At 43.2% G+C, this 41,004-nt stretch carries 34 protein-coding genes (1 of these 34 cut by a window edge); 22 read left to right on the top strand and 12 right to left on the bottom strand.

All coding sequences use genetic code 11. The features are described from left to right. Positions 1-228 precede the first annotated feature (228 nt). Together EXT48_RS16675 and EXT48_RS16670 are read left to right on the top strand one after the other, a co-directional pair. Positions 229-843 carry a trimeric intracellular cation channel family protein gene (locus EXT48_RS16675; RefSeq protein WP_039492969.1) on the top strand — a complete coding sequence of 205 codons (615 nt, stop codon included), beginning with the start codon at positions 229-231 and terminating at the stop codon, positions 841-843. Between the two features lie 17 nt (positions 844-860). Beyond that, the gene (locus EXT48_RS16670; RefSeq protein WP_130165077.1) at positions 861-2,381 is read left to right on the top strand and encodes a YifB family Mg chelatase-like AAA ATPase; all 1,521 of its coding nucleotides are present in this window, start codon (positions 861-863) and stop codon (positions 2,379-2,381) included. A gap of 43 nt (positions 2,382-2,424) precedes the next feature. On the opposite strand, the gene EXT48_RS16665 is transcribed toward EXT48_RS16670, so the two are convergent. Next, positions 2,425-3,120 (bottom strand): response regulator transcription factor, encoded by a 696-nt coding sequence (locus EXT48_RS16665; RefSeq protein ID WP_017219015.1) that lies wholly within the window; start codon positions 3,118-3,120, stop codon positions 2,425-2,427. Positions 3,121-3,345: 225 nt separating this feature from the next. Further along, complete coding sequence (locus EXT48_RS16660) at positions 3,346-5,799, bottom strand: S9 family peptidase (protein WP_130165076.1); 2,454 nt, start codon at positions 5,797-5,799, stop codon at positions 3,346-3,348. A 166-nt stretch (positions 5,800-5,965) separates the two neighbouring features. On the opposite strand from EXT48_RS16660, the gene EXT48_RS16655 reads away from it, so the two are divergent. Then, the gene (locus EXT48_RS16655; protein ID WP_010605959.1) at positions 5,966-7,093 is read left to right on the top strand and encodes a hemolysin family protein; all 1,128 of its coding nucleotides are present in this window, start codon (positions 5,966-5,968) and stop codon (positions 7,091-7,093) included. Here EXT48_RS16655 and EXT48_RS16650 read toward each other — a convergent pair. Further along, positions 7,077-8,285 carry an EAL domain-containing protein gene (locus EXT48_RS16650; protein WP_130165075.1) on the bottom strand — a complete coding sequence of 403 codons (1,209 nt, stop codon included), beginning with the start codon at positions 8,283-8,285 and terminating at the stop codon, positions 7,077-7,079. The two genes, EXT48_RS16655 and EXT48_RS16650, sit on opposite strands and share 17 nt — an antisense overlap. Positions 8,286-8,495: 210 nt before the next feature. Here EXT48_RS16650 and EXT48_RS16645 point away from each other — a divergent pair, with 210 nt between their 5' ends. Then, positions 8,496-9,506: a metalloprotease gene (locus EXT48_RS16645; protein WP_130165074.1), complete on the top strand. Its 1,011-nt coding sequence runs from the start codon at positions 8,496-8,498 to the stop codon at positions 9,504-9,506. 30 nt (positions 9,507-9,536) lie between these two features. Here EXT48_RS16645 and EXT48_RS16640 read toward each other — a convergent pair whose 3' ends face one another. After that, positions 9,537-10,850 carry a short-chain fatty acid transporter gene (locus tag EXT48_RS16640; protein ID WP_130165073.1) on the bottom strand — a complete coding sequence of 438 codons (1,314 nt, stop codon included), beginning with the start codon at positions 10,848-10,850 and terminating at the stop codon, positions 9,537-9,539. Positions 10,851-11,070: 220 nt separating this feature from the next. On the opposite strand from EXT48_RS16640, the gene EXT48_RS16635 reads away from it, so the two are divergent. Beyond that, entirely contained in the window at positions 11,071-11,298 is a 228-nt protein-coding gene (locus tag EXT48_RS16635) for a hypothetical protein (protein WP_010376621.1), read from the top strand. 3 nt (positions 11,299-11,301) lie between these two features. Here the strand turns inward: EXT48_RS16635 and EXT48_RS16630 are convergent, their stop codons facing one another. Beyond that, entirely contained in the window at positions 11,302-12,246 is a 945-nt protein-coding gene (locus EXT48_RS16630; RefSeq protein ID WP_239360757.1) for an AEC family transporter, read from the bottom strand. Positions 12,247-12,308: 62 nt separating this feature from the next. Between EXT48_RS16630 and EXT48_RS16625 the strand changes: the two genes are divergently transcribed. Beyond that, positions 12,309-12,677 carry a YacL family protein gene (locus EXT48_RS16625; protein WP_128727558.1) on the top strand — a complete coding sequence of 123 codons (369 nt, stop codon included), beginning with the start codon at positions 12,309-12,311 and terminating at the stop codon, positions 12,675-12,677. 232 nt (positions 12,678-12,909) lie between these two features. Here EXT48_RS16625 and EXT48_RS16620 read toward each other — a convergent pair whose 3' ends face one another. Continuing rightward, entirely contained in the window at positions 12,910-13,611 is a 702-nt protein-coding gene (locus EXT48_RS16620) for a 2OG-Fe(II) oxygenase (RefSeq protein WP_088531994.1), read from the bottom strand. Positions 13,612-13,640: 29 nt separating this feature from the next. Between EXT48_RS16620 and EXT48_RS16615 the strand changes: the two genes are divergently transcribed. Next, positions 13,641-14,039 carry a thioesterase family protein gene (locus EXT48_RS16615; RefSeq protein WP_130165072.1) on the top strand — a complete coding sequence of 133 codons (399 nt, stop codon included), beginning with the start codon at positions 13,641-13,643 and terminating at the stop codon, positions 14,037-14,039. Here EXT48_RS16615 and EXT48_RS16610 read toward each other — a convergent pair. Together EXT48_RS16610 and uvrA are read right to left on the bottom strand one after the other, a co-directional pair. Further along, on the bottom strand, positions 14,020-15,114 hold the full coding sequence (locus EXT48_RS16610; protein WP_130165071.1) for a hypothetical protein: 1,095 nt from the start codon (positions 15,112-15,114) through the stop codon (positions 14,020-14,022). The two genes, EXT48_RS16615 and EXT48_RS16610, sit on opposite strands and share 20 nt — an antisense overlap. Before the next feature lie 50 nt (positions 15,115-15,164). Next, complete coding sequence (gene uvrA, locus EXT48_RS16605) at positions 15,165-17,987, bottom strand: excinuclease ABC subunit UvrA (RefSeq protein ID WP_010605951.1); 2,823 nt, start codon at positions 17,985-17,987, stop codon at positions 15,165-15,167. Positions 17,988-18,167: 180 nt separating this feature from the next. Between uvrA and EXT48_RS16600 the strand changes: the two genes are divergently transcribed. From EXT48_RS16600 to ssb, 3 genes are all read left to right on the top strand, one after another. Then, positions 18,168-18,914 (top strand): ABC transporter substrate-binding protein, encoded by a 747-nt coding sequence (locus EXT48_RS16600; protein ID WP_130165070.1) that lies wholly within the window; start codon positions 18,168-18,170, stop codon positions 18,912-18,914. A 139-nt stretch (positions 18,915-19,053) separates the two neighbouring features. Then, complete coding sequence (locus EXT48_RS16595; RefSeq protein ID WP_039492994.1) at positions 19,054-20,421, top strand: MFS transporter; 1,368 nt, start codon at positions 19,054-19,056, stop codon at positions 20,419-20,421. Positions 20,422-20,438: 17 nt separating this feature from the next. Beyond that, positions 20,439-21,092 (top strand): single-stranded DNA-binding protein, encoded by a 654-nt coding sequence (ssb, locus tag EXT48_RS16590; RefSeq protein WP_010376633.1) that lies wholly within the window; start codon positions 20,439-20,441, stop codon positions 21,090-21,092. 105 nt (positions 21,093-21,197) lie between these two features. On the opposite strand, the gene EXT48_RS16585 is transcribed toward ssb, so the two are convergent. Next, positions 21,198-22,421 (bottom strand): TonB family protein, encoded by a 1,224-nt coding sequence (locus tag EXT48_RS16585; protein WP_130165069.1) that lies wholly within the window; start codon positions 22,419-22,421, stop codon positions 21,198-21,200. Beyond that, positions 22,414-22,788 (bottom strand): BlaI/MecI/CopY family transcriptional regulator, encoded by a 375-nt coding sequence (locus tag EXT48_RS16580; RefSeq protein WP_130165078.1) that lies wholly within the window; start codon positions 22,786-22,788, stop codon positions 22,414-22,416. Before EXT48_RS16580 ends, EXT48_RS16585 begins: the two co-directional genes overlap by 8 nt. Before the next feature lie 374 nt (positions 22,789-23,162). Here EXT48_RS16580 and EXT48_RS16575 point away from each other — a divergent pair, with 374 nt between their 5' ends. Next, positions 23,163-23,606 (top strand): energy transducer TonB, encoded by a 444-nt coding sequence (locus EXT48_RS16575; RefSeq protein ID WP_130165068.1) that lies wholly within the window; start codon positions 23,163-23,165, stop codon positions 23,604-23,606. A 910-nt stretch (positions 23,607-24,516) separates the two neighbouring features. After that, positions 24,517-26,103, top strand: coding sequence for an EAL domain-containing protein (locus EXT48_RS16570; protein WP_130165067.1), 1,587 nt, complete (start codon positions 24,517-24,519; stop codon positions 26,101-26,103). Positions 26,104-26,130: 27 nt separating this feature from the next. Here EXT48_RS16570 and EXT48_RS16565 read toward each other — a convergent pair whose 3' ends face one another. Next, positions 26,131-27,036, bottom strand: a complete 906-nt coding sequence (locus EXT48_RS16565; protein ID WP_130165066.1) for a 1-aminocyclopropane-1-carboxylate deaminase/D-cysteine desulfhydrase — start codon at positions 27,034-27,036, stop codon at positions 26,131-26,133. A 299-nt stretch (positions 27,037-27,335) separates the two neighbouring features. Here EXT48_RS16565 and EXT48_RS16560 point away from each other — a divergent pair, with 299 nt between their 5' ends. From EXT48_RS16560 to tldD, 9 genes are all read left to right on the top strand, one after another. Beyond that, entirely contained in the window at positions 27,336-29,348 is a 2,013-nt protein-coding gene (locus tag EXT48_RS16560; protein WP_130165065.1) for a formylglycine-generating enzyme family protein, read from the top strand. 67 nt (positions 29,349-29,415) lie between these two features. After that, positions 29,416-30,459 carry a rod shape-determining protein gene (locus tag EXT48_RS16555; RefSeq protein WP_010376642.1) on the top strand — a complete coding sequence of 348 codons (1,044 nt, stop codon included), beginning with the start codon at positions 29,416-29,418 and terminating at the stop codon, positions 30,457-30,459. Next, positions 30,459-31,301, top strand: a complete 843-nt coding sequence (gene mreC / locus EXT48_RS16550) for a rod shape-determining protein MreC (RefSeq protein ID WP_010376644.1) — start codon at positions 30,459-30,461, stop codon at positions 31,299-31,301. Before EXT48_RS16555 ends, mreC begins: the two co-directional genes overlap by 1 nt. Continuing rightward, positions 31,291-31,773: a rod shape-determining protein MreD gene (gene mreD / locus EXT48_RS16545; RefSeq protein ID WP_026001073.1), complete on the top strand. Its 483-nt coding sequence runs from the start codon at positions 31,291-31,293 to the stop codon at positions 31,771-31,773. The genes mreC and mreD overlap by 11 nt, the downstream gene beginning before the upstream one ends. Beyond that, the gene (locus EXT48_RS16540) at positions 31,773-32,339 is read left to right on the top strand and encodes a nucleoside triphosphate pyrophosphatase (protein WP_130165064.1); all 567 of its coding nucleotides are present in this window, start codon (positions 31,773-31,775) and stop codon (positions 32,337-32,339) included. The genes mreD and EXT48_RS16540 overlap by 1 nt, the downstream gene beginning before the upstream one ends. Positions 32,340-32,342: 3 nt before the next feature. After that, positions 32,343-33,815, top strand: a complete 1,473-nt coding sequence (rng, locus tag EXT48_RS16535) for a ribonuclease G (RefSeq protein ID WP_045990521.1) — start codon at positions 32,343-32,345, stop codon at positions 33,813-33,815. A 14-nt stretch (positions 33,816-33,829) separates the two neighbouring features. Next, on the top strand, positions 33,830-37,759 hold the full coding sequence (locus EXT48_RS16530; RefSeq protein ID WP_130165063.1) for a YhdP family protein: 3,930 nt from the start codon (positions 33,830-33,832) through the stop codon (positions 37,757-37,759). Then, the gene (locus EXT48_RS16525) at positions 37,752-38,567 is read left to right on the top strand and encodes a carbon-nitrogen hydrolase family protein (protein WP_130165062.1); all 816 of its coding nucleotides are present in this window, start codon (positions 37,752-37,754) and stop codon (positions 38,565-38,567) included. The genes EXT48_RS16530 and EXT48_RS16525 overlap by 8 nt, the downstream gene beginning before the upstream one ends. Beyond that, positions 38,564-40,003 (top strand): metalloprotease TldD, encoded by a 1,440-nt coding sequence (gene tldD / locus EXT48_RS16520; protein ID WP_039492936.1) that lies wholly within the window; start codon positions 38,564-38,566, stop codon positions 40,001-40,003. The genes EXT48_RS16525 and tldD overlap by 4 nt, the downstream gene beginning before the upstream one ends. 124 nt (positions 40,004-40,127) lie before the next feature. Here the strand turns inward: tldD and yjgA are convergent, their stop codons facing one another. After that, positions 40,128-40,646, bottom strand: a complete 519-nt coding sequence (gene yjgA, locus EXT48_RS16515) for a ribosome biogenesis factor YjgA (protein ID WP_010376654.1) — start codon at positions 40,644-40,646, stop codon at positions 40,128-40,130. A 136-nt stretch (positions 40,647-40,782) separates the two neighbouring features. Here yjgA and pmbA point away from each other — a divergent pair, with 136 nt between their 5' ends. Continuing rightward, positions 40,783-41,004 carry the start of a metalloprotease PmbA gene (pmbA, locus tag EXT48_RS16510; RefSeq protein WP_130165061.1) on the top strand. The gene runs 1,128 nt beyond the window's last position, so only the first 222 of its 1,350 coding nucleotides appear in the window; the start codon lies at positions 40,783-40,785; its stop codon lies off the right edge, out of view.

Genomic DNA, 41,004 nt, shown 5'->3' with positions numbered 1-41,004 from the left:
CGGGTTTTTTGCTATGTGTGATTTGAAAATCTCGCGAGATGAACTCACTCCTACCACACTATCAGCACAGTACAACATGGTAGATGGTTTATCCGCAAGCATTCATCCTAAACATTTCATAAAATCACTTTTCTCACCACATTGAAAACTGTAAATATCGGCGATCCTACTACCTTTTGTGTGAGATCTTCGTTATGATTTTGCTTTTGTTTCACAACTAATTACGAAATGTCAGAACTCTATCATTGGTTTGATCTCTTGGGTGTTATGGTTTTTGCAATCTCGGGAACTTTAATTGCGCATAGTAAACATATGGATGGCTTTGGTGTGATTGTCCTTGCGACTGTAACTGGTATCGGAGGGGGAACATTACGAGATTTGATTTTAGATCAACCCGTTTTTTGGCTTCATGATACTAGCTATATTTACGCTATTTTATTTGCTGTCGCTGTGAGTATATGGTGGCTAAATCGGCATCAAAATATTCCAAGAACTGTACTGCAGGTTGCTGATGCTATTGGGCTTGCTTTTTTCGCTGTAATGGGAGTACAAAAGGCTTTAAGTATTGGGATGCCTGATACTACAGCCGTGATCATGGGCGTATTGACCGGGTGTTTTGGTGGAGTCATCAGAGACGTATTGGCCAGAGAAATCCCCCTTCTTCTAAAAGGAGAGTTATACGCGATCACCTGCATTTTTGGCGGGGTAGTCTATACTCAAGCAATTAAATTGGGCATGGCAACTGAATACGTAATGGTATTGTCCATGGCGGCAACCTTGTTATTGAGATTAGCAGCTATGCGATACCATTTGGTGTTACACGTATTTAACTATAAATATTAAGTAAGCAGGAGACATGGATGTCTTTAGCAAGAGTCTTCACTCGAGCACAAGTTGGTATTACCGCACCCGAGGTAATTGTTGAGGTACACCTTAGTAATGGTTTACCTGCCTTTAGTATTGTTGGGTTACCCGAAACCTCAGTTAAAGAAGCCAAAGAGCGCGTCCGTAGTGCCCTTGTTAATGCTGGCTTTTTATTTCCAGAACAGCGTATTACAGTAAACTTAGCACCAGCAGATCTACCCAAAGACGGTGGCCGCTTTGACTTTGCAATCGCACTCGGTGTTCTCGTCGCATCAGGGCAGTTAGATAGCCATGCTATTGCTGATAAAGAGTTTTATGGTGAGCTTGCGTTAAATGGTGAGCTGAGGACGGTCACTGCGATTTTGCCATCTGTTATTGCAGCAGCGAAGGAGGGGCGAACTGCTTACCTACCTACTGGTAACGATGCAGTTGCGAGCCTTGCCGCTGATGCTAATCGTGTTGCTATAAGCTGCTTGCGTACAGCATGGTTAGGCTTAAGCGGCCAGCAATCACTTAGGTTTAATCAACTCTACCCAGACGATCTAAATATACAAGCTTCAGGTGGGAGCTTGCTGGATATGGCTGAAGTGAAAGGGCAAGAGGGGGCGAAGCGAGTACTAGAAATAGCTGCGGCAGGTGGGCATAACGTTTTATTTCTTGGTCCTCCGGGCACTGGAAAATCGATGCTTGCTCAGCGCCTGCCCACGATAATGCCATTAATGACGGATAATCAGGCGTTAGAAACGGCTTCTATCTATTCCATACTGGGAAAAACAATCAGCCAATCAAACTGGAAAACAAGGCCTTTTAGAGCTCCACATCATACTTGCTCTGCGGTAGCCTTGGTTGGAGGCTCATCGAACCCTAAGCCAGGGGAGATATCATTGTCAAATAATGGTGTTCTATTTTTGGACGAGTTACCAGAATTTGATAGGAAGGTACTGGATTCATTACGTGAGCCGATGGAAACGGGCATGGTAACGATTTCGCGCGCAGCTCGGCAAGTTGATTACCCTGCAAACTTTCAACTGATCGCAGCATTAAACCCCAGTCCTACAGGTTGTTACACTGACAAAAGAGCGTCTCCAGATCAAGTATTGCGCTATTTGGCTAAGATTTCAGGCCCATTTTTAGACCGAATAGATCTACAGGTAGAATTACCTCGTCTAAAAACAGAAGAGCTACAATCCCAGAGTAATGGAGAGTCTAGCTCGACAATAAGGGCTAGGGTGGAACAGGCCTATAAAACAGCTTTAGCACGTCAGGGAAAATGTAACGACCAACTGAGTGTAAAAGAGCTAAATCATATCTGCTATCTTGCTGATGCTGAACGCTTATTTCTAGCAAAGGCAGCAGAAAAACTAAAGCTATCACCACGTTCATATCATCGAATAATCAAGGTTGCACGTACCATTGCAGATCTGAGCTCTACACCTAATATTGGCTTATCACATTTAAAGGAAGCGCTTAGTTATCGCGCGTTGGAGAGGTTGTTAGCTCAGTTAACACAGTATTAGCTATCGGCATTTCAATAGAGAGGGAGCGTATTATTGGTAAAGATTAAGCTGACAACATATAACCTTTACCACGAACCGTCACAATGCGTTTTTGCTCTTTTTCATCGCCGAGTTTTTTGCGTAGTCGGCCAACTAAGACATCAACCGTTCTGTCACTTGGGCTCCAATCAGGTTGCCCAATGTCTTCTGAAATACGCTCTCTGGATGTTGCCCTTCCTGCATTGGAAATAAGACAAATTAACACTTTATGCTCTGCTTCGGTAAGTCGAGACTCAATACCATGTTGATTGATTAAGGTACGGTTATCAGGGTGTAGTTTAAAGTCAGCATATTCGATAAACTCTTCCGATTCATCGTCTTTATTACCAACTAAACGTTTGTATAAGGCACGCATACGCAGTTCAAGCTCAAGCGTATCAACAGGCTTACAAACGTAGTCATCAGCACCTTGCGCAAGACCTGCGATTCTGTCGGCTTGAGAGTCTCGGCTAGAAAGCATGATGACACCAAGGTCTGATAAGGTATTAATCTCTTTCGCAAGTTGCAGGCCATCGGTGGCGGGTAAAACAACATCAACAATAGCAAGTGCAAATGGGTTTTGGGTTTGAGATTGAATAAGCTCAAGCGCAGTAGCCCCAGTATTGTCTACAGTGATACTGAACTCGGTATTTTCAAAGTGACTACACAGTCGCTTTGCTAAGAGTTCATCATCTTCAACTAATAAAACCTTTATGCTCATGTTTTCACTGTTAATTGTTGTTTAATTGTCGTTAATATAACACTGAGAGATCGCTGCTTGGAAGTGCATGAAACGAATTCTTACAACTCTGTATCTGGCACGTTAACCTGACAACCTAGTTCGATCAAGGGGAAACCTAGCTTTATTATTAAATTATATACAATGATGTGTTTGATTGCTGCTTCGCTAAACAAAAAGGCGACACAGAGTGCCGCCTAGCGTTGATTACTTACCGTATAGATGTTCCCACCATTGTGGCTCTTGCTTTAAATGTTTGTCGAAATAAGCCAGCATGGTGTTCCACCAATGGAAGCGCTTGTCACGAGCAAAAATTTGATGATCTGCGCCTTTATATTCGACCAATTCAACATCTTGGCCAAGGATCTTCAATGCGGTATACATATTGTGACTTTCACCTGGCGGCACATTGGTATCCGCGTCACCGTGAATTAACAATAATGGTGTTGTTACTTTGTCTGCATTAAATACCGGGCTATGTTGTGAATAAAGCGTTGGATTGTTCCAGGGGAAACTTCCTTTTGAGGCCTCGCCAGAATACAAATAACCCCACCAGCCTTGGCCCCAGTATGAAGTAATATTAGAAATACCAGCATGTGAAATAGAAGCTGAGAATAAATCAGTTTTTGTTGTCAGCAGCATAGTCATGAAGCCGCCGTAAGAAGCACCTAAATTACCTAAACGCTTGTCATCAACGAAAGGGTAGGCTTTCACAAACTCTTTGGTACCCATGATGATATCGTTAGCGGTGTGTTCGCCCCAAGCATTGACGTGCTCTGCTGAGAATTTCTGACCGAAACCTGTCGCACCGGTTGGTTGCAAGACATAAACCACATAGCCTTTGGCTGCCCATAAGTTAAATGGATAACGTCCAGTGAAGCCACGAGTCACTGGAGACGTGCCGCCGTAGTAATAAACAAGTGCTGGGTATTTTTTAGCTTTGTCTAAATCGTGAGGTAGATACACGCGGCCTTTAATCTCCACGCCTTCAGTATTAGTAAAATTAAACTCTTCTAGGTTGGCAATTTCTGCATTCTGGTATGCGATATTTGTTGAGTCCCAGAGCGTGTCAGCTCGCTTATCTGAGGTTGACATGGTTTTTAACTGTTGTGGAGTTGATGCTGTAGTTCCCGTGAATAAGATCTCTGGATTACGTTCACTCGACACAGAATAGTTGGCGACAACATCCAGCCCAGTGTTTAAGCGTTTGAAAGTAGACTTACTTTCGTCAAAGAGGAAAAGCTGTTGACGATCTTGGTCAGTCGCTTTTAGTACCACATCGCCATTACTGAGTACGGTAAAGCTGCCTATGGCTGGGTCAAAGTTTTTACTCAGTGCTTTTACATTGTTGCCTTTGCGATCTAACCAATAGAGTTGGCCATCATAGTTATTCGCGAGCATACCTTCAGGTAAGTTGCGCCCCGCACCTTCGGCAAAATCAGGACCTGCAGTTACATAAATACCATTTTTAGTGTATTGAGCGCCGCTAAATGTACGATACTGGCCAATGACACTTTGCTGATTGTTTGATAGATCAATTTCTATTAACTCTGTCAACATGTGAGGAGGCTGCGCGTAGTCTTGCTTATTACGCGTTGCTAAAACCGTGTTTGTTTGTGCGTCAAAGTCGGCCAAGCTATGGCTTTGTGCGCCAACTGTCACAGGATTAAGTAGCCCACTTTTGATATCAAGTAAGAAGATTTGCGACTGGGTGCGGGCATATGACCATCTATCTTCCAATCCTTGATAATGTTTAGTCAGTTTGCCTTCTTCTTTGCCGCTGTTGGTCCAAGCAAAAATAAGCGTGTCATTATCAAAAAACTCGATACTATTCGCGCCATTGAGCTTAGTAGCAACTTGAGTGCGTTTAAAGGTTTTTACATCAAGGATGTACGCTTTATTGTCTTCTAAATAGGTGAGTTTGCTGCTGTCATCACGCCATGCAAAGCTAGTTGCGCTCATGCCATCGAAACTGTAAAGCATGTCACCATCTTCATTGTATAAAGCTGTTTCGGTGATTGCTGCGTTGCCTTTTTCATCATCGTAGTGGCGTACGGTAGAAATGTAATATTCGCCGTTAGGTGCAAGTGAGATAACACTCACCGTTGGAGCATCAAACAACTGCTTTGCAGACAGCGCTTTGGTTTGTTTTTCTGTTAGCGTGATAACGTCATGTGCTGCTTCGCCTTCAAAGCTAAGATCAACTTTATTCCAGTCATTTACCTGCTCAGCGATAACGAGGATTTGATGATCGCCCTTGACGACATCAAGCTGAACCTCTTTAACACCGGAGACCGGCTCTCCATTTAGAAATATTTTGGCTTTCTCAATGCCCTCAAGCTTGAGTTTACCTGAGACAAAGCGTTCAGTAGTGAAATTAAACTTCAGAGCTTGTAGTCCAGGTATCGTTAATTGAGATACTTTATTCAGTGCTTGCCATTTGCTTTCATTATTGAATAGTGTTACCTGTTTGGCGTCTTGTTGTAATGATGGTAGCAGGTTTTCAATAATTGCATCACGATGGGCTGTATCCGCTGGCTTTATTGTTGATTCGCCAGCGATGGGACCCAAAAATTGTATTTTTGATTCGTCTAATGGGCTTGCTGAAAGTTGTGCTGAGACTGCCGTAAATAGTAGGGTGACGGCTGTACGTAATTTCATTTATTTGCGCCTATTGTAGGTAATTATATGATAAAACTATATCATAGTATTTTGAACTGGTTGTATTGCTGCGATAGACGTCCTAAATTTAATAGTCTGTGTTGATGAGCAACATAACGTATGCGGTTAAGCAAACACTTAGCGTTGAATAAAGAGGAGAATTTACTTGGTTTTATTATTAACCTACATGTTTTTGGCAATAGCTATCTCTTTTATCTGTTCGGTGATGGAAGCAGTGCTACTTAGTATTACGCCAAGCCATATAGGGATCTTAAAGCAAGACAATGATGCATTAGCATCGCGAGTTCAACGCCTTAAAGACAATATTGATCAGCCTTTATCTGCCATTCTAACGTTAAACACCGTTGCGCATACCGCCGGTGCTGCAGGGGTTGGTGCACAAGCTGCTGTGGTATTTTCAGATGCAGCTGTCGGTATAGCGTCAGCGGTGATGACGCTACTGGTTTTGGTGCTGTCGGAAATCATTCCAAAGACCTTAGGAGCGACTTATTGGCGCGGATTAACACCTATCGTTTCAAGTGTGTTGGTATGGCTAGTTCGAATATTGAAGCCATTTGTGTGGATGTCTGATCAGTTAACAAAAGTGATAGGCCGTAAAGATGATGAGGCTCACTATATTCGTCAAGAAATCGAAGCGATGGCGGAGATTGGCTCTGAAGCTGGTGCACTGCATCAGGACGAGACTGAAACCATTCGTAGTTTATTACGTTTTCGTCATGCCAAACTAGAAAGCATCATGACACCAAGAACGGTGCTATTTAAAGTGCATAAAGATATGACAGTACACGAGTATTTGTCTGAGCATGGTTCGGTTGCTTTTTCTCGGGTGTTGGTATTCGATAAAAACACAGATGACATCATCGGCTTTGTGCACAAAAATGACATTATGCTTGCTTATCATAGGCTTGGAGAAGAATATAAAATTGGTAAGCTATCTCGCCCTCTTTATACCGTACCGGAAACGCTAGCTGCGCCAGAGTTATTCAAAGCGTTACTGGCAAAGCGTCTACACATTGCGCTTGTCATTGATGAGTATGGCGATGTACAAGGCATAGTGACATTAGAAGATTTGCTTGAATCATTAATGGGAATGGATATTGTTGATGAGCGAGAGCAAACCACCAATATGCAAGCTGCTGCTAAGCAAAAGTGGCGAGAGCGCGTTGATAATCATGATAATTTGATTGAAGACAGCGACGAAGCTGAAGATGTGTCTGAAACGCAAAGCGACGGAGAGGAAACTGCCTCTCCAGAGGTTAAGGGTTCGAATTAATCATACGCTGCCAAGAGTGTATCCACCCGACTAGGTCTGTTAGTGGTTTAGGTTTACTGATTAAAAAGCCCTGCATTAACAGGCTATGCTTGTAGCGGTCAAGGTATTGTAGCTCTTCAATCCGCTCTATACCTTCAGCTACTATGTCTAACTGTTGATTTTGTGCGATGTCGATTAAGCTGTCGATAAGTACCTGTGAAAAGCGATCGGATTCCACATGGGTTATCAAAGAGCGGTCGATTTTGATCTCAGTAAACGGCAAAGACTTTAATTGCTGAATATTGGTAAATCCAGTACCAAAGTCGTCTAACGAAATATCAAACCCCCGGATCCGTAAGCGATTCATTGTTTCCAATTGGATAGACTGATTCATCGGTTGGTTTTCGGTAATTTCTAAAATGATATCACTAGGCTTTAAACGGTTTATTTCTAGAATAAGTGCCAGTTTATCTGGGCAGCTCAGATCATTTAATTGCACGGGTGATAAGTTGAACGCCATTTTAATCGGGTAATTAAGCTCAGACTTGATTGCTTTGAATTCATCCGTCGCCTTTTCAAAAAGCTGGAAGGTAATGATATTAATTAGATCGGTATCTTCGGCCACACCAATGAAATGATCTGGTAAAATAACCCGCTCGGTATTTTTAGACACGATACGAGCAAGCACCTCGACACTTTTTATCTTTTTGTCACCACGGTGAACCTTTGGCTGATAGTAAGGCGTAATTTCATTGTGACTAATGGCGTGCAAAAGATCACTTTCGGTTACCTTTTCAATACGGCTACGTTTAACAGTGGTATACGTCTCCATTTTTTTGAGCATGCGCTCGACATCAACCAATTGTACGGGCTTGGAAATATTGCCGATAAGATGTGCATTGGACTGTCTGGCAAGGTTGGTTGCTAGATCAATAATCTTTTCGTCCATTTCGGAAATAATAATAATGCCGCCAGAGAACCTTAGCTCTCCCAATTGGCGAATAAATTCCATGCCATCCATTTCGGGCATATTGAGATCTGTAAAAATGGCGTCAAATTGATGAGGAGTCTGCCGTATTTTTTCTACAGCATTCACCGCACTTGAGCAGGTTGTGACATGCTCAATGCCAAGCTCAGTCATAATAGCTTGCATTACGACGAGGATCGCGGGTGAATCATCTACTACCATTATCCGATGTTTTGCTAATGACATTAACAATTCCTTCGTATACCTTACCTCCTTAAAGTCTAGTACAAATAATTTAAAGTGCTCAAATCTCAAAATGCTTTAAAAGGTGATTTTTACTCAATTTGAAGCGCAATAATGACACTTTGCCTGCATTTTTCTAATTCAGATTTCGACAGAACTTTATGAAGCGGACGCTTTTAGCGATAATGCCCCAAATGACCTTTGGATCTGAATATGAATAGAGTCGAGCTTTCGCTAGCGGACAAAGCGGTATCGATCTTTTTTAACCAACAACAAGTAGTACAGCTTTTTGTCGAGCAGCAAGCGATTACCTTTGAAGAGCAACATAATGGCATTTTCGCGACCATTGATGGACAAACACTGGCGGTAAATACAGAGCAGTTACCTCAGGGGTTACTTGGGATTGCAGTAAATGGAGCTGAACTTCAGTGGCTTGAAGTGAGCACTGAAACACCTAAAGAAAAACGCAGCTTATTTGGTTTGGCGGCATTGGGCTTAAAGTTATTTAAAAGTGCCAAAGTGGTCAAAGCTGCCTTGGCTGGTGCATCCGTGGCAGGATACGCATGGCTATTTTCTTGGCAGTTTGCGCTTATGCTTGTGGCTTGCTTAGTCGTTCATGAATATGGCCACGTCCGCGCGATGCGCTATTTTGGGATTAAAACAAAAGGCATCTATTTGATCCCTTTCGTTGGTGGCCTGGCTGTAAGTGATGATAAGATCACGACCCGCTGGCAAGACGTAGTTATTTCGTTGATGGGACCGGCATTTGGTTTGATAACCTCAATCCTTGGAGTGGTGTTGTATTATGCGACAGAGATGGAAATCTTTGCTGGTGTTGCAGTATTAAGTGCGCTGTTGAACTTATTCAATTTACTACCTATTTTGCCGTTAGATGGTGGGCATGTTCTAAAAAGCATAAGCTTTTCAATGCGCTCTTGGGTGGGGTTATTGGCGTGTATGGCAGGAGTATTATTCGGCCTTTGGATAAGTTACACCTTTGGCTTAATCTTACTGGTGATATTCATTTTGATTGGTAGTTTTGAAATCCTGATTGAGTGGCGTGGCCGTAATTACAGTCACTTATTACCCCTTGACCGATATGGGCAAGTGGTCAGCGCTATTATGTATATAGTTGTTATTACAGGTCATGTTGCGGTAATGATGCATTTTGCTGATTCAGAGAATCCAATTCTAAGCTTACCAATGAAAATTTTATCAAGTTAATTTGTGTAAGAAGGTGCATTAAGCACCTTCTTACAGGGGCAGCAACAATAAAGTTGCGATAATTACACCCGTTACCAGCAATTGTACTAGGCAAAACCCCATAATATCTTTGGCTTTAAGGCCTGCAATTGCAAGTACCGGGAGTGCCCAAAATGGCTGGATCAGGTTAGTCCAAGCATCACCCCATGCAACGGCCATCGCGACTCTGGCTATGTCTGCATTAAGCGCTTCTGCTGCGGGAATGATAATTGGTGCTTGTACCGCCCATTGACCGCCGCCTGAAGGCACAAATATATTTACAAGGCCTGCACTTAAAAAGCTCCACAGCGGTAATGTCCATTGACTGCTAATAGAAACAAATCCTTGAGATATTTGTTGTGCTAGTCCTGTTTCGACCATCATAGCCATGATCCCAGCATAAAAAGGAAACTGGATCACGATACCGGCACCACCTTGAATTGCTTGTTGTAGGCTATTGAGAATATTTGCAGGGGTTTTGTGTAGCAGCATGGCTAAGAACAAAAACAGGGCTATGACGATATTCAATGTCAATGTGCCTGCATTAAAAATAAAGTAAAAGCCCAAGTAGCTAAGACCGATTGCTCCTCCTAACATACCAAGCCATGAGGCATTTTCTAATTTTGCAGCCGGAGTATTGTGGGTACTGATATCATTACTTTGTTCAATGAGCTTTTCTTTATCAACAATAACTGCGTCATCATCTTTGGGAAGCATTAGTTTATTTATAAGTGGTAAAACGATAAAAATACTGAGTACGATGAGTAGGTTAAATGGTGCAAAGATTGTCTCTGAAGTGGTAACAATACCTATGCTCTTTTCACTAAAGTGCCCCGGAGTTGCGATAGTCAGGGGGACTGAGCCTGATAGGCCTGCGTGCCAAACAACAAAACCAGAGTAAGCACTAGCCACTAACAGGCGATAATCAACTTTCACTTTTCGAGCGATGGCCTTTGCGAACAAAGCCCCAACTACTAAGCCAAACCCCCAATTTATCCAGCTGGCGCTCATCGCAACAAAGGTGGTGAGTATAATTGCTTGAGAGGGAGTTTTAGCTAGGCCTGCGATACGGTCTAGCGCTTTCGCTATTGGAGGGGTAACAGCAAGCATGTGACCACATAATAAAACTAACAACATTTGCATCGCAAAAGTTAGCAGCTTCCAAAGGCCATTACCCCATGCCTCAAGCACCATGACAGGCGTTGCTGGAGTAAACAATGTAGCGAGTACCATCACCAAAAAAGTGAGTAAAAGTACAATCACAAATGGATCGGGTAGATACTTGTCGACTAATTTTGTTAGCGGGGTGGTAAACTTGCCAAGCATAAGACATCCTGTTTTCATTATTATTTTATGTAAATCAAAGTGATTGAGTTACGCATCATAATATAGCTAAACTTTAAGCTAAAAGTTAGTGGTTTAGGCTAACTTATAGTGAACAGAAAACAATGAGCTTCATTGGTTTCTTTTAAAATCAAAGTGTTAGGGTTGGCATGAAATCTGATATATTAAAAAGAAAGACTTTAAGTAACTAAGAGAGGTAACTATGTCTGGACAAGGTTCTGGTGGTAATGTAATTGCAGCGATTTGTAACGTCTTTTTCCCTGGCCTTGGTCAGTTGGTTCAAGGTCGTATATTGGCGGCTTTAATCTTCGCAATTGTTGTTGTAGGTGGGTATGCACTGTGGTTTTTATTGGTTCCACCTGTGATTGCAGCCGTTTTCCATTTGTGGGCTATTATTGATGCTGCTAAGTATACGCCGCCTAGGTATTAACGGTTATACCAAAAAGTATAACCACCCAGTCAGGCTGACCATACTCAGCACAGTAGACAGCACAACGGTAGCCGCAAGCGTTGCTTGTTGGCTGTCGAGCTGTCTAGCAACAAGATAGGCATTTACTCCTAAAGGAGAGGCACTCATTAAAGTCACCACCTGAACTTGCTGAGTTGCCAATCCTAAATAAGTGGCAAAGAGATAAACCAATCCTGGTAGTAGCGTCAGTTTTACTGCACTCAGCCATAGTGCACCGTGTAACTTTCCTCGCACGCCGTACTGTACCAAGCTCGCACCCAGAATAAATAGCGCCCCTGGAATGGCAGGTTTTGCCAACCAGCTAAAGCTTTCAAGTATTAAGCTTGGTAGCTTTAACCCAACAACGTTTAATATCAAACCACTCGTAATACTTATCACTATTGGGTTTAACAGCAGGGGTTTGACAATATCTACCTTATTTTTGTGTCTTGCTGCCAGTAAAAAAGTCATAAAAAACAGCATCGCACTGTGGAATGTAATAATCATAAATACCATGGCAGCGGCTTGCTCACCGAGCGCCATTAGGATAATCGGTAATCCGACTAACACGGTATTAGAGTAGGTGCCACTTAAGGCTAATGCTGCACTGTCTGCTTTTGAGCGATGTTGTGCCTTGAAAAGAAATAGGTATAGGCCTGCATAAGTCAGAGCGACTGGGAGATAAAAGGATAATAACAAGGAGCCTGTTGCGAGGCTTTTCAGATCTGCTTGAACCATACTGCTAAATAACAGCACAGGAATACATAAATTAAAGATAAAAGTACGCAAGCCATCAAGCTGATTGATGGCAATAAAGCTTATCTTTGCACTCAAAAACCCAGAAATAACGATAAAGATGAGAGGAAATAAGATCTCAACAGGCGACATGCGTTGACCAACAATCGAGTGGTTAAAAGGTAATTCTATCAATGAATGCTTAGCGGACGCCACTTAGGTATAATAAAAGAAGGTGATTTAGTTAAGAAGTAAAGATGGAATACCAGTTTATTCGTGACCCACTTTCTGGGTTTCGAGCTCGCTTAAATGACGAGCATGCGTTGATAGGTCGGTGGCTGAGCGAAGAGCTTGCACATGAGCGTATTGTCAGCCTGTTGATACAGCTTGAAAACCTACCAAATCAAAAAGAAGAGCTTGTGTTGGCTGGAAAAGAGATCCGCGCCACGTTCACGCCGCAAGAAGCATTATTTGAAAGCCACGCTCTGTTTCATGAAAGTGATGACATAGCGCAGTACCAAGAAGACGCATTGGCTTTAGATGAGTCGGGTATGATGGCAGTGTGTGGCTATGAAGATTTTTTACCCATGCTGATAGAGTGGGCTGAATTTACCAAAGCTAAATAACCTGAGCTGCGTAAATTCGCCTTGCCTACAGGATGTAGGTACCTTAGCGAGAGCAGGACGCGGAAGCGGAGTTATCCCCAAAACTCTCTGGCTAGATAAGAAGATAGTTTAAGGTGATTAAAAAAACAGTGAGTTAGCTCATTCCTTATCCAAACCTCAGGTTAAATAAGTTCTGTGGGGCTTGTTGATCTTGCATGCTTGAGTTCAACAGCCCCTGAAGTATAGAGATAGCTTATTTGGGTGTACCATAGAGTTGCTCTGCTCTATTAAATAACACCCACGAAGTGAGTATATACTTATCATTAGAAACCGGAATATTGCCTCTATGTGTATGTGTAAAATACCCTGGCGCTATCACCATAGAGCCTTTTACTGGGGCAATTTTACGCTGCTGATAATAAAACTCGGTCTCGCCACCTTCCTCGACATCATTAAGGTAGAACATAAATAACAGCACTCGGTGTAAGGCTTCATTATGGTCATGTTGAGGGTAGACTTCGCTGTGCCAATAGGGGTAGCCGCCTTTATTTATTTGATAGCGCTGAGCTTGGATAGCGCCCAAACGAAACAGCTGTTGAGCAAGGACCGGGAGTTGTGGCTTGCCGACTTCTTCAAAGTTATCCACAGTGAGATCGACAGGCTCACCAGTTTTAGGGTGATACACTTTAAGTCCAAATGCACCGATGATCATAAAGAAATGCTCTTCAAGGTATTCAAATAAGTGCTTTGCCGTAACCTGTTGAATGTGTTGTAACTGTTTGGCATAGTCAGGATAGGAATTTAAATAAAGGTCGTGACTGACTTTTTTACTCAAGTCGACACCACCAGACGTAGTCCCCTGTTTTAAATGTGGGCTTTGATCGAAGGTCTTTACGAATTCATCGCAAAAGTCTGAACTGAGTGCGTTATCGTAAACGCGAATAAAATCACTCATGTTTTTCCCTAGTTTTTATTGGAGTTATTATGCTGTCTGAAAAGCTTATGCCGCGTTTTTGCGACACAGATGTGCTTGGACATATCAACAATACCGTACTCCCTGTGTGGTTTGAAGCCGCGCGCACACCTATTTTCAAAATATTTACACCAGATTTAAATCCAAAAGAGTGGAAATTGATTGTTGCTAAAGTCGAGGTCACTTTTAAAGGGGAGCTATTTTATGGTCAAGAAGTCGAAATAAAAACGGCTGTTGAACATATCAGCAACAGCTCATTTGTGATTTTGCAGCAGGCTTGGCAGCATGGAGAATGCTGTGCTGAAGGTAAAACCATTATGGTGCGATATGACTTTGCGGTTAAGCTATCTCAACCGCTGAGTCAGCAAGAGCGCGATGCGCTAGGCACCTTTATGGTTGCTGCGGTTTAAACTGATGACCAATTGCCGCTGAGATACAAGGCTTTACCGTATAGGTATAGCCGTATTCTGCGGCGTTATCCGGCATTATCTCTAAGATCTCATAATCATTTAATTCAACAATATTACTGCCTTCGCTATGTTCACAACGTGAGTTTCCGTCAGACTCAAAGCGAAAGATAAAGTAAGCCAGTATTTGGTTAAGCACATCGTTATAGTTTTTGCCTTGCTCGTGCAAATCGGGGTTGGGATCGTTATTAATAGATACCGTTAACGACTCCGGCTCATCTGCCGTGGGCTGTGCTTCATCTTGTTGTGGAGTATCGCCACTCATGTCGGCCACTTGTGGTTGAGTTTCCGATGCTCCTTCGTTTTTTTCTGCGGAGTCTGCAGAGCGCGATTCTTTCGCGTTGGCTTGGAAAGAAATTCCGTCCTCATCTATTTTGAAATCAGAAGAAAACTCAGTAAATGCGGTTGAAGCACCTGATTTAGCGATGCCAAGCACCAAGAAAGCCAATAAAACAAAGCACATGATCAACCTGATGATTGCTGTTGTTGCCGGATAACGATAGTGATTCTGATGCCAAAAAGGCTTTATACGCAATGGTTTAAGTAGGAAAAGTACAACGACATAGCAGGTCATAAAGAGTTGCGCGAGAATTAACAAGAAGGTACTGGTAATAAAAAACCAAGTAGGTAACGACAGCAACACACTCAAATTATGTGTGTAAGGGAAATTATCTGTGCTGACCCCAGTTAAATCATTGATACGGCCATCAGCTTGCACTAACACAAAGTTAGCAATAAAGGCGTAAAATAATAGTATTAGTGCTTTGCCTGGCACACTTTCCCAAAAGGTCATGATCCTTGGCCAGAATTCATAACATAGCGCGGTTACTGTGGTTATTAAGATCAAAAAAGCGGTGAAGTTATTATCTTCAGTTTCACTCAAGCTGAACATAAAAATGATAAAACTGACCAAATAATAGCGTTGAGCCAGCGTTAGGCTTTGCCAAAATTGGCCGATGGAAAAGCGCAGTCTTGCTAGGTATGCGGTTAAGTTTTTTGGCGCGAGAAGTTGATGCATAATAAGTGAATTTGTAATTATTATGCACCAATAATAGAGACTTTTAGAAATTAAGACAATAAGGGCTTAAGGTACTTACCTGTATGCGAAGCCGCAAAGTCAGCCACCGTTTCAGGTGTACCTGAGACGAGGATTTGACCACCTCCAGCTCCTCCCTCTGGACCTAAGTCCACAATCCAGTCCGCGGTTTTGATGACATCTAAATTATGCTCGATAACCAACACCGTATTACCATGATCGCGTAGACGATGTAATACCGCGAGTAGCTGCTGAATATCATGGAAGTGCAGACCTGTGGTTGGCTCATCGAGAATGTAGAGTGTTTTACCAGTATCTCGTTTTGATAGTTCACGAGCGAGCTTAACCCGCTGTGCTTCACCACCGGACAAGGTCGTGGCGGCTTGCCCCAAGCGAATGTAGGAGAGGCCAACGTCCATTAAAGTTTGTAGTTTGCGATTGATCGCGGGAATTTTATCAAAAAATTCTCGAGCGTCCTCAACGGTCATTTCCAACACTTCGTGGATATTTTTACCTTTATACAGCACTTCCAGTGTTTCACGGTTATAGCGCTTACCAGTACAGACATCGCAAGGAACATAGACATCCGGCAGGAAGTGCATTTCTACCTTGATCACCCCATCGCCTTGACAGGCCTCACAGCGACCGCCTTTAACGTTAAAACTAAAGCGGCCAACCTTATAACCGCGTGAACGCGACTCTTGCGTCCCCGCAAATAGTTCACGGATAGCAGTAAAGATCCCGGTATAAGTTGCAGGGTTTGAACGTGGTGTGCGACCGATAGGACTCTGATCAATATCGATAACTTTATCGAAGTGATCTAGCCCATGAACTGATTCATATGGTGCAGCTTCTTGCGTTGTTGCACCGTTTAATTCCTGATGGGCAAGCTTGAATAGGGTGTCATTAATGAGAGTAGATTTACCCGAACCAGATACCCCAGTTACGCAGGTCATGAGCCCAACAGGCACTTTTAAGTCGACACTTTTTAGGTTGTTGCCCGTTGCGCCTTTAAGCTCAAGCCATTTGTCATCACATTGATGGCGTTGCGCTGGAACTTCAATACATTTCTCGCCACTGAGATATTGACCCGTTAATGAGTCTTTACTTTGCATTATCTCATCGCGAGTTCCCTCAGCGACGACATAGCCGCCGTGTACGCCGGCGCCTGGACCGATATCGATGATGTGATCGGCTGCACGAATGGCATCTTCGTCGTGCTCTACCACAATCACGGTGTTGCCAAGATCTCTTAAGTGCGTGAGTGTTTTAAGTAACCGGTCATTATCACGCTGATGTAGACCAATTGAAGGCTCATCCAGTACGTACATTACCCCCACGAGACCGGCGCCAATTTGGCTTGCAAGACGGATCCGCTGAGCTTCACCGCCAGATAAAGTATCAGCGCTACGCTCCAAAGAGAGATAGTTTAGGCCAACATTGATCAAGAAAGATAAACGGTCACGGATCTCTTTGAGTATTTTGTCCGCAATTTGTGCTTTTTGACCTGTGAGTGCTAAGTCGATAAAAAATTGACTGGCTTCGCCGATACTCATCGTTGTTACAGTTGGCAGATTGGTCGAGCCGATAAATACATGGCGCGCTTCTTCGCGCAGGCGTGAGCCATGGCAACTTGGACACGCTTGGCTGGTTTGATATTTGGCGAGCTCTTCTCTTACTGAACTGGACTCCGTTTCCCGATAACGGCGATTCATGTTGTTTAACACGCCTTCAAACTCGTGATTGCGGGTGATAAGATCGCCTCTGTCATTACGATACTTAAACGCGATTTTAGTTTTGCCTGAGCCTTCTAAAACCACTTTTTGAAATTTACTCGGCAGATCCTGAAATGGCGTTTCTAAATCAAATCCATATTGCTCGGCAACCGAGCTTAACATCTGAAAATAGTAAAAACTGCGTTTATCCCACCCTTTGATTGCACCGCCAGACAAGCTTAGTTCTGGGTTTTGCACTACACGTTTGGGATCAAAGTACTGCTTTACCCCCAAACCATCACAGCTTTGGCAGGCACCTGCGGGGTTATTGAAAGAAAACAGTCGTGGTTCAAGTTCGCTCATGGCATAGCCACAAGTTGGACAGGCAAAGTTGGCCGAGAAGATCAGTTCGTCTGCGTCGCTATCATCCATATAGGCGATTTGCGCAATGCCATCAGCCAAATCAAGCGCGGTTTCAAAAGATTCGGCTAACCGCTGCTCAAGCCCTGCTTTGACTTTGAAACGATCCACCACGACTTCTATGGTATGTTTTTTCTGTAACTCTAGCGTTGGTGGATCTGAGAGATCGCATACCTCGCCATCAATACGCGCACGAATAAAACCTTGGCTTGCAAGCTCTTCTAACAGTTTTACGTGCTCACCTTTACGGTTTTTCACCACCGGTGCAAGTAGCATAAGTTTGCTACCCTCTGGTAGCGCCAATACAGTATCAACCATTTGGCTGATAGTTTGTGCGGCTAACGGTAAATCATGCGTAGGGCATCTCGGTTCACCCACTCGTGCAAAGAGTAATCTTAAATAGTCGTATATTTCGGTAATGGTTCCCACGGTTGAGCGTGGGTTGTGAGAAGTCGACTTCTGCTCAATGGAAATCGCGGGAGACAAGCCCTCAATGTGATCCACATCTGGTTTTTCCATCAGCGATAAAAACTGCCTCGCGTACGCAGACAAAGACTCAACATAACGACGCTGGCCTTCTGCGTATAAGGTGTCAAATGCTAAAGACGACTTCCCTGAGCCAGAAAGACCCGTGATCACTATCAACTTGTCTCTTGGAATAGTGAGTGAAATGTCTTTTAAATTGTGGGTGCGGGCACCCCTAACTTCTATTTTATCCATACGACCCTTGTGTTTTTTCGTGCGCTGTACTGAGTACGCGATACTAATCCACTAAATTGAAACCTGGATCAGTCAAAGCATGATGTGAAGTGAACAGATTACCGCATCCCGAATACAAAATTAAGTTATCTCTGCTAAACGAACTAAACTTATTAAACCGATCAACTTGGGATATTGATTTTGTATCGACTTTTATTGCTTTTGGCGCTGCTTTGCCAAAATGTCTTCGCCTGTGAGCTGGTGGTGCGGTTTGAGAATTATGCGGCGCAGTCTAAATTAAATGACGACCTTGTCTGGCACGGTATGGACGTTGATTTCGCTAAAGCCTTGTTAGATGAAGCGGGGTGTAGCTATCGTTTCGTAAGTATTCCTTGGGGTCGGGCGCTGAAGCTTTTAGAGGAGGGCGATATCGATCTTATTTTGAGCGTCACAAAAACACCGGTACGTGAACAGTTTGCGCATTTTATTGGTCCTCAACGAATGGAAACCATTGTTTTTGCAATGAACTCAGGCGAGCCTCATCAGCTTGACTCACTTGAGTCGTTATTCCATCTGTCAAAGCCCATCGCTATTCAGCGTAATGCTTATTACGGTGAGGCGTTTACAGCTCGCCTTGCGCGTCGTACCGACAGTGAAACACAATTTATTTATGTACCCGACAATCAGGTAAAATTGAATTTGCTCAAAAAAGGACGGATCGCAGGGTTTTTAGAAGAAAAATTCAACATCCTGTATCAAAGTAAAAATAACCCTGATTTTGAAAAGTTTGCAATTAGCCCGTTGGTTATTAACGAAAACCCAGTATATTTTGCCTTTAGCAAGGCACGCACCTCGAGCGAGCGTTTGCAGCGTTTGAGTCAAGCATTTGAACGGGTTAAACGTAGCGGAAAATTAGCTCAGATCACGGCCAAGTACGGCGTCAACTAGCGCTTTTTTCTCTCGAAGTAAGCTGCTCAAATTCATGATGGTAACAATCGCATTGCAAAGATCCGTTCGCGCTAGTGTAAGTTAAGAAAAGAGTTTGTTAAACTTGCGCGTGATTTTCGATAGTGATGAATACCGCCTTATGTCTAATGACTCTTTAAACCCAACTGAAAAGCGCGCCGCGATTTCTCTTGCTGGCGTTTTCGCTTTCCGCATGCTTGGTTTGTTCATGCTGATGCCAGTGTTAGCTGTTTACGGCCAGTCTTTACAGGATGTCTCGCCACTGTGGATTGGTTTGGCTATTGGTGCTTATGGTTTGACTCAAGCTGTACTGCAGATACCTATGGGTTGGTTGTCTGATAAGTTCGGCCGCAAGCCAATCATCATTGGTGGGTTGTTGGTATTTGCATTAGGATCCGTTATCGCGGCATTAGCGGATTCAATCTATTGGGTGACATTTGGTAGAGCCCTACAGGGCATGGGCGCGATTGCAAGTGCGTTACTTGCGCTTGCTGCGGATTTGAGCCGTGACGAGCAGCGTCCCAAGGTTATGGCGGTCATTGGCATGTGCATTGGTATGAGCTTTGCTGTAGCCATGTTATTAGGACCAATGATTGCAGCGTCTTTTGGTATCGCAGGGATCTTCTGGCTGACGGCGGTATTGGCAATTGTAGGGATCGCTATCATTACCTTTATGGTGCCAAATGCGGTAAATAAAGCCCCAAAAGGTGACACAATTGCAAGCTTTGCAGATATTCGTCGCTTGGTGCAAAACCCACAGTTACTGAGGCTTGATCTTGGGGTGTTGCTATTGCATTTGACGCTGACTACAATTTTTGTAGCCTTGCCTGGCCAGTTGATCCGTGATGGCCTTGCAGCAGATAGGCATTGGCAACTCTATATTCCGGTATTTTTACTCGCCTTCATTTTGATGGCACCGATGATGATAGTGGCGATCCGCAAACAAAAAGAAAAGCAGACATTCTTGCTGTCTATTGCAATGTTAGTGGTAAGCTCGGTTACTTTGTATTGCTTTGTGGATTCACTTTGGGTGATCGCAGGTGCAATGCTGGTCTATTTTATTGCCTTTAATTTTCTCGAAGCAACTATGCCTGCGTTGGTTTCTCGCATAGCTCCAGCAAACCAAAAGGGATCGGCGATGGGAGTCTTTTCATCTGGCCAGTTTCTTGGCGCATTTATAGGTGGTGCTTTGGGTGGTATCTTGGCACAAAATTTTGCGGTCGATACGATATTTGCCGCAACGGCCATTATTGGGGTAATATGGTTTGTTATCGCATGGGGCATGCAAGTGCCACCTAAGAGCAAAGCGATCAGCTTAGTTTCTGCTGTAGAAAATGAGCAACAAGCGACGGAATTGGCAGACCAATTGGTTTCATTACCTGGGGTACTTGAGGCCACGGTAGTGAGAGATGAGAATCGTAGCTACCTAAAAGTAGATGATAAAATTTTTGATTTGAAGCAAGCCAAGCAAGTGCTGGGCTTGTCATAGTGTGAGGAGACAATGCCATGGCACGTGGTGTTAATAAAGTAATTTTGGTAGGTAATCTGGGCCAAGATCCTGAAGTTCGCTATATGCCAAACGGTAACGGCGTGGCTAACATCAGCATTGCAACTACGGATAGCTGGAAAGATAAAAACACCGGTCAATTGCAAGAGCGTACAGAATGGCACCGTGTGGTGTTGTTTGGCAAACTTGCGGAAGTTGCGGGTGAGTATTTAAGAAAAGGCTCGCAGGTGTACATTGAAGGTCGTCTACAGACTCGTAAGTGGACAGATCAAAGCGGCCAAGAAAAGTACACAACGGAAATCGTGGTGGACATGGGTGGCCAAATGCAAATGCTAGGTGGCCGTGGCGAGCAGCAGGGTCAAGGTGGCGGCCAGTACCAAGGTGGTCAACAGCAGCAAAATAATTATGGCCAGCAAAGCTATAATCAAGCGCCTCAGCAGCAATATTCGCAGCCACAGCAAAGCCAGTCAAACCAGCAGCAAGGTGGATTCGCACCACAGCAATCGCAACAGAATTCTCAGCAGTCTTCTGGATTTGGTGGCCAGTCTCAAGGTGGTTTTGCACCACAACAGAACCAAAACAATGGTCAATCAGGTGGTAGCTCAAATCCTATGGAGCCACCAATTGACTTTGATGATGATATTCCGTTCTAATTCAAGACAAAATATTAAATGTTGAAAAATAATCTTAAAAGCCGCTATTAAGCGGCTTTTTTGTGCGACTTTTTGATAGGGCAAGTGAAAGCGGTAAAAGGTTTGCTATAGCTCGGGGGTAACTAAGATTCCTTCTATACCTTCTTTTTCTAGCCTTAAGGGAGTGCTTTCTTGCCGTCTAAACTCAACTTGCACTTCGATTTTATCGATTTCGCTGTAAGGTTTAGTGTAGCGCCAAGTTTTTATTGCGTTGAGCACTTCTTTGTCAAAAGCACCACTAGGTTGAGATAAATTGATCTGAACATTTTCTGTTTGGCCATTTTTATTTATTGAAAAGGATGCAATTGCAAATCCTTCTATATTGCTAGCTGCCGCCTCTTGAGGATAAATAGGGATTACTCGCATAATTGGTTTTATCAAGCTATTCCCAATGTTTTCTATTGTATTTACAGAGCTTTTCATTAAAAAGTAAAGAAGTAGTACAAGAAATATCGAAGGTAATAAATAATACTTGTTTAGCTTTGAACTAGAAGTTATTTGGTTAAAACGAAAGCTATAAATTTCTCGATCAGAAAATGCTGAAATTATTCTAGAATTTTTATTTTCTTTAGTTTGTGAGTACAATAGAGCTTCTAAATAACTGAGCTTTTGTTTTTTAGTCGCGTTGGTCAATACTTGTTCATCACAAGATACCTCTTGACATAAGTAAAAGTATTTTCGTGCATACCAGACAATCGGGTTAAACCAAAACGTTGAGTGAATCAGCATTGCTAGTAAATTCCAATACAAATCTCCCCGTTTTATATGCTGTAATTCATGTTCTATAATCATCAGTTGTTGTTGCTTACTATAATCAGTGTGAAAGGTTTTAGGTATAACGATGAACTTCGAGAAAAAACCTGCGCTAATTGGAGTGCTTAGGCGACTTGAGTAATATGCATTAACATTTACAGGTAGTAGTTTTTTCAATGAAAAGCATTCATTTATATCAAGGTGTTTTAAAAATAGAAAATGACTAGTAAGGTAATTTGATATTGAAAAGAAAAAGCCAATTGACCATATTGACAATAACGGTATTGAAATTTGTTGAATAACTTGATTATAATTAGTGAGTTGCTCTTGATAGTTGAGTAATTCTTGGTTGCCAATTGTTGTTTCATGCAACTGAGTGAAGTCAATATAACTAAGCAGCAAGCTCAAAGGAATAATTAGCCAAAACAAGTAAACAACACTCGCGTTAAGTTTCTTGAAGCCCATTTTCTGAAAAAAAATCAATATCAGTAGCAGCGGGGTTATTACAAATGTTTGTTCAATGAGCCAGCTAATCATTGTTGTTTTCCCAATCTGAAATTATTTTTTTCAATTCATCTACATCGTTTTGTGAAAGCTTTTCTGATTTAGCAAAGCTTGCAACTAAAGGTGATACTTTTCCGCCAAATAGTCTTTTTAAAAAATTATCACTTTCTTTGATGATATACTCATCTTTGACTATGAGAGGGGAGTACAAGTAATGACGACTGCACTTTTCAAATTTAATCGCTTCCTTTTTCACCAGCCTTCCAAGTAAAGTTTTGACGGTTTTCTCGTGCCAAGAACCTTGCTGGTTAAGCCTCTCTATAACAGCTTTTGCTGTACACGGGTAGTTAGCCCATATCGCGTTTAATATTTCGAACTCGGCTTTACTTACTTCCATCAATTTATCACCTATAGAATTACGCATGTAATTGTTCTGGGTGAAAATTACACATGTCACCAGCTATTGCAAGCAATAAGGTCAATGTTTAACTATAAAATAATTGGATAGCGAAGTGCTTTGTCAGAATTTGATCCAAATAAGGCTTAACTGCGTCACTTTCCTGCTCGGAACGGTCACTAATAATTTCATAGTCAATAGTCTTAGTGCACATACCGGGCTTAATTATTGTCAACTGAACATTTGACAATCTTGATTACGCGTGTAATCTTTGTTTTAATTACATGTGTAATCGTATTTTGCTGCCAAACACAGAATGAGAATTAAATTTAAATGGTAGCTGTTTTTAAATTACTTTTTATTGTTAAGGAATAAATATGAAGGCATGGTTAAATTATACTATGAATGGAATCGCCAGATCTGGTCATATTATCTCTGCTGGGATTTTACTAATATTCAATTTAACGGCTTTTCAAAGCTTCGCGGACAATTCTAAATCCACTGGTACAGCAGAGGTATCAGTAATTAAAAGGGCTTTACCTAGTTACCCAAAATATGCTGTAAAAAATGGTATAGAGGGCACAGTTTTAATAAACTTCAGCATTGAAAAAGATGGGAACGTGTCTGATATTCAGGTAGCTGCATCTGATCAGGACGGGCTTTTTGATGCTACTGCAATTTTGGGTGTTCAGAAATGGGTCTACACAAAACCTTTACAGAAAGTCCGTAATAATTATGTGGCTATCGAATTTGCACTTACAGATAAACCAGCAACATCACAATTTAGTAACGTTGAAAAAATCCAAGTTAGAGGGGAGTGATACTGTTTTAGCTGAGCAACGATGAAACGAGTTGTAGATGGCGGTAGAGTAAGAATATAAGTAAAGATAGAAGATAGCGTAACCAGAGTGAGAGCATACCTTGTTAACTACCATTAACCAAAGATAAGCTCTGCCCTGGGCGCTTTAAGGTGCTGACACTGAAATGTGTGATGGCAGATAACTATGCTGGCCTTGCAGTTCTTGTTAGCACTGAAAAAGCATTTGAAGGCATAGGTAAGGTAGGAGCTTAACTGCTCAGTTGAGTTTCAAAGCGATATATTAGGCACTTTAGAGTGTGTTAAATATGCGCCTTTTGAGCAAGATAAATCGAAAAACGAATTTTCACGCTGTCAGAAAAGTTCTACTCAGTGATAAAGTGATTCACGGACTGGGGGGATGGTTATAAAAAGTATTCAAATTTAAAACACACCGCTCAATTGGTTGATTGGGGAATAGAAACTCCTATTTCAGTGTCAGTTGTTTAGGTTTGCCGGTCAGAATGCGATCAATTTTCTTACACAGAACAAATATAGGTTGTTTTCATTGGGAATTCGATTTCATAAGGTGTACGCTATTGCCTAAAAGAATCTCGCTAAAGTCACTATTGATAAAGGGTTTTCGTACTGTACGACTCCTGAATTTATTTAATTATTTTTAGATGGTCGCTCTGAATAAGGGTTTAATAATCAATCTTTTTGCCATATGCTGAGGTTGTTGCTTTTAGTACTCCATTTGGTTTGCCTCATTGGTATAAAAGCTAATCGGCAAGTCTATGGATCGAAAAATCTTAATCATTTCTAGTTTATGCTCAGGCGCTTAACTTTTCTATGTCAATAAAAGCCTTACCCAGCTTGAGTTTTGCACTATTTTGAACAACACTTCAGTTATCTTTCCACCCAATAAAAACATTATGCCAATTCAGCTGTTAGATGGATTTAGTCGTCAGTATCAAAAAAAGCTAGTCGCGGTAAGTTTGGCGGTGTTGTTGTGTCTAAATTTCCTTCTTAATCATTTACTGCACCTTCAGGTTCACACGCAAGGCGAAGAAGCCGCGGCTGAAATTTCGCAGCTATCAGCTGAAGCTTTTGCTGCGGGAGTAAGTGAAATAGCTACGAAGTATGGTTTTTCATTGTTACCTGTTGCGAATGCAGAAGAGCACCAATTTGTTGCCAATGACCAAACTGTTACCTTGTACCATGAATCTATATGGATAAGTCATGGATATATATTGATATTTTTCAATTTGTTGTCAATTGGGCTGGTGTTATTCGTACACCGGTGGTGGTTTTTATACGGTAAGGCTGAGTCTACCTCACATGCGCAAAAGCCTGTGGCTTTACCAGCCCCCGCTCCTGAAGGGCAGTATGCATTATTTGCGTTAATCCATTGGCAGTGCAGTACGCCTAAAGAAGTTGATCTGCAGTTACATTTTCAGCTTGCGCTGGTTAAAGGCGTTGGAGAGTTTGGGACGGTGGCAGTTAAATATCTAGCTTCTGGGGCATTAGCCGTGACAGTAAAGCAGATAGGGGCGACTAAAGGTATGGATTTGGCAAAGCAAATGCACGAAATCGTTTTTCGAGTATTGCTAGAGTTTCGGGGGGATTTATCTCGCAGCAAAGTGAAACTTGGCGCTTGTTTTTATCAGGAAAATAAACAACAGACACAGGTTTATCAGAGCGCAAAATCAGCGCTTTCGATCGCGCAAAATCAAGTGTGGCAACATACTCATCTAGTTCATCTCACAGAGTTATTGGCAAAACGCCTTAACGAAGATGGTGAGGCTTTGCTGAGTTATCTGAAAGCCGGACAGTTTTCCTTATTCTTCCAGCCGTTGTTCGACTTTTTAGCCGAAGACGTAATTGTAAGCGAAGCGCTACTAAGAGTGACTCACAAAGAAATGGGGCGAATTTCGGCCAAGCAGGTGATGCAACACCTTTATACCCCAGAGCAATTTCAGTTTCTGGATAGAGCGATAGTGAAGCAGGTGTTGTCTGTTTATGAGCAGGAAAGGAGTTTTGGTAAGGTAAGTATTAACTTACATATCTCGAGTTGGGTGGATAGCCAGTTTATTGATTGGCTAGAGGGGCAGCTCATTGCGTCTCATAGTGGTGCGGCAATAGGCTTTGAACTTAGCATAGAAGAGGTCTATCAACATGGAGAGCGTTTGCTAGCAGCTTTTGATAGGTTGAACCGACTTGGATGCGATATTTATTTGGATAACGTTACGCAGGCTCTGACGCTAGGACGCTCACCGCTTGCCGAGTTGGTAAAAGCTGTCAAGCTTAGCTATGAGCTGGTACACGGCATTGAAAAGTCTGCGTATCGTAAACGCACAGTAAAGCAAATAGTCGCTCAAGCAAGAAGCTTGGGTATCCCAGTATATGCAGTGGGGATTGAAACCATTGCTGAACTGAGTTGCATCAAGGGGCTTGGAGTGAAAGGGGCCCAAGGTCATTATTTCTCCGCACCGTTACAACAGCTCGCTGATATTCACTAAAACGCTAACCGCATGAGCTGATCAGGTCTACTTTTTATTTGCCAGATATCTCAAACCATCTAATCCTTGTAAGCCGCCGGTATGGATTGCGGTGATCACACTGCCTCTTTTGAAGTATCCTTGTTGAGCCAAAGTGAAAATGGCGTAAAACAGTTTACCAGTGTAAATAGGCTCAAGAGGCAAACGATATTTTACCTTCATTTCATGACAAAATCTCTGCAATTCAGGTGTAGCCTTGGCGTAACCTCCGTGGTGAAAATCATGGAGTAGCTGCCATGGCGCGCAGCGCTGAGCTGTGATTAATTCATGTATTTCCTGTGCTAGGTATTCAGCACCTTTTAGTACCGTAACACCTAAAACCTGCGTGTGGTTAGGTAATCCCGAGATTAGTCCTGCCACTGTGCCGCCACTACCTACAACCGTCATGACATAATCACTTTGAGGTAAGGAATGCGCTAACTCTTCAACGCCTTGCAGTGCAAGTGCATTAGTGCCGCCTTCTGGTATGAGATAAGCATTATCAAACTTGGCTTGCAGAGTTTGAATGTATTCAGGTTGATTTCTTTGCCGATATTCGACTCGACTCACGGGATGAAGTGTTAGCCCGCAAGCGCTTGCCATTTTTAGTGTTGGGTTGTGCCGGTCAATCTCTGGGCCTCTAACAATTAAGTGACCTTTGATTGCGAAAAGTTTGCACGCCATGCTAGTAGCATATAAGTGATTGGAAAACGCCCCGCCAAAAGTGACTAACTCTTCAAGGCCAGCTTGCTTTAGGTGGAGTATGTTGTATTTTAGCTTACGCCATTTGTTTCCTTGGATCACAGGATGGAGCAAATCATCACGTTTAACCTGCAACGTTAAACCGTATTTATCCAATGTCGGGTGGTGAATAGTTTGGATTGGTGACTCGGCGATATTGGTGATGGTTTGCATGATGAAATCAGTCTGATATTTTGCACACTATAATAAATAACCCGAGCGTTTCACTCCAGAGGTTGTGATACATCCTTGATTACCTATCTGCTATTTTGGACTCGAATTAGTAACACATCGCGATGTTAGAGAAAAATAGACAAAATCTCAGCTAAAAACTGGCAAGACGCTGGTTAATAGTTGTAAACTCAGATATTAATTGTGCAAAGCTTGTGTTTTACTTTGTAAGTACATAGCATAGAGCCCTAACTATAAGAAATAACAAGACCAAACAATTGCCGCTGTTGGGAATGGAACATATGCGAATTGCTCCTTTAACTTTTATTGTCTCGGCCTCGATCCTGGCCATGGGTACTGTTGCTCAAAGCGCTATGGCGCAAGATACTGCGACGGTCACTGCCATCGAGTCTGAATTGTCTAATAAGCAAAGCGAATTAGACAGATACTCGGTCGTTTTAGAAAAACACCTAGCTGAGGAAACGCGTCTGCAGTCTCAACTTGAGTTATTGAGAAAACGTTCAGGTGAGTTAGACAAAGAAAAAAATCAGGCCTTAGATGCAATGAATGAGTTGTATCGTCGGCTAATTGATGATCCTTCCATTGATATTTCTTCTGCGCAAACGCGTTATCAGCAAGCAGTGGCAGATCACAAGCAGAATAAAGAAGACATTGCGATGCAGATTGCGGCGATTGCATCACAGCGTAAAGATATTGAGCAAGTCCGTGTAACTAAGCACACCTTAGTAAATACGCTTGAAAACTTAAAAGATCAGCTTGGCACAGCGCGAGTAGAGCGACTACGTAATGAGTTTACTCGTGAAGGTACGCTAGAGGTAGACCACACGATTAACTGTAAGCGCACAGAAACCTTGGCGGCTTGTGAACAGCGTGGTCAGCAAATGGGGCTTCAAAAAGCAACTAAGCGCTTTATTGATCAGATTTTTGCAAACCTAACCGAGAGCCGTGTTGTCGAGCCAAAACGCAATATGGCTGGCGCGCAGGTTCAAGTGGTGAGCAGCCATGTTGTAAATAGTGGATTTAGTGGACAAGGCAACTACAACGTTAATCTCAGCGTAACGATGCGTGGTGATGTAAATAGCAGCCGCTTATGTAACCTGCTGAGCTTAGACAATCGTTATTGTGCTGAGTATGGCACTCCGCTTGCCGTAAATTATCAGTCGAACTACTCGACAGTCTACAGTGATAATCAACTGACTTTTTCGGACGAGCAAAGTGATCCGGTTGAAGTTGCGACTATTACAAAGCAGCCAGTCGTGGAGACCCCTCTTGTAAAAAAGTCACAAACGGCTGATAAAACAGTCGAGTTAACTTTAAGATCAAATGTTTACGACGACGAAGTATTTATTAATGGAGTCAGCTACGGCGCGACAAAAACGACAGTAGCAATTCCTGCCGGATTTTATGATGTTGAGATCCGTAAATTAGGTTATGAACCTTATAAAGCACGCATTAACCTACGAGCTGCACAAACCATTAATGCGAAATTGGTGAAGAAACGCCAATCGGTAACGTCTGTTGTAACGAAAAAGCCTGAGCCTGAAGCGCAACAAGTACAAGTGGTCGCAGTAGCAACCAGCGAAAATGAGCTAGCTATTATCCCCGCGGGCACTTTTAAAATGGGCGACCTGACGGGTAATGGTTTACCAAATGAGCGTCCCATTGTTGAAAAAGTGTTGAGTCATTCATATGCCATGCAGAGCACAGAGGTTACAGTGGCGGCTTTTCGCCGTTTTGCACAGAGCACTGGATATAAAACCTTAGCTGAACAAGGTAAAGGCTGCGCATACTATAAAAATGGCGAACCGGTTTGGGAGCTTGAATATAATTGGGAAAACCCAGGTTACGAGCAATCAGATAATTTTCCCGTTGTGTGTGTTGCCTATGACGATGCCAAAGCGTATGCCAACTGGTTATCTGGCGAAAAAGGACAACAATTTAGATTACCTAATGAAGTTGAATGGGAATATGCGGCGCGTGCAGGCACTGCATCTGAGTACCCATGGGGTAATGAAATCGGAAGAAACCTAGCTAATTGTGGTTGGTGTGGCAGTGAGTGGTCTAATAAAAGTCCTTCACCAGTTGCCCAATTTTCACCGAATAGCTATGGCTTATATGATACTGTAGGAAACGTCTGGGAATGGACGCAAAAGCGTGCTTCACAGAGCGATGTTACAGTGCGTGGCGGTGCATGGAACTTCGCGCCGAGTTTGGCTCGAGTGTCAACTCGCTTAGCGTTAGCGCCAGATTTTAGAGCGAATTATATAGGTTTTCGACTTGTTCGAGAGCGATAAGTAGTAAATTAAGAGCAGCAGGTGATGCTGCTTTGTTTGACAGAATTCTGAAAGGTCACCCAGCCTCATGTTTAAAAAATTACGCGGATTATTTTCTAACGATCTCTCTATCGATTTAGGGACGGCAAACACACTTATTTATGTAAAAGAAGAAGGCATCGTACTGAATGAGCCATCGGTGGTGGCGATTCGTCAGGAGCGAGCAGGTGGCCCAAAAAGCGTTGCATCAGTGGGTACTGCGGCTAAGCAAATGCTAGGTCGAACGCCGGGTAACATCAAAGCTATTCGCCCGATGAAAGATGGGGTGATTGCAGACTTCTATGTAACAGAAAAAATGTTACAGCACTTTATTAAACAGGTGCACAATAATAACTTTATGCGTCCGAGCCCTCGTGTACTTATTTGCGTACCTTGTGGCGCAACGCAAGTTGAAAAGCGTGCTATCCGTGAATCCGCAATGGGTGCCGGTGCGCGTGAAGTGTACTTAATTGAAGAGCCAATGGCTGCTGCAATTGGTGCTGGTCTACCAGTATCTGAAGCAACGGGTTCAATGGTTGTTGATATCGGTGGTGGTACGACCGAAGTGGCGATTATCTCACTAAATGGTGTTGTTTATTCGTCTTCAGTACGTATCGGTGGTGATAAGTTTGATGAAGCGATTATTAACTATGTACGTCGCAATTTCGGAAGCCTAATTGGTGAAGCGACGGCTGAGCATATCAAACATGAAATTGGCTCTGCTTTTAAGAGCGAAACGCCGATTGAGATTGAGGTTCGCGGCCGTAACTTAGCTGAAGGGGTACCACGCTCTTTCACACTCAATTCGCATGAAATCCTAGAAGCGTTACAAGAACCTTTGATGGGGATTGTAAGTGCAGTAATGGTTGCGCTAGAGCAGTCGCCACCAGAGCTTGCCTCTGATATTTCTGCCCACGGCATGGTATTAACAGGTGGTGGCGCATTACTCAAAGACTTAGATCGTTTGTTGATGGAAGAAACTGGTATTCCAGTGGTGGTTGCCGATGATCCATTAACTTGTGTGGCAAGAGGTGGTGGTAAAGCGTTAGAGATGATAGACATGCACGGTGGTGACGTATTTAGTTACGACTGATGAATTTATTATTTGGCCGAACCGTTCCTTTACAACTGCGACTTACTGTCGCAGTTGTGCTTAGTATTATTCTGATCATTGGTGACCGCTACACGGTTGGTGGGACTATGGTGCGAACCAGTTTAAACACTTTGGTCAGTCCGTTACTGTACGTCGCTAACATTCCCTATGAAGCGTTCAACTTGGGCCTGAAAAGCCTTAATACCAGAGAAAAGCTGCAACAAGAAAACCAAGCACTCAGAGAAAAACAATTAATACAGAGTGAGCAATTACAGCAACTTCAGTTTTTGCAAAAAGAAAATCAAGAATTGCGCGCCTTATTAGGTGCTTCGGCTAGGGAAACTAATCAACGTTTAATATCTCAAGTGTTGTCTGTTCATTCAAACCCTTATAGTCATCAGGTGGTGATTAATCGCGGTACTATTGATGGGATCAGCGAAGGGCAGGCTGTTATTGACGAAATGGGCATTGTTGGGCAGCTAACTCAAGTCGGTACAACGACCTCAAGAGTACTGCTTATGACAGATACCACCCATGCGACACCGGTCAGAATATTGCGTAATGACGTTCGCACTGTGGTAGAGGGGACGGGTAAAATCAATAATGTTCGCCTTGCTCATGTACCGCATAGCATGGATATTCGCATTGGTGATGTGTTGGTCACTTCCGGGCTTGGTGGTACTTTCCCTGAAGGCTATCCAGTGGCTGTAGTTACTGAGATTGACAGAGACGAAGGCCTACCATTTGCACAAGTACAGGCAGAGCCGATTGCACAACTAGATCGCATTCGCTTACTCGTGGTGTTAGGTAAACGTAGCCAAGAGGCAATTAATCATGAGTAAACATAGCAACTTATTGATTGCATTGAGTGTCTTTGTTGCGTTAATCATGGCACTTATGCCATTGCCTTTTTCACTTGAACCATTTCGTCCTGACTGGGTATTATTGGTGCTGATGTACTGGTCTTTGGCCGTTCCTCACCGTGTGAATATTGGTTGGGCTTGGATGACTGGCCTGATAATAGATTTAGCGATGGGCGCGCCACTCGGGGTGAACTCGTTGACCTATTCCATTTGTATTTATATTACCGCCAGCAACTTTCAGAAAATTCGTAATTTCTCCATCTGGCAGCAAGCAGTGCTGATCGGGCTATTTCTCGCGCTCTATCATTTGTTACAATTTTGGCTTAATCATTTCTTGCTTGATATCTACTTTAACCCGCATTATCTCTGGCCTGCAGTTACGGGTATGGTGTGCTGGCTGTGGATATTCCCACTGCTGAGAAAATATCGTAGACAGTTTAGGATCAGATAATGTCTATTTCTTTATATTTAGCTTCGGCTTCTCCGCGTCGCAAAGCGCTGCTTTCTCAGCTTGGCTATTCGTTCGAGCAATTTAGTGTTGATGCTGATGAAAGTCCGCTAGACGGTGAAACCGCACTACAGCTTGTGGAACGTTTAGCGTGTTTAAAAGCGCAATCAGGTGTGGCGCTAGGGTATACCGACAGGCCGGTTCTTGGCAGTGACACTGTGGTTGTCATTGACGGAGAAGCGCTTGGTAAGCCTCGTGATAAAACGGATTTCAAAGCGATGATGCAGCGTCTTTCTGGTCATACGCATCAGGTGATGACGGCGATTGCACTTGCAGATACAAGCAAAGTACTGAGCGATGTGATTGTGACCAATGTGACTTTTAAAACGCTCAGTGAAACTGAAATTGATGCCTACTGGGACACCAACGAGCCGCAAGATAAAGCGGGTGGTTACGGGATCCAAGGGGTAGGTGGACGCTTTGTAACTGAGATCCAAGGTAGCTATTTTGCAGTTGTCGGCTTACCTTTATATGAGACAGACGAATTAATTCAACGGTTTTTAAAATAAAATATGAGTAGCGAACTACTAATCAATGTCACCCCAAGTGAAAGTCGCGTAGCCTTAATCGAAAATGGGGTGCTGCAAGAAGTTCAAGTTGAACGGATCGGTAACCTCGGCATCGTCGGTAATATTTATCTTGGCAAAGTAAGCCGAGTTCTTCCTGGTATGCAGGCTGCTTTTGTGGATATCGGCTTGGAAAAAGCGGCGTTTCTACATGCGTCAGATATCGTGAACAGCGCTTCCATCGAAGAGGGGGTGGCAGAGTCCCCAGTTAAGAAAGTGCAGGATATTCGTGAGCTGGTTAAACAAGGCCAGTTCATTATGGTACAAGTAGTCAAAGATCCGCTTGGCACAAAAGGCGCTAGACTGACAACGGACATCACTATTCCCTCACGCTATTTGGTGTTTATGCCAGACGCGACGCATGTGGGTGTGAGTCAGCGTATTGAAACTGAACAAGAGCGTGACCGGTTAAAAGAGATCGTTGCACAATATAATGACGAAAACGGTGGTTTTATCGTTCGTACCGCTGCCGAAGGTGCTTCCGAAGCCGAATTACAGCATGATGCGGAGTTTTTGAAAAAGCTTTGGCAAAAAATTGTGACCCGCCGCCGTAAAACGAGTAAAGCAAAAATTTTGCACGAGGATCTTACCTTAGCATTTCGCACCTTGCGTGATTATGTTGGTGAGGACATGGAGCGTATCCGTGTTGACTCAAAGTTAACCTACCAAGAGCTAAAGCTTTTTACTGAAGAGTTTGTTCCCCAACTCGCAAGTGCACTTGAGTATTACCCCGGTGAACGCCCCATTTTTGACTTGTTTGATGTTGAAACTGAGATCCAAAAAGCACTACATCGAAAGGTTGAGTTAAAGTCTGGTGGCTACCTTATCATTGACCAAACGGAAGCAATGACAACGGTTGATGTTAATACTGGCGCGTTTGTTGGCCATCGTAATCTCGAAGAGACGATTTTTAATACCAATGTTGAAGCGACGTCAGCAATTGCGAGGCAACTAAGGTTACGAAACCTTGGTGGTATCATTATTATTGACTTTATTGACATGATATCTGACGAGCATAAACGCCGAGTATTGCACTCTTTAGAAACGGCGTTGTCTAAAGACCGAGCGAAAGCCAATATCAATGGACTCTCTGCCCTTGGGCTCGTAGAAATGACCCGCAAGCGCACGCGTGAGAGCCTAGAACATATTCTTTGTGATGTGTGTCCATCTTGCTCCGGTCGTGGTTCACTAAAAACGGTCGAAACCGTTTGCTATGAGATCCTACGAGAAATCGTGCGTGTGAATCGTGCATATGACGCTGACAAGTTTATGGTTTACGCCTCGCCAGCGGTGAGCGAAGCCTTGATCAACGATGAGTATCATAATTTAGCTGAGCTTGAATTATTTATTGGTAAGCAGGTTAGCATTCAAACTGAGAGCTTATATAGCCAAGAGCAGTTTGACGTAGTAATGATGTAATAGGGTAGCGGTACATGCAGGCTAAGGCCGTCTGTTTTTTCTGCCTGCGTAAAGCGTGGCAAATCTTTGCGATCACTTTAGTGACACTCGCGGTGCTGGTGTCTGCGTTGAAGTACGCCTTACCCTATGCAAATGATTATAGAAGTAACATCGAAGCGCTGATCCAAAAGCAACTGAATGTTGATATTAGTATTGGCCAGATCAGTGCGAGTTGGGAGGGCAATGGGCCTGCCCTAGTGTTGGAATCGCTCTCTTTTAAAGATAATAAAGACTCGCCAATTTCCATTAATATCGCCAAAACCTCGTTGCAGCTCAATGTATTTGAGTCGGTACGACAAATGCAGATCGCATCTAACTATTTTGTACTGGAAGGGTTTGAAGCCGATATAGATCTGAGTAAGTTAAACGCGGCTCAAGATCAAGGTGCTTTTGAGCAACAAGCATTAATTGAAAGCCTTTTCTTAGGTGATGTTGGGCATTTTGCGGTGCAAAACAGTCGTCTAAATATCACCTTTTCTAGTGGTAAGACTCACAGTTTGCTATTGAAAGATTTAGTGTGGCAAAATTCTAGCGCATTACATGAGGGGGCGGGAGAAATCGCATTACCCGGGTTTTCTCAAGGTCAGTTTAACGCTCGTCTTTCTTTATCAGGGCGAAAGCTACGTGAATTGGCGGGGAATATCTATGTATCTGCGGATAAGGTTAATCCGGTTGATTGGCTAGAAGAGCTTATCACCTTAGCGCATCCAGACCTAAAAGCAGACATCAATGCTCAGCTATGGTTAGGCTTTGAACAAGGTATATTGCAAGATATCACCGTGGATATCAAACCCAGTACGTTGACTTGGCAAGAAGATGAAAATCAGCGCACGTTGGCATTAGACGATGCGCAATTTCTGTTAAAGCCAGATCAGCAAGGTTGGTGGGTGCAAAGTAGTGGTATCCAGTTTAGTCGCAATCAAGAAGCGCTTGCTCCTATTTTATTTGAAGCGAAATGGCATAAAGATAACAAGACCTTTTGGCTAAAGGATATTAACGCCAACTTTTTAGCTGAGTTAGCACAACTTGCTAAATTCCCTGGACGAGATTTGTTGTATGGTATGAATCCCAATGGTCAACTGAGCGCAGCGAAATTCAGTCTAGGTACTAATAATGCTTTTTCGGCATGGGGGGTCATTGAAGAGATAGCTTTTGAGCCATTTCATGGGATCCCTGGAATTTATGGTACCCGATTAGAGGTGAGTGCGACTGATGAGCAAGTTAGGCTCAATTTAAGTGCTGAACAAACTGAATTGCTATCAAAAGAGACCTTCAAAGATAATATTAAGCTCCAGCAGCTCAGTGGTGATGTCTATATTCGCAATCAACAAACGCAAGGCTGGCAAGTTTCCAGTCCCAACTTTTGGCTTAGTAATCAAGACGTAGCGTTAGCCACAGAATTTTCCTTGCAGTTATCAGATGACCCTCGGCTTGATTTATATGCGGAGCTACTCGGTGGGCGTGGTGAAATCGCTTCACAGTACTTTCCTGTCAGTATTATGCGTAAAAGCTTAGTCGATTATTTAGAAGCAGGGATCCAAGGTGGTCAGCACTTGCAGACTCAAGTCTTACTGAGTGGGGCGCTTTCACAATTTCCATTCGCTGATAAGCAAGGTCAGTTTGAAGTTAAATCACGTTTGAATGAGGTTACTTTTGGTTTTGCGCCGGATTGGCCTAGCGTTACTTCAGGTGATGTCACACTACACTTCGAAAACGAAAGAATGGATATCTACGCACACCGTGGGGAACTTGTTAATCAAAGTATTGATGAGGGTGTCATTGTGAGTATTGCGGATTTAAATCACGCTGATGTGCTGACTGTTGATATTAATCACACCACAGAAGCGAGCACGTTACAGCCTTTCTTTGCGGCAACACCGCTCGCAGATCCGCTCGCGAATATATTAGATATTGTTCAAGGTAAAGGTGATGCAAAAGGGGATGTGCAATTGGCCGTCGACCTGCACTCAGGTGCCGTACATGCTAAAGGTGACATCTACCTAGACAACAATCCTGTTTTTTTGGCAAAGCCTGGGATGCAATTACAGCAAGTGAAAGGTGTGGTTAGCTTCGATGATGACACTATCAAAGTGAATAATTTGTCTGCTAAGTGGCTGGACATGCCCCTTTCGTTAGACTTATCAGGGAGCGGAGATAAGCAAAATTATCAAGTAACGACCAAGGTCAGTCTTGAAGCAGGGATTGAGCAACTGCAACCGCACGCAAATGGAATTATTGACGGCTACTTTGAAGGCAATAGCGTGCTGAGCACTGAGCTTATCCTTAATTTTTCCGATGCTGGATTTAACTATAAAGCCAAATTTGCGAGTGATTTACGGGGGATTGCAAGTCACTTACCCGATCAATTCGCTAAACCCGCTGATCAAGCTAAACTGCTAAGTGGCACTGTATTAGGGGATGATATTTCGAATCTTGTTACGGCAAGCCTAGATAATCAATTGTATTTTAATGGCATCATTGATAATGGATCCGGTGCGATGCGTAATGCACACCTGATAATTGGCAGTAAAGATGAAGGCTTAAATACATCCGGTTTTGATATCACAATCAAACAACAAGAAGTCGAGCTGCTGCCTTGGTTACCACTGATCAACCGCATTATCAAAGCGCCAAGTTCAGGTTCCGACCCTACATTTCTACCAGCACTGAATCAGGTAAATGGCTCTTTCTCAAAAGTAACGTTCTCAGAGATCCCTTTCCATGATGTTGACTTTACTATGGCCGCGATTGACGGCGCGATGCAGCTTAAAATCAATAGTAAAGAAATGCGCTCACAAGTGGCTATTCCAGCGTCAAACTCAAGTCGGCCTATTCACATTAATAGTGATTATTTACGTCTAAATTTACCTAAGACAGAGCCGCAAGCGCAAGAGACAGTGGAAAAAGACGTTCACTCATTAGATTGGTTGTTGAGCTTACCTGCAACCGAATTTGTATGCAGTGACTGTAAAGTCGGTGAATATCAGTTAGATCAGGTCAATATGTCGTTGTTTGGAGATGGTAATAGACTCAATATCTCAGAGTTAGTGATTGACAAAAAAGATCATAAACTCAATGCCAGTGGCCGCTTTGAGCAAGGTAAAACGACGCTAAGTGGCGCGTTAAACAGCGATGATTTTGGTGAACTAACGGATGAGTTTGATATTACTTCGACTATCAAAGATTCCCGCGCCAACATTGATTTTTCCCTCAATTGGCAAGGTGCGCCATACGAAATGGATTTACCTAGCCTAGGAGGCGAGTTGACTTGGCGCTTAGGTGAAGGTCATTTGGCAGAAATAAGTGATAAAGGGGCACGCGTCTTTTCTCTACTGAGTTTGGACTCTTTGATCAGAAAGCTACGCTTGGACTTTAGAGATGTGTTTTCTAAAGGCTTTTTCTATAACAGTATGAGTGGTTCGGTACAACTAACGAATGGTATTGCGATCACTGAAGATTCAAAGCTCGATGGCGTGCCTGCAGATCTAACGATACGTGGCTATGCTGACCTCAATACTCACGAAATTAATTATGATTTGGCCGTCGCACCACAAGTCACGTCGAGTTTACCTGTGATTATGGCATGGGCGGTGAACCCTGTGACGGGATTAGCTGCACTAGCATTAGATAAGGTTATCCACTCCGCGCGAGTGATCTCTGAGATTAATTTTAAAATCACCGGAACGATGCAAGAGCCAGTGGTTACCGAGGTTGATCGTAAGAGTAAAGAAATTGAGTTACCCAAACCGGTTGTGCCTCCTAGTGATGAAGCGACGCCAGATGGAGCTGATAAGAATACAAGTAAAGAAGCACCAGCATTGAATTCAGAATCACATCCAAGTGCTACACTTAAGCAAAGTGAGCAACCTCTTGTGTCGCAAAATAAGGAAAGTGGTAATGGCTAAGGTGATTGCATTGCCAATGTGCTCGGCTAAAGCACCCCAAGCAAATATAGAGTACCTTAAAAACCAGCTGGCTAAGTTAGTGATTGAAGAGCCAACCTTAGTCTGTTTGCCTGAAACTTGGCTGGCATTTTGCGACAATGCGCAACAGAGTTGGGAATACGCGCAGTATAATGAAGCACTGCTCCAAGAACTCTCAGCGCTTTGTCAACAACATAACATTTGGTTGGCGGCAGGTACCATCGCGATACCAAGTCAGAACGATAAATATCTGGCTGCGAGTTACTTATTTAATGCGAGTGGCGAAATCGTAGCACGCTATAATAAGATCCACCTGTTTGACGCCGATGTGAGTGACAAAACTAAACAATATCGAGAGTCTGAGCGAACAGAGCGTGGACAGGATGTCGTGGTAGTGGATAGTCCATTTGGCAGAATTGGATTAAGCGTGTGTTATGATCTGCGCTTTCCTGGTTTGTTCCAAATGATGAGAGCGCAGGGAGCTGAGCTATTTTTAGTCCCAAGTGCTTTTACCTGTGCAACGGGCAAGGCACACTGGCAGCCATTATTACAGGCGAGGGCGATAGAAAACCAATGCTATGTAGTTGCAGCCGCGCAAGTAGGTCGTCATGAAAATGGCCGAGAAACCTATGGACACAGTTTAATTGTATCACCTTGGGGTGAAGTCTTAATTGACTCTGGTGAGAGTTTAGAACCCATTTCACAGCAGCTAGATAGCGCGTTTCTTGATTCGATCCGGCAAAAAATGCCGGTTGCGGATCATAACCGATTTAAAAGTGAGTTTTTATGAGTAATGTAGAGCAGAATTTACTGACCAATAGCCAGCTGACACGTGAGCAATTATCACAGACTCTCGAGTATATTCATCAGCACAAAGTAAATTATGCCGATCTGTACTTTCAATCAAGCTACCATGAAACTTGGGTGCTGGAAGACGGCATAGTCAAAGATGGCAGCTACAACATCGAACGTGGTGTTGGTGTGCGTGCAGTGAGTGGTGAGAAGACTGGCTTTAGTTATTCTGATGCCATCAATATTGAAGCGTTAACCAAAGCAGCAGAAGCTGCGCGTAGCATTGCGCAAGCTGGCGAAAGCAGTAAAGTCCAAGTATTTAGCGATGTAAAAGCACCCATTCAATTTCAACCAGCACAGCCAATTACCAGCATGAGTGATGCGGATAAAGTGGCTTTACTTAGAGAGATTGAACAGTGCATTCGCGATTTAGCGCCTGAGGCGCAGCAAGTGGTCAGTTCACTGTCTGCGGTATATGAAGAAGTGTTAATTGCCGCAAGCGACGGCACATTTGCAACCGACATTCGCCCGTTAATACGTTTAAATTGCTCGGTACTGCTTGAGAAAAATGGTCGCAGAGAGCGTGGCAGTGCCGGTGGTGGTGCGCGTTTAGACTATGGTTACTTTAAAGAATTAGTAGACGGTGCACCGAGATGGATGCAGTTTGCCAAAGAAGCAGTGCGCCAAGCACGTGTGAATCTTGAAGCCATTGATGCACCAGCAGGTGCGATGCCTGTGGTGCTTGGTTCTGGTTGGCCGGGCGTTTTGTTACACGAAGCTGTTGGACATGGCTTAGAAGGTGATTTTAATCGTAAAGGAGCCTCTGCATTCAGTGGCAAAATAGGTGAACAAGTCGCTTCGAGTCTTTGTACTGTGGTGGATGATGGCACGATAGCCGACCGTCGCGGCTCTTTGAATGTGGACGATGAAGGTACGCCAGCGGCATACAATGTACTGATTGAAAACGGTATTTTGAAAGGCTATATGCAAGACAAGCAAAACGCGAGCTTAATGGGCGTGGCGCCTACAGGTAATGCGCGTCGTGAGTCTTATGCCCATTTACCGATGCCGAGAATGACAAATACCTACATGCTTGCGGGTGAGCACAGTCAAGAAGAGATCATTCGTAGCGTAGATAAAGGTATTTTTGCGAGTAACTTTGGCGGTGGTCAAGTGGATATTACCTCCGGCAAATTTGTATTCTCAGCATCTGAAGCCTACTTAATTGAGAATGGCAAGATAACCCAACCCATTAAAGGCGCAACGCTTATTGGCAATGGCCCAGAGGTGATGAAAAAGGTCTCTATGGTAGGTAATGACCTTGCGCTTGATAAAGGCGTTGGAGTATGTGGTAAAGATGGTCAAAGCGTCCCTGTGGGAGTCGGCCAACCGAGTTTGAAGATTGACGAAATTACTGTCGGTGGTACGGCGTAATACTACCTACGATAATTATTAATAAAACTGGCTGCTAGAAAGGCATTAATTATCCGAAGCTCAGATTAACAAGCAAAAAGGCGCATCAGCGCCTTTTTGTATTGTATCAGAGCACAATATAGCGTTACGGCATAATTGCTTCTTTTAAATACTGAAACAGCTCTTTGTAGGCTTTGCCTGGCTTCTCGGCTTTTACTTCTTTACTTGCTTGGCGCGCCATCTGGCGCATTTTTTGACGCTCAAGTTCAGGATACTTATCCAATAGCTCATTAATCTTGCTATCTCCTTTGGCAATCACTTCATCGCGAATAAGCTCAATCTTGTTCAGCAATACGTCTGCTTTATTGTTCTTATTTAGCATCAAATCCATCGCAGCCTGAATCTCTTCGACATTTGGAGTACTACGCAATGTCTTGGCAATGTAGTTCATATGACGACGGTAAGCATCTGTTTTAGCACGGATCCTATCCGCAACAGTCATGGCCTCTTTAAGCTCGTCCGTTAGAGGTAACTTCTCACGCTGCTTCTTGGCAAGCCCTGCAATTTCACAGCCTAGTTCATGCAACTCTAGCGCCTCGCGCTTTAGCTCGCTTTTTGAAACGTAAATAATCTCTTCTTCGGTCGTTTGCTCGTGTTTAGCCATTGTTCTTGTCTATACTAGTAAATATTAAGGTCTCTAACATTAGAGTATACCACAATTGATCACTACAATAGTTAGTAGCTGTGATAGCATATTAACTAATATGTTTTAGTTAGACGAGCGAGCGGATAAGGTATCTATGACTCAACCTCAACAACACCCTATATATAATCAAATTGATGATGTGAAAAATGCAGTTGCCGATGTGTTAGCGCATGCTAAAAAACTAGGTGCAACCTCGGCAGAAGCAGCGATGTCTAGTACCTCTGGTCTGTCTGTAAGTACACGAATGGGAGAGGTTGAAACCATTGAGTTTAATCAAGATGGTGGTCTTGGTATCAGCGTGTATGTGGGTAATCAT

The sequence above is a fragment of the Pseudoalteromonas sp. CO348 genome, assembly GCF_004208845.1.
GTDB lineage: Bacteria > Pseudomonadota > Gammaproteobacteria > Enterobacterales > Alteromonadaceae > Pseudoalteromonas > Pseudoalteromonas maricaloris.
The sequence above is the reverse complement of the archived record's forward strand: the minus strand, read 5'-3'. Positions and strand labels throughout refer to the sequence as shown.

Coding starts and splice junctions, on each gene's coding strand:
- EXT48_RS16615 (WP_130165072.1), top strand. CDS start 13,641: ATGCTGTCTGAAAAGCTTATGCCGCGTTTTTGCGACACAGATGTGCTT.
- uvrA (WP_010605951.1), bottom strand. CDS start 17,987: ATGGATAAAATAGAAGTTAGGGGTGCCCGCACCCACAATTTAAAAGAC.
- mreC (WP_010376644.1), top strand. CDS start 30,459: ATGAATTTATTATTTGGCCGAACCGTTCCTTTACAACTGCGACTTACT.
- yjgA (WP_010376654.1), bottom strand. CDS start 40,646: ATGGCTAAACACGAGCAAACGACCGAAGAAGAGATTATTTACGTTTCA.
- EXT48_RS16665 (WP_017219015.1), bottom strand. CDS start 3,120: ATGAGCATAAAGGTTTTATTAGTTGAAGATGATGAACTCTTAGCAAAG.
- EXT48_RS16560 (WP_130165065.1), top strand. CDS start 27,336: ATGCGAATTGCTCCTTTAACTTTTATTGTCTCGGCCTCGATCCTGGCC.
- EXT48_RS16640 (WP_130165073.1), bottom strand. CDS start 10,850: ATGCTTGGCAAGTTTACCACCCCGCTAACAAAATTAGTCGACAAGTAT.
- ssb (WP_010376633.1), top strand. CDS start 20,439: ATGGCACGTGGTGTTAATAAAGTAATTTTGGTAGGTAATCTGGGCCAA.
- EXT48_RS16670 (WP_130165077.1), top strand. CDS start 861: ATGTCTTTAGCAAGAGTCTTCACTCGAGCACAAGTTGGTATTACCGCA.
- EXT48_RS16565 (WP_130165066.1), bottom strand. CDS start 27,036: ATGCAAACCATCACCAATATCGCCGAGTCACCAATCCAAACTATTCAC.
- EXT48_RS16525 (WP_130165062.1), top strand. CDS start 37,752: ATGGCTAAGGTGATTGCATTGCCAATGTGCTCGGCTAAAGCACCCCAA.
- EXT48_RS16585 (WP_130165069.1), bottom strand. CDS start 22,421: ATGATTAGCTGGCTCATTGAACAAACATTTGTAATAACCCCGCTGCTA.
- EXT48_RS16570 (WP_130165067.1), top strand. CDS start 24,517: ATGCCAATTCAGCTGTTAGATGGATTTAGTCGTCAGTATCAAAAAAAG.
- tldD (WP_039492936.1), top strand. CDS start 38,564: ATGAGTAATGTAGAGCAGAATTTACTGACCAATAGCCAGCTGACACGT.
- EXT48_RS16660 (WP_130165076.1), bottom strand. CDS start 5,799: ATGAAATTACGTACAGCCGTCACCCTACTATTTACGGCAGTCTCAGCA.
- EXT48_RS16595 (WP_039492994.1), top strand. CDS start 19,054: ATGTCTAATGACTCTTTAAACCCAACTGAAAAGCGCGCCGCGATTTCT.
- rng (WP_045990521.1), top strand. CDS start 32,343: ATGAGTAGCGAACTACTAATCAATGTCACCCCAAGTGAAAGTCGCGTA.
- EXT48_RS16635 (WP_010376621.1), top strand. CDS start 11,071: ATGTCTGGACAAGGTTCTGGTGGTAATGTAATTGCAGCGATTTGTAAC.
- EXT48_RS16540 (WP_130165064.1), top strand. CDS start 31,773: ATGTCTATTTCTTTATATTTAGCTTCGGCTTCTCCGCGTCGCAAAGCG.
- EXT48_RS16675 (WP_039492969.1), top strand. CDS start 229: ATGTCAGAACTCTATCATTGGTTTGATCTCTTGGGTGTTATGGTTTTT.
- EXT48_RS16625 (WP_128727558.1), top strand. CDS start 12,309: ATGGAATACCAGTTTATTCGTGACCCACTTTCTGGGTTTCGAGCTCGC.
- EXT48_RS16610 (WP_130165071.1), bottom strand. CDS start 15,114: ATGCATCAACTTCTCGCGCCAAAAAACTTAACCGCATACCTAGCAAGA.
- EXT48_RS16555 (WP_010376642.1), top strand. CDS start 29,416: ATGTTTAAAAAATTACGCGGATTATTTTCTAACGATCTCTCTATCGAT.
- EXT48_RS16575 (WP_130165068.1), top strand. CDS start 23,163: ATGAAGGCATGGTTAAATTATACTATGAATGGAATCGCCAGATCTGGT.
- EXT48_RS16650 (WP_130165075.1), bottom strand. CDS start 8,285: ATGTCATTAGCAAAACATCGGATAATGGTAGTAGATGATTCACCCGCG.
- EXT48_RS16620 (WP_088531994.1), bottom strand. CDS start 13,611: ATGAGTGATTTTATTCGCGTTTACGATAACGCACTCAGTTCAGACTTT.
- EXT48_RS16645 (WP_130165074.1), top strand. CDS start 8,496: ATGAATAGAGTCGAGCTTTCGCTAGCGGACAAAGCGGTATCGATCTTT.
- EXT48_RS16530 (WP_130165063.1), top strand. CDS start 33,830: ATGCAGGCTAAGGCCGTCTGTTTTTTCTGCCTGCGTAAAGCGTGGCAA.